This window comes from Roseiflexus sp. RS-1, from assembly GCF_000016665.1.
GTDB lineage: Bacteria > Chloroflexota > Chloroflexia > Chloroflexales > Roseiflexaceae > Roseiflexus.
This window is the reverse complement of the sequence record NC_009523.1, coordinates 2823785-2881455: the sequence shown is the minus strand read 5'-3', so window position 1 is coordinate 2881455 and position 57671 is coordinate 2823785. Positions and strand designations below refer to the sequence as shown.

Below are 57671 nucleotides of genomic sequence, written 5' to 3'. Positions count from 1 at the left end.
ATTGTTCAAGATATCCCATATCTCCAGTGCGCTCCCCCAACCGGCGCGGATTCCGTTCTGGCGCGGGATCGACGCAACGCACACCCGTCGCTTCCAGGCGACCGTTCCATTGCGCCCTCATCGCTGAGTATGCTATGCAGGCGGTGTGTCGGACGCCGTCAGACGCGCGAACACCGTCGCTGGCGTCAGCCGCCGAAGATCGGAGCGATCAAAATCGGCGTCGAAACTGACCAGTTCGCCACTGATCAGACGGGTCGCAACGTATTGATAGGCATCGTCAAAATCAAGATGGTGGCTGGTCATTGCGTCGACAATGCGGCCAAACGACTCTGGCGGCACAGTCACCAGGTGGACATCGCCGGTGATGAACAGGTCGTCGATGAACTGTATCAGGGCGTCAGGTCGCCGGTACCGACCCAGAATGACGCTGATAGAGTGGAGCGAGAAATGGGATAGCGCCAGATGACGAGACGGCAGCGCAGCGAGCAAACGCTGTACCTCAGCGGATCGATCCTGATCCAGGAGGCGCTCAAGCCAGATGTTCGTATCAATCAGATACATGGTCATTGGCGTGGTGCATAGCGCCTGCGATCATCCACGCCGTTGCCTGGTGTTGCAATTCCAGCGCCGTCGTCTGGTCGCGCAGATCACGCAAAGCGCCAGCCCAGTCCTGCCGCAGAGGTTGGCTGGAAGGGAGGGCATACTCGCGCAGCAGGGCGGCGATATAGAGACGCACCCGCTGTTGCAGCTCAGGCGGAAGCGTCTGCACCAGATCCGTCAGGGGTGGTTCCGTCAGCGCCACTATCGACCTCCTTTGTCCGGGTCTTCTATCTATCCTGAAAGCGCCGGATTGGCATGCCGTGGTGAGCGGAGGCAAGATTTGGAGCGACATCGCTGATCGCATCTGACCGTCCAACCCGCCGCCTCGTTGCCGTATCGCGCTGCACGCTTTCCCGCCGTCGTCCCCGCGCTCGCGCCGGGGATCAGCGCGCCGCGTTGTGCGGCGCAGCGGTCGGCGCCATGCGCCAGGAACGATGCTCTCGGGTGCGCTGAACCGTCCAGGCGCCGGATCATCGTACCGGGCATGATACTCCAATAATCCCGTCGCATCAAGTCGCTGCCCGGTGAAACCCGAGAACCAAGAACTGAGAACCGAGAACTGAGAACCGAGAACTGAGATACTGAGTACCGGGAACTGCGCTCACACTCCCCAGGTGGTCGCTGAAGAGATGCCGCGTTCCCCGGTCGCTGCGCCGACCGGCGCGCGGCGGCTGCGCGCTGCTCCGACCCGTCCGCCGCCACCAGCGCCTGCGGACGCGGCGGTCTCCGGTCCGCCCCGCCTCGGGCCGCGCCCACCGGTTTGGAATGGCGGTCCCGTCCGCTCACGGCTCCTCCCCCATCGCCACTTCCGCCCACGCGACGTCCGGGTTGTCTCGCCCCGCCAGGTCCGCCAGCATCAGATCCAGCTCATCGGGAATGGCGTTGAACTCGAAGCGGATGCGTTGCCGCCCCGGTCGCTTGAGCTCAGCGATGGCCGCTGGCAGGATGACTGCCCCCACATCCATCGTCAACGTTGCCCAGTACGCCGAAGGTGTGGGAGTTCGTTGATCGAGCACGCAAGAGAGAGGCTACCCTTCAGCGAGACGTTTGGTCAAAACAATCTCCACCGCTTCATAGCCATAATCTCCGTCATCAGGTATGTCCAATAGTTCCATTGCATTGCAATAGCGCTCTCGCACCGGGATTGGCACGCCATCAGTGTCTTGACTATATTCTACCAGCCATCCCTTTTCGGGCTTGAGCGCATCTAGCCGCTTGAATGTGGGTATCGGCCACTCCTCTCGCCGGAACGGACACGTGCTGGGAATCAGCGGCCATTTCCCCCGTGTAATGCCCAGGTCGCTAAACCAGGCGATCAACACGGCATCCGAAGGCTGCTTGGTCCACGTCTCTTGCTCATCCGGAACGCTTTCATACCGGGGTCCAAAGAAATAGCCCAAGCCTCCTTTCGTTTTGTAACTTCCCCGCACGATGACTCCCAGGGCATATCCTCCATCCTTCAAAGGGACAGCAAACCATTGCCCTTCAGAATACTTGATGCGCTTCTTGCGCGGTTTCCTGTCCATCTGCCTCTCCTACTGGATCATTTCTTCAAAGCGCCGGGCTGCATCCAGATATTCCTGACGATTGAGTACTTAATCCGGTATGCGCCTCCTGCCGTCGGGCTATGTGAGAACTGCTATAAATCCAGTATTCGCCCTTGCCGTGGGGCTCATGGAGATTGAGAAATAAATCCGGTATGCACCTCTTGCCGTCGGGCTCAAGCCCTCGGCTATGGAATGCGAAGCCCGCCTGTGCGGGCTATACCGGATTATTTATTCAAAGACCATTATTTCGGTTATCGCGTGGGGCGCGCCATTCCCAGGAGTGTTCAACCTTGCCTGTGGCAGGTTGCGCATCGCTGATCCCTTCTTGGCGGTTGGGTTCCAGTCAAGTATGCCCTGCCTTCCGTTTTTCGTCTACTGAATGGATAAGGTCGAACTTAGTAGTGCAAAGAACGGCGGGTAGGTCTTCGACCCTGCATGCCCTGTGACTACGCTTCAATCAAATTTCTTTCTTCTTAGCAGGCTTAGTCCTGCAATCCTCGTAGTTAATATCTGCTCAAGCTCTTCCGATCGCTCAGTCCCTTCCACGTAAAGTAGGATACCTGTCTCAGGAAATTCTCGTTCCGCTGGCTCGTTGTCAAGGAGATCAATGTTCCGCCGCAGTATAAAGTGCTCTTCACACATGCTTCCCAAGCGATAGTAATCTCCACCGAGATATAAGCTCTCGTGTGCGACCAGTCTGATACCAAGTGCTCGCTCAACTGCTACCCGCGCCGCCTCCAGATTATCATGCTTAAATCCGTAGAGGTCGTCAGTCCTCATACTTCCCTCCTGAACTCATCGAGGCTATAATTGCATGGTAGTTACGGTACAAAAATGCTTGGGCTTCGTCTCACCGCATCTTCAACGGACTTGTAGATCATGAAGTTAACATCTCTCCCAACAAGTTGACTAAGTTCCTCTCTGAGATCGAGGAGTCCCAAAGCTTCAAGATCTCCTCTCCCAAGCGGACCTGTCCGTGTGCCGCCGCCCCGAAGCTCGATGCCAAGTTCCTTAGCGCGCTGCAAGAGAGTGGGACTCGCCAGAGCGATATCAAAGTCGCTCACACGACCAACGTCGAAAGGTGCACCTGTTGTATATTTCACACCGGTGACGGAACTACCTTGGAAGATGGCCTGAACACCCTCATACCCGGCGTTCTCCAAACCACCCTTCAAGCGAGCGCCAAACTGGGCGAACTCATTAGCATTCTTGAATCCAAGTGGAATTCTTCGTAGTGTATCGCCAGCATTCTCCACCGCCCGCAGCGCATCGGCGGCCTCATCGCCGTGGCTGGCCATATCGTCCACTAACCCCGCCAGTTTCCCCAGGTGGCGCAGCTTGGCCAGCTTGCCGCCAAAGCCAGCTGTAAGGAGGTTGGTAGCTCCGTTCACCGTGAGCGATTCGACCAGGTCGAACTCGGTGCCAGTAGCCTTGGCGATGAAAAAGTCGGTCGCCACATCGATGACCGTGCCCACAGCGACGCTGATGCAGATGGGGCAATGCCCGCTGGGATCGGTGTACTTCAGCGGATTATTGTAAACGTACGCAAAACGGTTGAGGCTCTGCGGGTTGCCTGGCTCAGGAACGATGCTATCCGGCGAGATGAACCGTCCGAGCGCGGGATCATAGTAGCGGGCATGATAATACAACAATCCGGTTGCATCAAGCCGCTGCCCGGTGAAGGTACGCGCCGTCAGTCCGATGCCGCCGGTGCGCACCCGCCCCCACGGGTCGTAGTGCTGCATTCCTACGAGCGCGCCGCTCGCGGTCGTCGCTGCGCTCACGCTTCCCAGGTGGTCGCTGAAGAGATACTGCGTTCCCTGGTCGCTGCGCCGCACGCCGATGACGTCGGCGCCGAAGCGGTAGAAGTGCGTCGTTGCGCCGCCGACGGTGCGCTCCCAGAGGTCGACGACGGTGACGATGGTCGCGCCGAGTTCAGGATTACCTTCCCAAGTCCAGCCGATCCAGTCCGCCTGGATGCGCAGCGCGGCATCGCTCGTCGGGCGCCAGACCCGGTGGGCGGGGTTGTTCGGGTCGGGGTTGCTAACGCCAGCGCGCGCCTCCTGGCGCATCAGGTCGTAGGCGCGCCCGTTGAGGGTCAACGCATAGTAATCCACCCAGCTGGCAGTGTCGAGATTGATGACAACGCGGTTGAGCGCGATGGCGCCGCCGGGGTCGAGGGTCCATCCTTTGCCGACCCAGCCGGCCTGCTGTTTTTCGCGCATACCGCTGGCGCCGTCGGTGGCGGCGCTGTCGTAGTGCAGCGCCAGCGGCGGGCGCAAACCGCCCGCGCCTGCGGGAACCTCGAGCGGATACGCATAGGTCGCCGAACCGATGAAGGGGCTGACCTGCCACCCCTGGAGCGAGGGCAGGCAGGCTTTGGAGGGCGAACTGCGGAGAGCGATGTCCTGCCGAACAGTCTCCCCTTCCAGCAGATTGATCGGTATCACACCCTGGGGCGGATGGGCCACGCTCCGGCGAAACACGCTCCTGCGATCACGAACGTGCTGGCAGTGAGTTTCCAGGAGTTCATGCAGTGCCGCCTGCGCAGGTCAGGGGGTACAGCGACGTGCAAAACAGTTGACCGCCGGGATTGCGCGCCTCATACGGTCATGCGGGCGGGACGCCCGCGCACCCGGCACGCACATGGCTCAATCATGCGTGTTGCATTTCGCTAGAGTGAGGAGGCCCCTCGCGCCTCGCTCGCCTCTTGCCTCATCCCCTCGCCACTGTCCCCGCTGCCGGTACGGGCGCAGCGCCGCTGCGCCCCTCCACGTTGTCGTCCCACGTGCAACGTGCAACGTGCAACCTTCAACCCCTCGCGCCTCGCGCCCCTCGCCACTGTCCCCGCTGCCGGTACGGGCGCAACGCCGCTGCGCCCCTCCACGTTGTCGTCCCACGTGCAACGTGCAACGTGCAACCTTCAACCCCTCGCGCCTCGCGCCCCTCGCCACTGCCCCCGCTGCCGGTACGGGCGCAGCGCCGCTGCGCCCCTCCACGTTGTCGTCCCACGTGCAACGTGCAACGTGCAACCTTCAACCCCTCGCGCCTCGCGCCTCGCGCCACTGTCCCCGCTGCCGGTACGGGCGCAGCGCCGCTGCGCCCCTCCACGTTGTCGTCCCACGTGCAACGTGCAACGTGCAACCTTCAACCCCTCGCGCCTCGCGCCCCTCGCCACTGCCCCCGCTGCCGGTACGGGCGCAGCGCCGCTGCGCCCCTCCACGTTGTCGTCCCACGTGCAACGTGCAACGTGCAACCTTCAACCCCTCGCGCCTCGCGCCTCGCGCCACTGTCCCCGCTGCCGGTACGGGCGCAGCGCCGCTGCGCCCCTCCACGTTGTCGTCCCACGTGCAACGTGCAACGTGCAACCTTCAACCCCTCGCGCCTCGCGCCTCTCCCCTCTCGCCTCGCGCGTGATTGTGCTACGAAGCCTTCAACGGATCGGAAACCGGTATCCCCCAGGAGCGCAGTTCAGCGACCACCGATGTGACCAGCGCATCCAGGTTCATCGCTACCGGTTCCGAGAGGTCCAACCCTGGTTCCAGGATCAGCGGTTCCATTCCCCACAACACGCAGCGCGGCGGCGTCTGCCCGCGTAACGCCATAACCGCCAGAAGTTCCTGCAAGCCTACCTGATGCATCGACATCTTGAGCGCCAGCGCCTGCGGAATCTGTTCATTCTCCAGTCGAACGAGTGAACCGGGTGGCGCGCCAGCGCTCACTGCATCGATAATCAGGAGATCATTGACTCCTTCCAGGTATGGGAGCAGATCCAATCCCAGCGTTCCGCCGTCGAGCACCGTGACGTCGTCTGGCAGGCGGTAGCACTGTGTCAGGCGCTCGCATGCGCGCACTCCTAATCCTTCGTCGCGCATGATGATGTTGCCCAGCCCCAGAACCAGCGTCTTGCCGTTCGACCTCATCCCTCGCCGCCTTTCGCCCCAATGCTCCGCGCCTGGGTCCCTGGATTTGCAACCTTCAGTGCGTGATTGTTGCGCTTCCCGTTCCGCGCAACAACCTGCTCGATCCAGTCCGGCTGCTGATTCCTGGGCAGGAACTTATAGCCGCTGAAAATGCTCGACATCAAGCCATTTCCCTCTTCCATGTCGATCAGCCAGGCTGCATACACATGGTGCACCACGAACGCCAGAATGAGGTACATAATGATATGATGAGCGAGGCGCAGGGTCTGGAGTGACACCAGTGATGTCACCCAATCGGTGAGCGTGTACCAGATGCTCGCGGGATGCAACTGGCCATAGATGGTAAAGCCGGTGAACACGCTCAAGCCGTACAGCAGAACGATAATCATGTACGACGTGCCTGCCAGCGCATTGTGTCCGGCAACCTCCGGCGGATTGCGACGCAGGAAAAAGTAGTATTGCACGGCATGCCACATATTTCTGCGCCCTTCCGCCGTGAGAAACGGGAACAACCCACGCCAGCTTGCCCACTGATTGCCGACAAATGCCCAGTAGGTGCGCAGGATCAGGCTCGCCACGAAGATGTAAGCGAACGCAAAATGGATGAACCGCATCGTTCCCATGAAGTAGACGCCCCACGGTTCGCGCGTGCTCACGAAGATGTACGGATTGGCAATGTAATAGCCGCTGAAGCAGAGCATGACGATGCTCACCACATTCACCCAGTGCGTCAGGCGAACCGGGACCTCCCAGACATACACACGTCGTCGCATCGCACACCTCACTGCACCTTGACGCGGGTAATCTCAACGCCGCGGGCATCCACAAGATGAACCGCGCATGCCATGCAAGGGTCGAATGAATGGATGGTGCGCAAAATTTCGATCGGTTGCTCCGGATCGGCGATCGGCGTGTCGATCAGCGCAGCCTCATACGGTCCACGCACATCACGCGCATCACGCGGCGATCCGTTCCAGGTCGTTGGTACCACTGCCTGATAGTTGACGATCTTGCCATCCCTGATCCGCACCCAGTGACCGAGCGATCCGCGCGGCGCCTCCATCGACCCCCAACCAACCGCCTCCTGGGGCCAGTTCGCCGGACTCCACTTCGTGCTGTTGTGAATCGCCAGATTGCCAGACGCTATGTTTGCCGCCAGTTCATCGATCCACTGCGGCAACAGTTCGGCGATCAGCGCCGTTTCAATCGCCCGCGCCGCCGTGCGTCCCAGCGTTGAGAAGAGCGCCGCCGGACCAACCCCCAACTGTTTGAGCACGGCGTTGACCAGTTCCTGAATACGCTGCTGACCGGCGGCATACCCGATGAGCATACGGGCAAGCGGTCCGACCTCCATTGGTTGATCGTCGTAGCGCGGCGTCTTAAGCCAGGAATACTTGCTGTCAGTGTTGAGCCATTCATACGGCGGTTGAGGACCGGTGTAGTTGGGGATTGTCTCGCCTCTCCACGGGTGCAGCGCCTGTTGATCGCCTTCACTGTAGCGGAACCAGGAATGGGCGACATACTCGGTCACCTTCTCGTGACTCATCGGCAGCGGTTTCTCGTCGATATTCTTGTTGAGAATGACGCCGCGCGGCAGCCAGTAACTGGCGACATTGCTGTCTTTCGCTGCCGGGAAATCGCCGTAGGAGAGATAATTGCCCACACCTGCGCCAAGCCCGGCCCAGTCTTTGTAGAATGAAGCAATGGCGAGGATGTCAGGGATGTAGACTTTATTCACAAACGTGCGCGCCTGCTCTGCCAGCGTCTTCAACTGCGCAATGCGAATGGTATTGATCGCCTGCTGCGCGTTCGGATCAAGCGGCGTCGCCATCCCGCCGACGAGATACGTCTGCGGGTGGGGATTCTTGCCGCCCAGGATCGCGTGAATCCTGATGATGTCCTTTTGCCACTCCAGCGCCTCCAGGTAGTGCGCTACCGCCATCAGATTGGCTTCGGGCGGCAGTGCATACGCCGGGTGTCCCCAGTACGCATTGCCGAATATGCCCAGTTGCCCGCTGTCCACAAACTTCTGCACGCGGCTCTGGACGCCTTTGAAGTAGGCAGGCGATGACTTGGGCCAGTCGGAAATGCTCTGCGCCAGTTCCGATGTCTGAACCGGGTCGGCTTTGAGCGCGCTGACGATATCGACCCAGTCCAGCGCGTGCAGGTGGTAAAAATGGATGACGTGATCCTGCACATACTGCGCGCCGGCAATGATGTTGCGAACAAGCCGGGCATTGTCGGGAATCTGAATATCCAGCGCATTCTCGACGGCGCGCACCGACGCAAGCGCATGAACGGTGGTGCAGACGCCGCAGATGCGCTGGGTGAACACCCACGCATCGCGCGGATCGCGCCCCCTCAGGATGATCTCCACACCGCGAAACATCGTTGAACTGCTCCAGGCGTCAACCACGCGTCCCCGCTCGATCTGCGCTTCGATACGCAGATGCCCTTCGATACGGGTGATTGGATCGATGGCGATCTTTGGCATGGCGCTTCCTCCGCTCCTCTGTTCGACTTATCACGATGTGGAAGGTCGGTCTTTGTCAACGTCTCCGCTCTTCTCCGGTGCAACGGCGTTCTCCGTCTCACTGAACGGCGCCTCCGCCGTCCTGACAGGTCCGGCAATCTGCTCGACCACCTGAGTGACGCGCTCTGCCGCTTCCACCAGCACCTCATCGCCATCATGCGCTGCAATCGGATGGCGACGCGCTCGAATCGCGCTTGCGACTCCATGAATCGCACCGGCTGCGGCCACTGCGCCAACTGCGATTGCACCCAGCGTGTCGGCAGTCACCTCGACGCCGAATCCCTCAACATTTGGCAGACGCTCGTAGAATGGCGACATGGTGTCCCAGAAGCGCGGCGACATGCATCCAACGCATCCGTGCCCTGCACCGATGGGCCAGTAGGAAGTTCCGTTCCATCCAACCGCCGGACAGTTCGAGTAGGTTTGTGGTCCTTTGCACCCCATCTTGTACAGGCACCAGCCCAAACGGTGCCCTTCATCGCCCCAGCGCTCGACGAAGCGACCAGAGTCGAAGTGCCCGCGACGCTCGCAATTGTTGTGGATGAGTTGTCCGTAGGCAAAGAAGGGAAGCCCCTGTTCGTTGGTTGCCGGCAGTTGCTTGAAGGTCAGATAGTGGACGATGATTGCCGTCAGATTGATCACATTCATCGGGCAACCAGGCAGGTTGATCAGGTTCTTGAGACCGGGAACCGCCTGACGCACGCCAACCGCACCGGTCGGATTGGGGCTTGCGGCGGGCAGACCGCCATCCCAGGCGCACGCACCGACGGCAATCGTCGCCAGCGCATTTGAGCAAACACGCTGCGCAATACTCAGTGCCGTCCTCCCGCCGATGGTGCAGTACACCCCGCCATTGGCGGTCGGTATCGAGCCTTCGACGATTGCAATATACTGACCAGGGTAGTGTTCGACCACCGCATCGAGCGAATGCTCGGCGCGATGACCGGCTGGCGCCATAATCGTCTCGTGGTACTCCAGGCTGATCTGCTCCAGGACGATGTCGGCCACGCCAGGCGACTCGGTGCGCAAAAAGGATTCGGTATTGCCGGCGCAGTCCTGAAACTCCAACCAGACAACCGGTAAACGTTCCGCCGTGTTCAGCGCCTTCGCGATACGGGGGGTAAAGGTAGCGGGTAGCGCGAGCGTTGCGCTCATAGCAGCGCAAAACTTGAGAAATTGACGACGTGAAACGCCGCGTGCCGCCAGACGTTCTTCCAACGACAATGGTCGAGCAGGCATACGAGGACCTCCCCGGCTTGGAGAACTGACTGCGCTACGATAGAGATAAAGAAGATGGATCGCGGATCGGAATAGTACGGAGAGAAGTGCGTTGTGGCTATGAGTATAGCGGTGATGTGGACATTTTGTGTGGCGGTTCGGCTACAAAAGGTTAACGGGGAGTAACCGGCTCTGACAAAACCGGGCAACTACGCTGTTGCCGCACTTCTTGTTTCACATCCGATGACGAGACCATCGCGCAAATGATAGATGATTGTGGCAAACTCGGTCACTGCCGGATCGTGAGTTGCCATGATCAGTGTCACCCCTTCCTGATCGCAGAGGGTGCGGAGCATTGTCAGCACCCGTCGCCCGGTGCGACTGTCGAGATCGCCAGTTGGTTCGTCTGCCAGGATGATCTGCGGATAGGTGACCAGCGCTCGCGCCAGGGCGACGCGCTGCTGCTGACCGCCGCTCAACTCGTAGGGGCGATGATCCGCCCAATCGGTCAGACCGACGGCTGCCAGCACGCGACGCACGCGCGCATTCCATTTCTGCCGTGGTGTTTGTCCTGTCAGGCGCAACGCCATCTCGACGTTCTCAAAGGCGGAAGCGGTTGGCAACAGCGCGAAACTCTGAAACACGAAGCCGATCTGTCGCCGCAGGCTGGCAAGTTCGTCGGCGCGCATCTGATCAACGCGCCGCCCTGCGACGATCACGCTCCCGCTCGTCGGTCGATCCAGACCGCCAATAATGTTCAGCAGCGTTGTCTTACCACTGCCGCTCGGACCCATGAGCGCAACAAATGCGCCCCGTTCAACGGCAAGATCGACGCCGCGCAGGGCATGGACGGCACGTGCGCCTGTGCCGAATATGCGCGTAACCCCTGCGACGGTAATGAGTGGTTCGGGTGTCGCAGGTGCGGCCACATCAACGGAACCCTGATCCTCGTACAGGTAGTGGTGATGATCACCCGATGGTTCCTCGGTTGGAATGGCGATCCGGTCGTCCTCTACCGGACGAATGAGCACTCCGCCGTCCACCAGTTCGACGCGCGCGCGCCGCCCGATCCCGGCAAGTGCACGCTGATCGCCGGGGATTTGCAGACGACCGGCGCGATCAACGACGACGAGTTCTTCGGCGGCGCGCGCGCGCGCAGTACGACCGGATATTGCCGCTGTGTCACTACCCGGCGTGCTTCCGTTATCGCGGCGCGTCTCGGTGCTGGTGCGCCCGTCGCGGATGGCGATGACCCGATCCGCCTGCTCCGCTACCCGCGGATCATGCGTGACCAGCACGATCGTCAGCCCATAGCGTGTGCGCAGATCGCGGAGCAGCGCCAGCACGCGCTGCGCCGTTTCCCAGTCTACTTCGCCGGTTGGTTCATCGCCGAGCAGGATACGTGGTCGGTTCGCCAGGGCGCAGGCGATGGCGACGCGCTGTTGCTGACCGCCCGACAGTTGCGTGACCGGAGTCGAAGCCTTGTCCGCGATTCCAACTGCTTCCAGCAACTCATCCGTCCACGCGCGCCGCTCACGTCCGCCACGGCCTGCGAAAGTCATCAAGAGTTCGATATTCTCGCGCGCACTGAGATATGGCAGCAGGTTGCGCGTCGTCTGCTGCCAGATGAACCCGACCCGATCACGGCGGTAGGCGCTCAACCCGGTTGGCGTCAGTGTGGTCAGGTCGAGTCCATCGACCACCAGTTGTCCGGCGGATGGGCGATCAAGCCCGCCGATGAGACTGAGCAGCGTGGATTTCCCTGAGCCGGAAGGACCAACCAACGCCAGAAACTCGCCCCGCGCCACTTCCAGGTCCAACCCCTGGAGCGCCACCACCTCGAGTTCGGCGACTTTGTAAATCTTGACCAGACCACTGGCGTGGATGATGTGATCGACTTTGTTCATGAGAACTGAGAACCAAGAACTGAGAACCAAGAACTAAGAACCAGGAACCGAGAACTAAGAACCAAGAACTAAGAACCAGGAACCAGGAACCGAGAACCGAGAACCGTTCAACCCCCAACCTTCAACCCTCAACCTTCAACCTTCAACCCCCAACCTTCAACCCTCAACCTTCAACCTTCAACCCCCAACCTTCAACCCTCAACCTTCAACCTTCAACCCCCAACCTTCAACCTTCAACCCCCAACCTTCAACCTTCAACCTCAATTCACGTCCCCCAGTTTCACTGCCTGGAACAACCGGATACGCGCCAGGGCAACGCCAAGCGCCAGCAGTGCGAATGCCAGCGTCACTCCAAAAGCGGCGTAGATGCCGGTCATGCTTTCCCACGCCAGTCGCGGCGGATACGCCGGTACGCCAGGATACGGTCCCACACCAACCTGCATCGAGGGCACGATCAGCAGCGCCGCCACTGCGCCAATTCCGCTTCCGGTCGCCAGACCGGCGCCGATCAGCAGCAGTTGTTCCAGCGTAAGCGCCACTGCAACGCCGAAGCCGCTCAGACCAAGCGCCCGCAGCATGCCCAACTCGATTGCCCGTCGTCGCGCCGTAATGAATCCGGCGACCAGAAATCCGAGCAGGGTGAGCGTGCCAGCCGTCAGAAAGCCGATGGTCAGCACGCCAAACAACCCCTGCCGCTGTGGACGCGCCTGCTCGCGGGCGATGAGCATCGCTGCATCGAGCGTGTCGATCACCGGGATGCCCAGTCTGCGCACACCAGCAACCACCTCGTCAATCGGAAGCAGCGGATCACGGGTGATCCAGACATCGTATGGATACTGCCCGCCCATTTCGTCGAAGATGTAGTTCAGGTTGACGACAACGATTGGACCGTCCTGCGGGTAGAAGCCGGGCCAGAGATCGATAGCGGCGACAATGCGGAAACGCACCTCACGCTGGTCGCCGTAGATGCGCAGCGTGGCGGGGAGCGCATCCCCGACCTGCAACCCGTTGCCCAACAGTTCGCGGCTGACCAGCGCGCCATTCGGATGACGCGCCAGCAGGTTCATCAACCCGCCGAGTGACTCGCCGCCGCCCCAGGCGCGATCAAACCGTGTGATCACGTTAGGAAAATCGCTGCGGTCGATCCCGACCAGTTGCACCTGGCGGCTGCCGGCGCCGATGTTCACGGCGGCATCGTAGCGACCAACACGCGCTGCCGCGCGCACGCCCGGCGCCTGGAGATGCTCACTCACTGGCACGAAGAGAAAGCGCGCTTCCTCACGAATATCGCGCGGCGGCTGCGGTTGTCTGCCTGGTTGACCGGGTTGGACACGCTCGGTGCTTTCACCGGTCTCGAAGAGTTGCGTCATCGCACCGACCTGGTAGGTCAGTTCGGTGCGCATCGCGCCATCGAACGCATCAGCCATGGTCGAACTGTACATCGCCAGGCTAAGCGTCAGAATGAGGAGCAGCAACGCGCCCCGGTAATTGTCGGTCTGTCGCGCCAGTGCGCGCAGGGTCACCAGCGGCGCCACCCACGCGGGAATGGCTGCCAGTCGCGCCAGCGCCTCAAGCACAAGTGGAATGAGACGAAGCGCCAGCAATCCGAGCGCAAAACAGATCAGGGCAGGCGTCAGCACCAGCAGCGGGTTACCGAACGGATCGGCGCCTCTCTGAAACAACCCGCCGCCCGTTTGCAACTGATAGACGCCGTATACCGCAGGAACGAGCAGGAGAAGATCGAGGTAGGCGCGTTGCCAGAAGGGAGGGCGTGCAGCGCGCGCCGCCTGTTGCTGTTCGTCCACCAGGGTGCGACGCGTTGCCGCCAGCGCCGGAATCAGCGCCGCCACAACGGTTATCGCCAGAACAGCCAGGGCGAACGTCAGACTCTGCGCTCCAGGCGCCAGTGGCACGCTGGCGCCTGAGAAATCCACATCGAGAAACGAGCGCACCCGGCTCATCACGGCGGCAAACACCAATCCCAATGGCAATCCGGCTGTCAGCGCCGCCACACCGATGATGAACCATTCGACCAGATACATCCCCAGGATCTGGACGCTCCTGACGCCCCGCGACTTGAGCAGGGCGATTTCACTGGACTGTCGTCGCACGATCAAGGCGGCGATCAATGCCGCAAAGTAGAGGGTGAGCGCCAGAATCGGCGTACTGAACACGAACAGTTGCGTCGTCAGCGTGGATACACGCGACTGATACCGCTGCAACACCTCTGCCGGTCCCTGCTCAAGACGTGATCCGGGGAGAACACCGGCAACACGGGCGCGAACCGTTTCAATCCGGCTCAACAGGGGGGTCGCCTGCGCTCCTGTTATCCCTTCGCTGCCCAACCGCACAAACCAGAGCGCCTGATCGACGTCGTTGCGCAGCGCTTCGGCAACAGGACCGGTGAAACTCTCTTCTGCCATAAGGATGACATCGCTGAGCGTTTGGGGCGGGAAGAACCACGCCGGATCATTCTGATTGATCGGTTCCCAGATCGCAGCCACCCGCGCCTGCAACGTCGCCGGGCGCGCTCCGCCTGCAACGATCGTCAGTGCATCGCCAACATTCAACCCGACTTCATCGGCGAATGCGCGCGAGATCATGACGTCCAGCGCCGTAGCGTTCCCCGCCGGTTGCGGCATCCGCCCATCGACGATGCGGAACCGATCATCAAGACCGCTGATAAAACCGAGCGGCGCGTTCTTGAGGAAGACGGTTTCGCCTCCAGAAGCAAGAAACAGACGTAGCGGCGCGGTGCGGGCATGGCGCGCAAAACTGTCGATCGGCAGATCGAGACCTGGTATCCCCTCACGGCGCAAATAGTCGTCGGCTGGCGCGACCCGTTCCCATTCCAGCGGCGTGTTCCACGCGCCAACATAGCGGAACAGGAGCGCAAACGGCGACCGCCCCGCACGTTCCTCCTGCTGCCGGATTTCATCCCGCAACAGGCGCAGATTGGCGGCTTCGGCATATGCCGGAATGGCGGACGCCAGCGCGACAGCAGTGACGGCTGCCAGCCATGCGCACAACGTCAGTGCGAGATTGGCGCGCAGACGCTTAAGCGCAGCAGTGAGCACAGAGAAAGTTGCCAGTATCAGGCGCATACCTATGATCCGACCACGATATCGCCTTCGCTCAGTCCTTCGAGGATTTCGACGCGCTCTTCGGTTTCGATGCCGACCCGCACGGTGACACGGCGTTCACGCTCCCCTTCACGCACGATGACGAAACGACGACCCTCAAACGAGCGAATGGCTTCCGGCGGCAACCAGAGCGCATTTTCCTTCCGCTCCAGCACAATACTGACTCGCGCAACCGTCACGCCAGCCTCGAACTGCTGACCACGCGCATCCACAACCTGAAAGCGCGTGGTCGCATCACGATCCTGCACTGCGCCGCTCCCACCGGAGCCATAGGGCGCCGGCATACGGCGAATGATGCCGGGGATCGCCAGATCGGGGCGCGAGAGGAGGCGAATCTCAACACTTTGCCCTTCCGACAACAGGCGCATCTGTTGCGCGCTGAGAGTCGCCGCAAACTCCAGGTTCGACGGATCGGCAATTTCGATAACCGGCTCAAACGCGGTGACACTTACACCCGGCTCGATAGCGACTGCCAGAACCGTGCCGTCCTGTGGCGCAATCACCCGCCCGTCATCGACGCGGCGGCGCGCCTTTTCCAGCGCGCGCTCAGCATTCTCCACTGCGCGGATGGCGCTGTTGAGCGTTTCGCTCCGGGCTTCTTCAAGCGCAATCTGTGCCTGCTCAAGCGCGCGTTGTGCGTCTTCGATCACTTTGTTCCGCCCTTGCAGCAGCGTATCGACTGCGCGCTGCGCTTCCTCGACTTTCTTCTCCGCCTCACGCACCCGAACCACCTCGTCATCGAACGCACGATCACGGGCACGCTGCGCCTGCTCCAGGTTACGCTCAGCGTCGCGCAAAGCGCGCTCCGCCTGCGTCAACTTATCGCGGTACTCTTCCTTTTGCTTCTCGGTCAGGCGATTGGGAACCAGCACACCCGCTTCATTCTTGATGAACGGGTTGTCGGGATCGGTGCCATAGCGCTGCACCCAGTCCCAGTTCCAGTATGCGACACTGTACGCTTTCTGTGTGTCCGACAGCGCTTCGGCGCTGTCACGCAGCGCTTCCTCAGCCGACGTTTTCGCCCACGATGCGTCGTCGCGCGCGTTGCGCAGATCGCGTTGCGCGGCTTCCAGTCGATCCTGCAACTCCTTGAAGAGGTCGGCTTCGCCGCCTGGCAGCAACCGCTCCAGGTCACGCCGCGCACGCTCGACGCCGAGTTCGCGTTCTTTGATTCGCTTCTCCTTCGCCAGGCGTGCGCTCTCCAGGTCACGCCGCGCCTGCGTCAGATCGTCCTCGGCGCGCCGGAGTTCATCGAGGGCTTCCTCCTGTTGCAACTCCGCCAGCACATCTCCCGCTTTCACCACGTCGCCGCGACTGACGGATACAATGTTCACACGACCATCGCGGCGAAACGCCAGACGCACCATATCAACCGGCGTGGCGCGCGCCGTAACCGTAAAGACGCGCTCAATCACACCGCGCCGGACGGTATACGTCGGTCGTTCGAGCGCCGGATCGGGCGGTAATGGGGTTGGAGTCGGCGGCTCCTGCGCCGCCTGAGTTGCGCTGCACGCCGTGAGCAGCACTGCCAGGATCAGTCCGATCCAGGGTATTATTCTTCGCATCTTAATCTTCTATTATGGCGCATGCCCGGCCGGTCGGATGGGCATCTCTTCTTCCTCGACATTGTACCCATTGTAGTCGGGGTCGACCTGTTTCGCACATTGCGCTGCTTTGGCGCCGTCACGGTTCATACATTCGGCGAATGCCGTGGCGAGCCGCTGTGCAGTAGCGAGTTCCTGTTCGAGATTCGCCCCCTTCTCCAGCGTGTTGCTCAGCGCCTGGAAGAGCCAGTACGGGTCGGAATTGAGACTGTAGATCGCATTCGCGCTACTCGTGACCGTCGTGCGCACCGGTACGGCCATCGCTGCGCGGAACGCCTCGAACATTGCTGCGCGCTCCGGCGGAACCTGTTTCAGGAACGCCTCCGACTGCGCAATCGAACGGCGCGCAGGCATGTCACCGTACATCACCGTCACATCCCCGGAGAGGAACTTGATCCACTCCCAGCACGCCTGCGCCTGTTGCGTTTTTGCCGAGATGAACAGACCGCGCGCAAACACCTCGCTGGGTGGCAATCCTGCGTTGCCCACCGGCAATGGCGCAATCCGGATGTCACGTTCGACCGGACTCAACGGCGCAGCCGTTGGCGCCGGTCCTCCTTCAACCGGTATGAGGACGGCGTTCTCGAATGTCTCGCCATACCCTAGCCACATCCCAACCCGCCCCGATTGCAGCAATTCAAAGGAGCGCGTTTCAAAGCCGCCGGGATCATCGCGCCGGTAGGAAAACTTGAACGGCGGCGTCACCTTGTGGACGGCGCTCAGGTCGAGGTACCAGCGAATGGCGGCGACCGTCCGCGGGTCGGTGTAGTTGGGGCGCAGGTCTTTCCCCTCGCCGACTGTCAGGCTCGCGCCGAACTGACTGACGAAGAAGAGCAGATCGGCCTGCGGTCCGCCCAGGGGAATGTAGCCCCACTGCCGCTGCTCGCCATCGCCTTTCGTCAACGCCTGCGCCGCCGCCAGAAAATCGTCCGGCGTCCAGTCGGCGCGCGGCGGTTGCAGCCCGGCGGCTTCGAACGCGGCGTGGTTGTACGAGAGCACGCGCATGCTGATCGCGTGGGGCAGTCCGTACAGGCGTCCCTCGTTGCTGTAGTAGGCCAGCGATGCCGGCAGGAAATCATCGCGCGGAAAGGCAGGGTCGGCGTCAATCAGCGGGCGCAGGTCGAGCAGCGCCGGGTAATCGCCGCTCTGAAGCGGTCCGTTCCATGTGAAGCAGTCGCTGGTCTGCGCCAGCGTCGCGGCGCTCGCCTGCGGCGTGTCCGGCGTCCACTCGAACGGTTGCAACTGTACAAAGATATCGGGGCGCTGTTCGCGAAAGGCGCGCGCAACCCGACGGATCTCAGCCGGATTGTAGCCGTACAGAATGAAGGTGATGGTTGTTGCGCCGACCGGCGCTTCCTGCGGCTCCGGCGTCGCCACCACCACCGGGTTGAGGTTGGGCTTGGGCGTCGGCGTGAGTTCCTGTCGGGCGATGGATTCCTGCATCTGACGCTGCGCTTCCGCCAGCGCCTCACGTACATTCGCCTTCGGGTCGCTGAGCGCGGTCTGCATCGCCTGGCTCAACGCGCTCATAACGGCGAAACCTGACGGCGACTCCGGAGTCGGCTTGCTGTTCGCCAGCGTCCAGCGGTACGCCTCGGCGGTCTGCGGGTCGAGATTGCGCCAGAAATCGATCTGCTGCGCTACCGACTGCCGCGCCGGGATACGACTGATTGCGTCATATTCTTCCGGGCGCCAGGTCGGCTGGCGCGAGAGCCATTCGATCCAGCGCCAGGCGGCTTCCGGGTGGGCCGTGCCGCCGCTGATGATAAACCCTTCGCTGTACGTAAAGAACGGCATCAGTTCCGACGCCGGGAACGGGACGCGCCCCACCGGGAAATCCGGCGTCCATCGCGTGCCGTCATCGTTGCTGATATAGGTCATATCGCTCCAGATCGCCACGCGCCCTTCACGCACCAACTGCGCGGGGTCGTTGGCGGGACCGCTGCGACTGTATGGTTCGACCAGGACGCCGCGGCGATACAGATCGCGCAGGCGTTCAATGACGGCGACATACTCCGGCGCCGTCAGATCGGTTTCCATCGGCGATGCGTTCAGCACATCGACGCCCTGCGCGCTGAGCAACTCCAAAAGCGGCACCACGCCGCTGCTCGGCTCCATAAAGCCGTAGGTTAGAGTGGTTGCACCGCTGTGCTCGGTCAGGCGCTCGGCGGTCGCCAGCGCCTCTTCCCACGTCCATCCGGGGCGCGGCTCGGGCAGATTGGCGTTCTGGAACAGGGCGCGGTTGTAGACCATCAGCGGCGCCGAATGGTAGCGCGGCAGCGCCCAGATGCCGCCCTTTGCAGAATAGTGCTCAATGGTTCCGGGAAAGAAATCGTCGCGCTGAAAGGTCGCGTCGGCGTCCATCAGCGGCTTCAGGTCGAAGAGCAAAGGTGTGCCGAATGCCTCCTGGTTCACCGCAAATGAAGGAGCGGTATCGGCAGCCGATACAATCCGGCGCAACTGATCGAGCGGACTGTAAGGTGCGTCATTGCCGGGATTGAACATCATGATATCGTCAAGCGATACGAGCACCACGTTGATGTCGGGATGTTCGGACATAAACCGCTCCGCCAGCGGTTGATAGATGCTGCGCTCGTATTCCCATACCGCAAATGAGATCGTGACCGGCTGGTTCTGACCGGTTGACGGCGTTCCGCCTGGAGACGCCGGTGTCGCAACGCCCGATGGCTGCGGCATGCCGCACGATGCCAGCAGCACTGCCGCAAGAACCAGGAGCCATATACGTCGCATATTTGTGCCTTTCACGTGTCGAATATCACGCTGCCGGGTGGAATGAGAGCGAGCGATGGAGTTGCATTCCGTTGCTGAAGCCCCGGAGCAGGAATGTGTGTGACAATGACTTCGGATGCTGCTTGAGATAGCGTCGGCGTCCTTGCATGGCGTTTTGTGATATATAGTATAGCCTTCGCCATGTCAACCTGCAATGACATGTGGCTGAGATGCTCGCAACCTGAAAGAAGCCAGATGTCATCCGCCTGGCGGTGCAAGAAGACGTGTGCCCGACTCAAAACGCTCCGGCGCTCTGAAAGACGAAACGACAGGAACCATCCTCTCTTCCGGCGACGAGCGTCAATCGCTCGATCCTGGCATGAGACGAATCACTGCGCGCAAAAGTTCCATCGCTCGCTGTGACGAAACCTTCCTGACCGGCGTCAGTTCGGGCGGCAGGAATGCTTTGCGGAACCTGTTCCAGGTCAGCGCCGGGACTCGCTATCGCTTCCTCCTGTTGCACATCCGCCAGCGCGTCTCTCGCTCTCACCACCGGCGTGGCGTGCGCTGTCGTCGTGAAAACGCACTCAATCACGCCGTGTCGGACGGTATACGTCGGTCGTTCAAGCGCCGGGTCGGGCGGCAATGGGGTTGGGGTCGGCGGCGCAGGCGCCGCCTGAGCGGGAATATGGAGATTGAGCATTTATAGCAGTTCTCACAGAGGTTGAACCTATCGGGCAAGGTTGAATGCTCCTGAGAACAGCGCGCCCCGTGCGATGACCGAAATGAATGTCGGTCTACGACAGAAGCAATCCGCCATCATCCGTCGTCGGGCGTGATGTGGGCTAATGGAGATTGAGAAATAAATCCGGTATACCGCGCTAGCCGTGGGGCTGAAGCCCTCGGCTATGCAAGGCGAAGCCCGCCTGCGCGGGCTCTACCAGAATAATTATTCAAAGACCATAAGCCCTTCCTGAGCGCGTGGAAGCCCCTGCGGGGCTGGCGCGTCCAATCACCCTTCTTTATGCCGAGGGATCGCCAGGTTGATCCAGCCTGCAGGGCTTGTCCGACCTCAGATAGGGCTTCAGCCCGCCTGAGGCGAAGATGGAACGTTCCAGAAATCCGGTCAAGGGTTCAACGTATCTGAGAACTGCTATAATCCGCTCTACCGCACAAGCCGTCGGGCTAATGAAGATTGAGAAATAAATCCGCTATCCCGCGCTAGCCGTGGGGCTGAATCCCTCGGCTATGGAATGCAAAGCCCGCCTGCGCGGGCTCTACCGGATTATTTCCTCAAAGACCATAAGCCCTCGGCCAGGCGAGGCGAAGCCCGCCTGCGCGGGCCAGAGCGGACTATTTCTTCAAAGACCATCAGCCCTCGGCTATCCAGGACGAAGCCCGCCTTCGCGGGCTATGGCAGATATTTATTCAAAGACCATATTCCAACATCCAGGCAAAGAACAGCGACCTGCTACGACGTATGCCCGGCTTACAGGGATAGGTTTTGCGGAAGGCGCCTGCATTCCTTCTCTCGTTTTGGGCTTCAGGACGCCCCAAACTCCCCCTTCTCTCCTCGTGGGGGAAGGGGGTTGGGGGAAGAGGGGCAAAAGTGCACGGGAATACAGAAAACTGCTTATCTCTCCCAAGAACTCCACCCTCAAGAGGCATGCCCGGTCGGTCAGATGGGCATCTCTCCCTACTCGACATTGTACCCCTTGTAATTGGGGTCGACCTCTCTCGCACATTGCGCCGCCTTTGCGCCGTCACGGTTCATACATTCGGCGAATGCCGTGGCGAGCCGCTGCGCAGTAGCGAGTTCCTGTTCGAGATTCGCCCCCTTCTCCAGCGTGTTGCTCAGCGCCTGGAAGAGCCAGTACGAGTCGTGAGAGAGACTGTAGATCGCATTCGCGCTGCTCGCGACCGTCGTGCGCACCGGCACAGCCAGCGCTGCGTCGAACGCATCGAGCATTCCTGCGCGCCCCAGCGGAAACTGTTTCAGGAACGCCTCCGACTGCGCAATCGAACGGCGGGCAGGCATATTGCCGATCAACATCGTATACCCGTACATCATTGTCGCATCCCCGGAGAGGAACTTGATCCACTCCCAGCACGCCTGCGCCTGTTGTGTGTTCGCCGAGATGAACAGACCGAGCGCAAACACCTCGTCGGGGGGCAATCCCGCCTTGCCCACCGGCAACGGCGCAATCCGGATGTCACTGTCCGGCGGTATCTCGCCGCCACGCCCCAGCCACATCCCAACCCGCCCCGACTGAATCAATTCATAGGAACGATCTTTGCCGCCGGGATCATCACGCCGGTAGCGAAACTTGAACGGCGGCGTCACCTTGTGGACGGCGCTCAGGTCGAGGTACCAGCGAATGGCGGCGACCGTTCGCGGGTCGGTGTAGTTGGGGCGCAGGTCTTTCCCGTCGCCGACCGTCAGGCTTGTGCCGAACTGACCGACGAAAAAAAGCAGATCGGCCTGCGGTCCGCCCAGGGGAATGTAGCCCCACTGCCGCTGCTCGCCATCGCCTTTCGTCAACGCCTGCGCCGCCGCCAGAAAATCGTCCGGCGTCCAGTCGGCGCGCGGCGGTTGCAGCCCGGCGGCTTCGAACGCGGCGTAGTTGTACGAGAGCACGCGCATGCCGATTATGTAGGGCAGCCCGTACAGGCGTCCGTCGTTGCTGTAGTACGCCAGCATCGCCGGCGGGAAATCATCGCGCGGGAAGGCGGGGTCGGCGTCGAGCAGCGGGCGCAGGTCGAGCAGCGCCGGGTAATCGCTGGTCTGGAGCGGTCTGCTCCAGGAGAAGCAATCGCTGGTCTGCGCCAGCGTCGCGGCGCTCACCTGCGGCGTGTCCGGGGTCCACTCGAACGGTTGCACCTGCACGAAGATGTCGGGGCGCTGTTCGCGAAAGGCGCGCGCAATCTGACGGAACGCAGACGAATCGTAGCCGTACATACTGAAGGTGATGGTTGTTGCGCCGACCGGCGCTTCCTGTGGCTTCGGCGTCGCCACCACCACCGGGTTGAGGTTGGGCTTGGGCGTCGGCGTGAGTTCCTGTCGGGCGATGGATTCCTGCATCTGACGCTGCGCTTCCGCCAGCGCCTGACGTACATTCGCCTTCGGGTCGCTGAGCGCGGTCTGCATCGCCTCGATCAACGCGCCTATAACGTTGGCCCTGAACAGCGCCTCCGGCACCGGCTTGCTGTTCGCCAGCGTCCAGCGGTACGCCTCGGCAGTCTGCGGGTCGAGATTGCGCCAGAAGTCGGTCTGCTGCGCCAACGATTGCCGCGCCGGAATAAGACCGATGATCGCTTCATATTCCGGGTGCCAGGTCGGCTGGCGCGACAGCCACCCGATCCAGCGCCAGGCGGCTTCCGGGTGGGCCGTGCCGCCGCTGATGATGAACGTGTCGCCAGAGCCGATAAAGGGCAGACTCAGTTCCGACGCCGGGAACGGGACGCGCCCCACCGGAAAGTCCGGCGTCCATCGCGTGCTGTCGTCGTTGCTGATGTAGGGCATATCGCTCCAGATCGCCACGCGCCCTTCACGCACCAACTGCGCGGGGTCGTTGGCGGGACCGCTGCGTGGGTATGGTTCGACCAGGACGCCGCGGCGGTACAGATCGCGCAGGCGTTCAAGGACGGCGACATACTCCGGCGCGGTCAGATCGGTTTCCATTGGCGCTGCGTTCAGCACATCGACGCCCTGTGCGCTGAGCAATCCCAGTAGCGGCAATATACCCCTGCTCGGCTCCACCAGGCCGTAGGTCAGATTGGTGGAGCCGCTGCGCCCGGTCAGTCGCTCGGCGGCTGCCAGCACCTCTTCCCACGTCCATCCGGGGCGCGGCTCCGGGAGATTGGCGTTCTGGAACAGGGTGCGGTTGTAGACCATTAGCGACACCCACTGGAGGCGCGGCAGCGCCCAGATGCCGCCCTTCGCGGCATAGCGCTCGATGGTTCCGGGAAAGAAATCGTCGCGCTGAAAGGTCGCATCAGCGTCCATCAGCGGCTTCAGGTCGAGGAGCAAAGGCGTGCCGAATGCATCTGGAGTTACCGCAAATTCTTCGGTATCGTAACTAAAAGGGACAAGGGCAGTATCGGCAGCCGACACAACCTGGCGCAACTGGTCGAGCGAACTGGCAGGTTCGTTTATTGTGATATCGTCAAGCGATACGAGCACCACGTTGATGTCAGGATGTTCGGACATAAACCGCTCTGCCAGCGGTTGATAGACGCTGCGTTCATACTCCCATACCGCAAATGAGATCGTGACCTTCTCGTTCTGACCGGCTGACGGCGTTCCGCGCGGCGACGCCGGTGTCGCCACGCCCGATGGCTGCGGCGCGCCGCATGATGCCAGCAGCACTGCCGCAAGAACCAGGAACCATATACGTTGCATATTGGTGCCTTTCACGTGTTGGATACCACTTCACCGGGTGGAATGAGTGTGAGCGATAGAGTTGCATTCCCTTCCTGAAGCCCCAAAGCGAGAAGGTGTACGACAGTGACGCCGACGCCGCTTGCGACGGCATTCGTGATATATAGTATCGCCTTCTGTGTCAATCCGCAATGACAAAACACCTCGTTTGCCTCGTGCGCGACTCGCCTCTATAATCTGTACGACACCCTGTAACAGGAAAGGGATGGCTCCGTGACCGAACAGTATCCTGCACGTCCCTATCTCCGTGCGCCTTCTCTTGATCCCACGGGAAATCGTGTCGCATTTGTGTACGCTGGCGATATCTGGCTTGTGGCTGCCGATGGAGGTCGCGCCGAGCGATTGACTGCCCATCCTGCCGGTCATATGCTCCCGCGCTGGTCGCCCGATGGCGCGGCAATCGCCTGCACCTCGACGCGAACCGGTCAGGGGGATGTGTATGTCGTGCCGCTCGACGGCGGTGAGGTGCGTCGGGTGACGTATCACGACACGCAGAGCGCCGTTGAGTGCTGGTCGCCCGATGGCAACGCCATCTATTTCACCTCGCAACGCGAGCGCCAGGGAACAGCGATCTATCGGGTTGCCATTTCGGGCGACACACCGATCCGCTGGATCGCGCAACCGTATGAGCGCCTCGGCACCGTGTCCGTTTCGCCGTGCGGTCGCTGGATAGCGTTCAGCCTGCTGCGCGATCCGTGGTGGCGACGCGGACCAAACCCCTATGGCGGTGCAGAACTCTGGCTGGCATCGAACGCGCCGGACGCCGACGATTTTCAGAGATTGAGCGATGCACCCGGATTGAATTACTGTCCGATGTGGACGCCTGATAGTGGGTTGATCTACTTCGTTTCTGATCGCGATGGGTGTGAGAATCTGTGGGTTGTCCCGCGTGATGGGGGTGTCGCCGAACGTGTGACCTCGTTTACGGACGGTCGTTTGCTCTGGCCCTCGATCAGCGCTGATGGCAAAAAGATTGCGTTTGAGCGCGATTTTGGCATCTGGATCTTCGATCTTACCTCCGGCGATATGGCGCCGATCCCGATTACTGTGCGGCAGGATGCGAAATTGACGCCGGTGCGGGTACAGACATATACGCGCGATGTGCAGGAACTGGCGCTCTCACCCGATGGCAAGAAAATTGCGTTCATCGTGCGCGGCAAGATTTTTGCCGATTTCGCCGACAAAGAGAATGAGCGTGATCCACGCCAGGGACTGGCGTACCGCGTCTCTCAGACGGCGTTCCGCGATAGTGATGTTTCCTGGTCGCCCGATAGCCGCAGCCTGGTGTATGTCTCTGACCGTCATGGCGACGAGGAGGTGTACCGCTACGACTTTCCCGGTCGTAGTGAAACACGCCTGACGTACGGACCAAAGCGCAAGAGCGCGCCCTGCTTCTCGCCGGATGGGCGCTGGATCGCCTATGCCAGCGGAGATGACGAGATTCGATTGATCGATGTTGTCAGTGGCGCCGACCGCGGGTTCATCCGGGCGCACTTTGTGTTCGGCGCGTCGTTCTCGTGGTCGCCCGATAGTCGATGGCTGGCATTCTGTGCCCAGGACGAGCGCTTTTTCAGCAATCTCTATGTACAGCGCATCGATGAGGAACAGCCGCACCAGATTTCGTTCCTCAGCAACATTCAGGCAGCAGGGCCGCTCTGGTCGCCGGATGGTCGCTTTATTGTCTTCACGACCGGACAGTACCGTGCCGAGTCGCAGATTGCGCGCGTTGATCTGCAACCACAACCGCCCATCTTTCGCGAGGCTGAATTCGAGCGGTTGTTCGAGTCCGCTCAGAGCAGCACGCGCAAGAGCGAAAGTGCGTCGCGTCATGTTGCGCATGTTCCCGACCATAAACGCCATACCGATGCGGATCGCGAACCACTGCCGGTTCTTCCCATCGTTGAACCCGATGGGCCACCCGAAGATGGAACAGTGCACGAGAGGGAAGGTTCAAAATCGGTCAAAGCCTCCCAGACAGTCAAAGAGATCAGGATCATCCTGAGCGGCATCGAACGTCGGTTACGCCTGTTGACACCACCGCAAATGGATGCAACTGCACTGTGCATCAGCCCGGATGGGCGCGATCTGATCTGTAGCGCAACGGTTGCCGGGCGACAGAATCTCTGGACCTTGCCGCTTGACGAAGCGCGCGCCGATCAGGGTCCACGGCAACTGACCAACACGTCCGGGCTGAAATCGCATGCCTGGTTCGCTCCCGATGGCAAGAGCATCTGCTTCCTCGACGGCGGAACCATCGCGGTGCGAAAATTCCCGAAAGGAGAGCAGACGACCCTCTCGATCACAGCGGAAGTGGTGATCGATTTTGCACAGGAAAAACGCCAGATTTTCGAGGAGTGCTGGCGCCTGTTGCGCGACTATTTCTACGATGAACATTTCCGTGGCGTCGATTGGCATGCAATTCACGATCAGTACGCGCCGCTGATCCTGGGGGCGCAAACCACTGCTGAACTGTATCTCCTTATCAATTTGATGATTGGTGAACTGCGTTCCTCGCACGCTGGCGTGGTGGGGAGCGGCGCCAGCGGACAGGATGGCTACCTTGGCATCACGCTCGATCCGGTTGAATATCTGCGGAGCGGACGCCTGCGCATTGCCAGGGTCATCCCGGATAGCCCGGCAGCAGCAGCGCCCAATGGAGCACTTCAACCCGGCGACGTCATCCTGGCGGTCAATGGTGTTGCGCTGACGGGCGATACATCGCTCGATGCGCTGCTCCAACGAACTGCAGGTCGGCGCGTCGTCCTGCGCGTCGTCGATCCGTCGGGATCGCAGCGTGATGTCGAGGTGCGTCCGGTTTCAGCGGATCAGTACGACTGGCTCTGCTACCGGGCGTGGGTGTTCGATAATGAACAGATCGTTCACCGGGCAAGTGATGGACGTCTGGGGTATGTGCACATTCGCAAGATGAATTACGACGCGTACCAGCAGTTTCTCGCCGATCTCGATGTTGAAGCGCACCACAAGGAAGGAGTCGTCATCGATGTGCGCTTCAACTCAGGCGGTCACACGGCGACGTTTATTCTCGATGTGCTGATGCGTCGCAGTTTGCTGATGAGCACATTCCGCAATCGCTCCACTGCCGACTCGTCGCACATTTTCGGTAATCGCGTGCTGAACAAGCCCACCGTCCTGGTAACGAATGAACTGTCAAGTTCAAACACCGAAACCTTCAGTGAGTCGTATCGCCGCCAGGGGCTGGGAAAGGTTGTCGGACGTCCGACGGCTGGCGCGGTGATCGGCACATTCACGCGGCGACTTATTGATGGGTCGTCGATCAAACTGCCGCAACTCCGGGTCACGACCCCGGAAGGCGAAGACCTGGAAGGTCATGGACGACCGGTCGATGTTGATGTACCGCTGCGTCTTGGGGAATGGCGCTATGGACGTGATGTGCAACTTGAAGCGGCGGTGCGCGTTCTGCTGGACGACCTCGATAGATAATATTATGTCACGTAAAATCCGGTGTGAACATTGTCATCTGTGCCAGGATGGCGCAATCTGTCAGACGCGCAAGGAGCACACTGATGAGCATGATCGCCGAACCTTTTGGCGTCGTTGATGGTCGGACGGTCGAACGTTTCACGCTGCGCGGCGCGCAGGGCATCGAAGCGCAGATTATCACCTACGGCGGCACGCTGGTGTCGCTGCGCGCACCGGATCGGCACGGGCGCTCTGGCGATGTTGTCCTCGGTTTCGATACCCTGCCCCCGTATCTGCATAATCCGGCATACATCGGCAGCATTGTCGGGCGTTTTGCCAACCGGATCGCCAATGGAATCTTCACACTCGATGGAACCACGTACCACCTGGCGCGCAACCACGGCGCACATCATCTTCATGGCGGCGCGGTCGGCTTCGATCAGGTAATCTGGAAGGCGCGTCCTCTTGCCGATGGCGACGAACCGGCGCTGGAACTGATGTATGTCAGTCGTGACGGTGAAGAAGGATATCCGGGGAACCTGACAGTTGTCGTCACCTATGCATTGACAGGTGATAGTGCGTTACGCATCGATTACTGTGCGACAACCGATCGTGCAACGATTGTCAACCTGACGAACCATGCATACTTCAATCTGACGGGTGCGGGTGATATTCTCCATCACGAGTTGCAACTGTTTGCCAGTTTCTTCCTTCCGGTCAACGCGACGCTCATTCCAACTGGCGAAATCCGCGCTGTGCACGGTACTGTCATGGACTTCACCACGCCGATGGCAATCGGCGCCCGCCTTGATACCGACGACGAACAGATCCGCAATGGGCTTGGAGGGTATGATCACACCTGGGTGGTCGATGGAGTCGCTGGCGAACTACGCCCTGCAGCGCGTCTGGTCGATCCGGTCAGCGGTCGCGTGCTTGATGTCCTGACCACGCAACCCGGCATCCATCTGTACACCGGCAACTCGCTCGATGGAACCATGACCGGACGCAACGGGCATGTATTCACGAAGTACGCCGCGCTCTGCCTGGAAACCCAGCATTTTCCCGATTCGCCGAATCATCCGCATTTTCCATCGACCGTCCTGCGACCGGGCGATGTCTACCGCCATACGACGGTCTTCCGCCTGGCGACGCTGGACGGAGCAGATCGTTGAGGTGTGACGCAATGGTGGTTTTCTGACATATCTGTCAGTCATGGAAGGTAAAACTGTGGTACTATAAGAGCGTACCGATATGCGATAGTATTGGTCGCGCTGCGAGCAACGCCCCGTTCCGGCGATGTGGCGCTATTTCCGGGAGCGCTTCTGCAACCGACCAGAAAGTAACGGCCATGGATGAACTCACTCCCGATGAGCAGGAAATCCTCGACGGACTCTTCGTGAAATCGCAGTTGCCCGGCTATGACCCGATGCTCGACACGACGGAAGAAGAACGGCGTATCGCAGCAAAATACATCGTTATCTGTCTGCAACAACTCGCTGCTCTGGGGATCCGTTCGCAGATCGTGATCGCTGGCGATACTGATTAACGGATGATCAACTTTCTCCACCGTCTCCTCAATCGCGCGCTGACGTCTCAACCTGCCGCTCCTCACCCTCTTTCTTCGACGCGCGCATCAGCATCACCAGTCGAGCCGGTCGCCCCGCGCGTCCTCATGATCGTTCACAATCCCCCGGTTCCGTCCGAAGGCAGGCGCCGCCTGACCGAGATCTTCGGGTGGAACGACCCAGAGCGTCTGGCGCGGCAGTATATCGCCGACCTGGAACAGGCGAGCGGCGGGTATGTGCGGTATCGGATCGTCGAGCGTATCGATGCCGACTGGTTTCCGCCCAAGATCGACGGCTTTCGCTACACTGGCGAAAGTTATGTCGCTGCATGGCGGTCGCGCCGGATGCATGAACCTGACCGGATCGACTATGTGGCGCAGGTTAAGGCATTCGATCTGATCGGGCGCTATGAACGCGGCGAGTTCGATGAGGTATGGTTCTTCTCCTTCCCGTATGCTGGCGACTACGAATCGACCATGGTCGGGCGCAATGCGTTCTGGTGCAATTCGCCGCCGGTGCCGGAAACCGGGCATTGTTCCGGCAGGTTTGTGATCATGGCGTTCAACTATGAGCGCGACGTCGATTGTATGCTGGAGAACTTCGGGCATCGGGTCGAATCGATTATGAGCCGCGTTTTTGCGTCGCATCCGCTGGAACAGAACCTGTGGGCGCTGTTTACGCGCTACGATAAGACCCATCCCGGTCAGGCGCATTGCGGGAATGTGCATTTCGCGCCCAACTCCGAACGTGACTACGATTGGGGCAATCCGCGACCGGTCATCAGTTACTGCGACGACTGGATGACCTTTCCTGAATTGCCGGGTCGCGCGCGATGGGTCGATTGCCGCGAATGGGGCGGCGGCGATATGCGCCTGCATCATCTGTGGTGGCTCAGTCATCTGCCGCGTGTCAGTGGAGAGACGTTTGGGGTCAGCAACAACTGGTGGTCGTATGTAATCGATCCGAATCTGGTATCATAACGTAGTGCTGAGAAGATAGTTTCGTTTTTGAAGTTCTCTGTGCTCTCGGCGTTGTGTCGGCGCTTTTTGGCAGTGAAGTCAAAAGCCATAAAACTGTTTTGCTGTTTGGATATGATGATACTGAGATAGGGTGAATCATCGAACAAGGAGAAAGATATGGGTTGGTCGTTTCGAATTGCGCAGGTTGCTGGCATCGATATTAAGATACATTTGACCTTCTTTTTGATCGTCATCCTCGGCGCGATTGCTGGCGGTGTGTCGTATGGCGCGGTTGGGGCGGCGTTTGGGGCGCTGTTGATCCTGTTGCTCTTCCTCTGCGTGACGCTGCACGAACTGGGGCACGGTATCGCTGCGCGCGCATTTGGTATTCCGGTGCGTGAAATCATTCTGCTGCCGCTCGGCGGTCTGGCGTTGCTGGGGCGCAATCCGTCGAAGGCCTGGCATGAACTCGTCATCGCCGCAGCCGGTCCGCTGGTGAATGTCATCATCGCCGCCGTACTGCTGCTGGTGACCGGGACAGCGCTGGCGTTCGGCATTTTTGACATCGATACGCTGGAAATCGGGCGCGGTGCGTTTCCGGCGCCATCGATCCAGGGATTGACATTCTGGTTGCTGCAAGCCAATGTGATGCTGGTGCTTTTTAATCTGATCCCTGCCTTCCCGCTCGATGGCGGTCGCATTCTGCGCGCTGTGCTGGCGATGATCATCGGCTTCCGTCGCGCCACGCGGATTGCGACGTTCCTCGGTCAGAGCATTGCCATTGTGCTCGGTATTCTGGGCATCATCAGCGGCAATTTTCTGCTTGCGCTTGTCGCGGTATTCATCTTTCTCGGCGCTGGTCAGGAGAATGCTGAAGGACAGGCGCGCACCATGCTCGACACGATGCGCGTCGGCGATGCATACAACCGTCACGCCCTTACGCTCGAAATCGGCGACCGGGTGAGCAAAGTGGTCGATTACATTCTGACCAGCTATCAGCCTGATTTTGCGGTGATGCAGGGAAGCCGACTGGTCGGCATCGTAACTCGCGACGATGTACTGCGGGCGCTGGCAAGCGACACGCGCGACCTGTACGTCACCGGCATCATGCAACGCGACTTTGTGCGTGTGCCTGCGAGCGCGACCCTCGATGAGGTGCGTCAGGTGATGAGCGCAGGGGGAACACGCGTCGTTGCCGTGTATGAGGGTGAGATCTATCTGGGGTTGGTCAGCATCGAGGACATCTCCGAAGCTTATGCAGTGCTGTCATTCCTGGAACGTCAGCAGGAAGCGCGTCGTGCGCAAATGGCGCGGGATGTCAGCGGCGGCGGGTAGCAGTTGCACGTTTACCGCCGACCGCGCCGCCGCTGCACAACTTCCAGCGCTGTTTGCAGGTTGCTGCAGGTTGTCAACTGACCCAGTTTGATCCCCAACTGCACAATGGTCTGCGCAACCTCCGGCGACATGCCCGCCAGGGTCACGTGTGCACCGAGCAGGCTGGCGGCCTGCGCGGTCTGCACCAGGTGGTTGGCGACACTCGTATCAACCACTGCGATGCCGGTAATGTCGATGATGACATCATCGGCGCGCTGATCGCCGATGGCTTCGAGAATAGTCTGGGTCATCTGCGCCGCGCGCGTACTGTCGATAGCGCCGATCAACGGCACGATGAGGGTACGCGCGTCGATTGGGATGATCGGCGTTGACAACTCCTGAATAGTCGAGCGCTGCGCAGCGATGATCTCCTCCTGCAATCGCTGCCGTTCGGCATTGCTCTCGATGAGATCGCGCATGATGCCGGGCAGCAGATCGAGCGCACGAAGCGCTGATTCGGTCACCGTATCGCGGGTGATCAATTCGCCGGGTGTCAGGATCTGTCGTTCAACCGGCTCGCTGCGCAGCGCCTGAAGTGCAGTGTCAACCGCCTGCTGCCCGATACACAGCGGATCCTGGTTGACGGTTGCCAGCATGGCGCCGCTATTGATTGCCCGAAGCGCCTCTGGTAATCCGTCAAATCCGACAACCGCAATGCTGCCCGTGAGGTTGAGCGCTTCGACGGCATCAACGACGCCGAGCGCCATCGGATCGTTGGCGGCAAAGATGGCATCGATCGGTTGCCCTGTTCGCAGCCACTCCTCCGCCAGACGCCTGCCACTGTCGCGCGTCCAATCGCCGGTGGACTGCGCCACAATCTGCACACCGGGCCATTGCCGCAGCACCTCTGCCATGATCTCAGCGCGACGATTACGGGGACCAGCGATCAGGGCGATGCGCATGCGATCACCCAGATGCGCCACGAGCAACTCGGCAACCCGCATCAGACCCTGACGTTCGTTGGAGCGGACGGTTGCGCTGACATATCCTTCAAGAATACCGCCATCGACCTCGATCACCGGCACACGCGCCAGGCGCGCCAGTTCGAGATGCTGGGCAAATGCGCGTGTTTCGTGCGCCGGTCCCAGGATCAGCGCATGCACCCGACGCCGCAGCAGATCTGCGACCATCTCAACCTGCGCCTCGACGGCGCCAGCCGCCTGGTCAATGACGGCAATCCCGTGGTCTGCCGCCCGCGACCGTATTCCATGGCGCAGAATAGACCAGAAGGTAAATCGCGGATCGTTCAGGACACATCCAAGAGTGATAGTCGATCTGGTTCCAGATGTCACGATGGGGTCTCCTGCAAGATGCAAACGACAGGCGAGACGGTGAACAGGAGAGAACCGGCAGCACACTCAGATCAGGGGGGCGTCGAGAGCAGCAGCGCCGATGCCCAACCTTCTGTTCCAGAGGGCACACCATCACCCGCACGGTCGGTCGCGGGTTGATCGACACGGATCCGAAACCACGTTTGTCCATCAACAACCCGTCGCTCCAGAAACGTAATTTTGTCACCTGGATAGATCAGACCGACGACCGTTTCAGGCGCCACGCGAGGTTCACGACGCAGGTTGCCGCCCCGAACGACTTCACCGCTCCCGATTCCTGCTTCAAGCGTAGCGCCTGGAGCGACTGCCGCCTGCGCCGTCGCCGTGCGTAACGCAATCCGTGTTGCCGTTCCCTGAGCTTCGACCGTTTGTGTCGCAGCGGCAATACTGGTTCGCTGCGGAACAACCGTTTCGACAAATGCAGTTGCTGTCGCCGCGAGGCGTTCTGCCTGCTGCTGCCGCTCATTAACGAGCCAGGCGCCGCCGATGATCAATGCCCCAAGAATGAACGCAGATACCACCAGGTTCACCAGTGCGCGTAGCGGACCGCCACGCTTTGGCGCATTCGGAGCAAAGAGACGATCCCAATCATCAGGACGAATGACACGCGGCACACGCACCTCTGAATCATTGCGCGTCGGAAACCCGGTTCGAACGCGCCGGACGATGATCGCTGGCGACCGATCTCGCTACCATATCGGCGGGTGACGCCATATTTGACAAGTATATCACGACCTGCACACGACGATGAACGGGCAGCATCCTCATATCCTCTTCGTACCACGCACCGATGCGAACGATTACAAACCGCTGCGAAAAAAGCGTGGATCGATCAATCGATAGCCAACCCCGCGCACATTCACAATATATGCCGGATCGATCTTATGGCGTAGATTGTGGATGTGGGTTTTGAGCAATTGATGGGCATCTTCATCGGTCGCAACGTGCGCATGGATGTAGGCGCGTTGCACAATCTCGCGGAACGACAGCGTTCGACCACGCGCTTCCGCCAGGCAGTGCAACAGCTCATATTCGGTCGGGGTCACCTGAATGACCCGGTTGCGAAATATCACCCGCCGGTTGAAGCGATCAATCAGCAGATCGCCAACCCGCAGATAGCGCACCTGCTCAACAATGCTCTGTTCATCCAGATCGTGGACGGCGTGGCGCGCCTGCTCACGCAGTGTAGCGAGTTGCAGCGCATGATCGTACCGACGGTGCAATGCGCCCCCGATAGCATTGAGCAGGTCTTCCGGTTTGCACGGCTTGAGCAGATAATCATAGACCCCGGCGCGGAACGCTTCTATTGCTGTTCCCAGCGTACCGTAGCCGGTCAACACCACCACTTCGGGCGGATTGGAGAGGCGCCGCGCCGTGCGAAGCACGGCGAGACCGTCAACTTCCGCCATGCGCAGATCGGTGAGAACGACATCATACCCGCCGTGATCCTCCATCTCGAGATGCCGACAGGCGGTTTCGCCGTCGGTCACAGCGGTGACATGATAGCCGGCGCCTTCCAGAATGCGCCGCAGTGACGTCAGTGCAGCGGGATCATCTTCAACCAGGAGAACCCGACCCTGCCAGCGAGCCATGATGCTATCCCTTGAGAACTTCTTTTTCGTTCCGGCATCTTGAAGCGCGCGGACGCACCCCTGGAGGCGGAGCGTCCGCCGATTCACGCATCCTCTGCAACCGGCAGCGAGACAATAAATGTGGCGCCATTGCCAGGAGTGCTCTGTACACGCAACGATCCACCGTGCTGTTCAACGAGTTGACGACTGACTGCCAGCCCAAGACCCGACCCGTGTGGCTTTGTCGTAAAGAACGGATCAAAAATTCGTTCCTGCAGATCGAATGCGATTCCAGGACCGTTATCTGCGACGATAATCTGCACGCACCAGCGTGCAGATTGATCGATGGTTTCAAGCGCCCGACGTGTTGTAATGCGCAGGGCGCCACCGCACGGCATCGCGTCGATCGCATTCAGCAGCAGGTTGAGCAACACCTGCATCAGCGCATCGCGCTGCCCTAAAAACCGCGGCAGATCCGGCGCCAGTTCCTGTTCGACGCGAATGCTGCACCCACGCAGGGCGCTTCCCAACAACAAGACGACCCGTTCAATGATCGCATTGCTATCGATCAGCTCGATCGAACGATCACCGGGACGATGGAGATCGAGCAGGCGATGCAACAACGTTGAGACACGCGTTATCTCGCTGCTCGCCAGATCGAGAAACGCTGTCGATTGCTCGATGGACGATGAACGCAGCAGGTACAGATAATTCTGGATGGACTGCAACGGCGTGTTGATCTCATGCGCGACTGCCGCCGCAAGGCGACCGCTCGCCGCCAGGCGTTCGTTCTGCCGCATGATCGCTTCGAGTTGCAGCCGCTCAGTCACATCAACCAGGCGCAGCACCACGCGCTGCGCGCCGCTCGCGTCGCGCAATGGAATACCGTAGACATCCAGGGTTATCACCTCACCCGATGGATGGGCATGAGAGACGCGCTCGAACGACTTCACGCCTCCACTCAGGGTGCGAGCGACGATCGGCGCAACCACCGGGCAAACATCATCGCACGATGCGCCAGGAAGATGTTCCGGCGGCATCTCGAGCAGGCGTGCAAACTGACGATTGACCACCTGAATAACGCGCTGACTATCGATCAATGCCAGCCCATCGTCCAGATTGTCAACAATCGTGTGTAACAGGTCATGACTCAACTGCAGGTCGGCGTTGGCTGCCTGAAGACGGACATTGGCGTCCGCCAGCGCCTGCTGATCACGTTTTCGCTCAGTTATGTCGCTGACGACGCCAACTGCGCCGATACGCCGATTCTGCTCATCGAAGATCGGAGAAATCGCGGCATATGCAGGGAAAACAGTACCATCACGGCGTCTCAGCATAAATTCGCCTTCCCACGGTTTGCCAGCGCCAATCGCCGCGCGCATTGCGCCAATAAGTTCAAGATCCGGCAGACCAGCCACCAGATAAAACCCGATTGCACCGATCATCTCGGCAGCGCTCCAACCGAACATGCGCTCAGCGGATGGACTCCAGTAGGTAATCACCCCCGACGTGTCGGTCGCAAGCACCGCCTGGCTGACAGTCGCCAGCAGTTTTGCCTGAAAACGAAGTTCTTGCTCATTGCGCCTGTATTCAGCAATCTCGCGCCGCAACCAACGGTTCGCGCGACGTACCCCGCTCAGGCGACGTTTGAAGCGGCGCGGAAGATCAGCGTTCCGACGTCGCCTGCGTATCACTCGTCGACCCGTATACGACTCAGATCGTTTTTGCCGGTTGATACCGGTCACAAGAATGACGATCGCGTCCTGATCCCGCTCGTGATGCCAGAGACGCGCATTGACAACCGCTGACGCCTGTACGCCATCACTCCGCTGCACCATCAATTCGCCATTCCACTGACCTCGCTGCCCAACCTCTTCCAATACATGCGTAATTTTCAAGCGCCATTCGTCACCATCCGCTACCGCCATCACCGACCGACCGACCATCTCGTCCCGACGTTTGCCAAAGACCGTTGCTGCACTCCCATTCCAGTACACGATGGAACCGGTCAGATCGGTCACGATCAGCGGTTGACCAATCGCCTCGAAAACATGTGCATAAACGCGCATGCGCTCATCAACCGGAAAGGTATGGGCATGAACAGTATCTGTGGAGGCGGAGACTTTTTGGACCTGTGACGGCATAGCGTCTCCATGATACTACAAAATAATTCGCCTTGCCGCCGCTCAACGCGACGACAGGGCGATCAGGGACAGCACAGGATCAACAATGCGTCGGGTTGCTCCATCGACCGGCGTCTCTGCGGTGCGTTTTTGCGGGGAAGTCAAATATTCCTCACCGCGGACCCATGCGCAATGCCCCATCCAGGCGGATCGTCGTGCCATTCAGCATCGGATTCTCGACGATGTGTTGCACCAGCGCGGCAAACTCGGCAGGTCTGCCCAAACGCGAAGGGAAAGGAACCTGTTGCGCCAGCGCCGTAATCGCCGCCTCCGGCAACCCTGCCAGCATCGGGGTGTCGAAGGTTCCGGGAGCGATGCTGACCACACGGATGCCGTACCGCGCCAGTTCACGCGCCAGCGGCAGCGTCATGCCAGCGACGCCCGCCTTCGAAGCGCTGTATGCCGCCTGCCCGATCTGTCCCTCGAATGCTGCAATCGATGCAGTGCACACCACAACGCCCCGTTCACCGTCGTCGTTGGGTGTGTTGCTGGCCATCACCGCTGCAGCCAGACGCACCGCGTTGAACGTACCGATCAGATTGACGGCAATGACGCGCGTGAAACGTTCAAGCGGCAGCGGTCCTTCTTTGCCCAGTGTGCGCTCCGCTGTGGCGATCCCGGCGCAGCAGACCAGGATCCGCAGGTCGCCGACCGCCGCCGCCGCTTCGACTGCTGACCGCATCTGTTCAGCATCAGCAACATCGGCGGCAACGAACTGCGCCTGCGCCCCAAGTTCCTCCGCCAGCGCCGCACCCGCTTCGTGGTTCACGTCCACAATCGTTACGCGCGCGCCAAGGGCAACGAGATGACGCGCCACACCTGCGCCCAACCCTGATGCGCCGCCGGTCACCAGCGCACTGCTTCCTGCGATGTGCATAGGACAGTTCCTTTATGTTTCCATACATGCGCAGAATCCCGTATCAGTATACCGCGTCGTCGTAAACGTCCATAAAAGCGTCAAGACAATCGTCCAATCCGCCTCCGCCGATCCTGCTATAATACTCACGTTCCCTATAATACTCATGTTCCCCGTGCGGAAACAAAAGCAGGGAAATCGCGCGAACCTCCAGTGTGCGCAGCGCCTCGTGGCGAAGGGGAAGAAAGCGTCAACCTCTGAGGAACATGGTGCGCAATAGTCAAAACCGCAGCAGGAGGAATTCCTATGACCTATGAGAACATCCTGGTGGCTGTTGAAGGTCCGCTGACGACGATCACGATCAACCGCGAGCGCGTGCGCAACGCGCTCAACCAGGCGACGATCGCCGAGATCGACGCTGCGCTTCGCGCATTTGACGATGATGCATCCCAGCGTGTCGCGATCATCACCGGCGCCGGTGATCGCGCCTTTGCCGCTGGCGCCGATATTACCGAGATCCAGGCCCTCACCGGCGCCGACGCAGCACGACGGTTCAGCGAAGCCGCGCACCACCTCGGTTTGCTTATGCGGCAGATGGGGAAACCGATCATTGCAGCAATCAATGGGTTTGCGCTTGGCGGTGGATTGGAACTCGCTATGAACTGTGACATCCGCATCGCCGCTGATAGCGCGAAATTTGGGCAACCAGAGATCAACCTGGGAATCATTCCTGGATGGGGTGGCACTCAACGCCTGCCGCGCCTGGTTGGAGCGGCAGCCGCGCGCCTGATCTGCATGACCGGCGATATGATCACCGCTGAGGACGCCTTGCGCCTGGGTCTGGTGGAACGGGTCGTGCCAGCGGCGATGTTGATGGAAGAGACACGCGCACTGGCGATGAAGATTGCGTCAAAGGCGCCGCTGGCGATTGCGGCTATCAAGCATGCGATCAATCGTGGTCTGGATATGCCGCTGTCGGAGGGGTGCATGTACGAAGCGGCGCTGTTTGGCGCCATTGCGGTAACTGACGATGCGAAAGAGGGAACGACGGCATTTCTCGAGAAACGCCAGGCGACGTGGCGTGGACGATAACGGGAAACAGTTGAGCAGTGAAGAGAGGAGTGCATGAGCGTCGAGATCGCCCGCAGCGCCGGTGTCGCTGCTATCGATGATCGTCGGGAACAGGTTGGCTGGTATTTCTACGATTGGGCAAACTCCGCCTTTTCGACCACCGTCGTCACCGTTTTCCTTGGTCCGTATTTGACCGCAGTGACGCGCCGCGCCGCCGATGCCGATGGGTTTGTCTACCCGCTGGGCATTCCCATTGCTGCCGGGGCATTCTTCCCCTACATGGTGTCACTCTCGGTCCTGTTGCAGGTGCTCTTTTTGCCGGTGCTTGGCGCAATTGCCGATTACACGCACCTGAAAAAGCATTTGCTGGGGGTGTTCGCCTATGCTGGCGCGATCGCAACGATGCTGCTCTATTTTCTCGATGGCGGGAATTATCTGTTTGGCGGCATCCTGTTCCTGATCGCCAACCTGAGTTTTGGTGCGTCGATTGTGTTTTACAATGCCTTTCTGCCGGAGATCGCCAGCCCCGACCGGCGCGATGCAGTATCGTCCCAGGGATGGGCGCTCGGGTATCTTGGCGGCGGGTTGCTGCTGGTTGCCAATTTGCTGCTGTTCCAGAACGCCGATGCCTTTGGCGTTTCGTCTGAGCACGCAGTGCGTATCAGTATCACGTCTGCTGGCATGTGGTGGGCGATCTTCACTATCATTCCGCTGCTGGCGCTGCGCCGACGCGATCCGATCAAGCGTATTCCGCCGGGCGAGCATTATGTGACCATCGGTTTCAAACAGTTGTGGGAGACGCTCAGAAAGGCGCGCAATTACCCGCAAACGCTGTTGTTTCTTGGCGCGTATCTGCTCTACAACGACGGCATCCAGACGGTCATTGCGCTGGCGTCGCAGTTTGGCGCCGAGGAGTTGAAACTGGAGCAGTCAACGCTCATTTCCGCCATCTTAATGGTGCAGTTTGTCGCTTTCGTTGGCGCTCTCGCGTTTGGGCGCATTGCCGGGTGGCTTGGCGCAACTCGCGCCATCCTGGTCAGCCTGGTGATCTGGACATCGGTCATCATTGCGGCATACGGCTGGGTGCAACCAGGCAATCCAACGCAGTTCTACCTTCTGGCAGCGGCGATAGCGATTGTGATGGGCGGGAGTCAGGCGATCAGTCGCTCGCTCTTCTCGCAGATGATTCCACCAGGTCAGGAATCGGAGTATTTCAGTCTGTATGAAGTCAGCGAACGCGGAACCAGCTGGCTCGGTCCGCTGGTGTTTGGTCTGGCATTGCAGTTTACCGGCAGTTATCGGGTAGCGATCCTGCTGCTGATGGTCTTCTTCATCGCCGGCATCGCGCTGTTGCTGCGGGTCGATGCACGCCGCGCCATTCTGGAAGCGGGGAACGTGCCGCCTGCGAAGGTATGAGGCGGGGTTGGGTTGAAGGTTGAAGGTTGAAGGTTGAAGGTTGAACGGTTCTCAGTTCTCAGTTCTCGGTTCTCAGTTCTCAGTTCTCGGTTCTCGGTTCTCGGTTCTCGGTTCTCGGTTCTCAGTTCTCAGTTCTCAGTTCTCAGTTCTTGGTTCTCAGTTCTTGGTTCTCAGTTCTTGGTTCTTCAGGAGGAAAATCATGGATTTCACAGCAAACTACGATATGTTCCTGACCGAGGAACATCAAATGCTGCGCCGCACGGTGCGCGACTTCGCCGAAAAGGAAGTTGCGCCGCACATCCGCGAGTGGGACCGCAGTGGCGCGGTCATGGACGGACCGGAAACGCGCCCGCATATCCGGCAGGTGCTAAAACGCATGGGTGAGTTGGGACTGCTCGGCATCTGCCTGCCGACACGTCTCGGCGGCGCCGGCATGGACTATCTGGCGCTGGCAGTCGTGTGTGAAGAACTGGAGCGCGTCGATAGTTTCCTGCGCGTGGTGATGAGCGTTCACACCGGACTGAATTCGTTGACCCTGTTTCAGTGGGGAACGGAAGAGCAGCAACAGAAATATCTGATTCCGCAGGCGAAGGGTGAGAAGATCGCCGCTTACTGCCTGACCGAACCTAACAGCGGCACCGATGCCGGCGCAATGCTCGCCACTGCGCGACGCGACGGCGACTATTACATCCTGAACGGCGAAAAAACCTGGATCAGCCTGGCTGACATCGCCGACAACTTTCTGGTCTTTGCCAAAACCGATCCATCGAAAGGAAACCGTGGCATCTCGTGCTTTATTGTCGAGCGCACCATGCCGGGCTTCAGCAGCCATCCGATCCACGGCAAACTTGGCGTGCGCGCTGGCAATACCGGATCCGTCATTCTGGAAGATGTGCGGGTGCCGGTCGCCAATCGGGTCGGCGAAGAGGGTGAGGGGTTCAAGATCGCGATGGCTGCACTCGACAACGGCCGCTACACCGTCGCGGCAGGAGCAACCGGGCTGATCCAGGCGAGTCTGGAAGCCAGCATCCGCTATGCGAAAGAACGGCACACCTTCGGCGTTCCGATTGCCGAACATCAGCTGGTGAAACGCATGATCAGCCATATGGTGCGCAAACTCGATACCAGTCGTCTGCTGGTCTATCGCGCCGGATGGATGAAAAATCAGGGACGCCGCAACACCCGTGAAACGACCCTTGCCAAATGGCACGCCACGGTTAGCAGTTTCGAGGCGGCTGACGATGCCATTCAGATCCATGGCGCCTATGGCTACAGCGACGAATATCCGATCGAACGGTATCTTCGCAATGCGCGCGGCGCCATTATTTACGAAGGCACCCGCGAACTGCAAGAGTTGCTTCAGGCGGATTTTGCGCTTGGCGTGCGCGAGAATCGACCGCTGCGCCGCGAGTTGCCAGCATACGACCCGGATGAATGGGCATGATCAACATCATGTTATAATGCAATGTGTCAGAACGAACGCCAATGAGCGTGTTTTTGAGGAAGCAGCACTGATGGTCAGCCGCTCGAGCGGCTCACAGAGGGAGGCGCTATGCACATCGTTGTCTGTATGAAACAGGTTCCGCGCGACAACTCGGTCAAGATCAACGCCGATCTGACGATCAATGCCGATGGGATCGAGCAGATTATGAATCTCTTCGACGAATACGCCGTCGAAGAGGCGCTGCAATGGAACGAGAAACTGGGCGGCAAAGTCACTGTGCTCTCTATTGGTCCGGAAGACTGGAAGGAACAGATCCGCCGTGCGCTGGCAATGGGCGCAACCGACTCGTTGCTGTTGAGTGACCCGGCATTTACCAGGCTGGACACGTCTGGCGCGGCACGGGTGGCCGCCGCCGCCATCAGGAAACTCGGCGATGTCGATCTCGTGGTGTGTGGGCGCAACTCCACCGATGATGAAACCGGCGCCTTCGCGCCAGCGCTGGCGCGGTTGCTCGGTTGGGCGCAACTGACCTATGTCGGCAAGATTGCAACGCTGGAGAGCGGCAAAATCGTCGCTGAACGCCACCTTGAAGACGTAGTCGAGACAGTCGAGGCCAGCCTTCCGGCAGTTGTGACCGTCGTCAAAGGGATCAACGAGCCACGTTACCCCTCTCTGCTGCGCATTCGCAAGGTCGCCAAAGTCGAGATTCCCACCTGGTCGGCAGCGGATCTCGGTCTCAGCGCCGCCGATCTGACCCCTGCCCTGAACCTGGTGAACCGCGTGCCGCCGCCGCCACGCCCGAAGGGAGAGATGATCGAGGGCGCGAGCGCTGCCGAGAAAGTTGCCAAACTCGTCGATAAGTTGATGGAAGCGCAGGTTATCTGACAGGAGCATGTCTATGGCAAACGAGATCTGGGTCTTCATTGAGCGAAGCGCGCAAGGCGACGTCGCCGGGGTGTCGAAAGAACTGCTCGGCAAGGCGCGCGAACTGGCTGATGCGAATGGCATGAAGGTCGGCGCACTGATCCTGGGCGCGGGCGTTGGCGATATCCCTTCAGTCGCTTTCAGTTATGGCGCCGATACGGCGTATGTGGTCGATGACAGCGCCCTGGCGCAGTATACGACCGATGGGTATGTTGGCGCTGCCGCAGCGCTGGCAAAGAAGTACCAGCCTGCCCTGATCCTCACCGGGGCGAGTTTCCAGATGCGCGATTTTAGCGCCGCGCTGGCAGCGGAACTCGATACCGGCGTCGCCGCCGACTCGACGAACGTCTCGATCGAGAATGGCGTGGTGAGCGCCGTTCGCAGCTCGCACGGCGGCAATGTGATCAATACGCTGACGTTCACCCCCGGCAAGACGGCGGTCGTTTCGGTGCGCAAGCAAAGCTTCCCCGAACCCAAGGCGGATCCGGCGCGTTCCGGCGCCGTGGTGACCGAAGCAATGCCAGCAGTGCCAATGCGGGCGAAGGTTGTCAGTGTTGCACCGAAACAGGGTGCCGTCAATCTCTCGGACGCTGCGATCATTGTGTCAGGCGGGCGTGGTCTGGGATCGCCTGAGAACTACTACAAACTGATACCCCCGCTTGCTGAAGCGGTCGGCGGCGCCTACGGCGCATCACGCGCAGTGGTCGATGCCGGTTGGGTGCCGTATGAGCATCAGGTTGGTCAGACGGGCAAGACGGTCAGCCCGAAACTGTATATGGCGATCGGCATTTCGGGCGCGATCCAGCACCTGGCGGGCATGCGCTCCTCGCGGACGATCGTCGCTATCAACAAGGATCCGGATGCACCGATCTTCCGTGTCGCCACGTATGGGGTCGTCGGCGATGCGAATGAGATCGTGCCGCTGCTGACCGAAGAGATCAAGAAGCGCACCGGGAAGTAAGTAAAAAAGGGTGAGAGCGGCTGAGACCTGAACGCCGCCTCACCCTCAACGTTATCAGGACCTTCACGGTAACACGAGCAGCGTGCCGCCGGGAAGAACTTCCACCTGCAACCTCACCTGTGATTCGCATTTCGCGTCGATATTGAACGCATTTTGATCCGACTCCTGTGCCGCTCGTCGGCTATACTTGATGGCGGGCGGTGTGACGGCATGACAGGCTATGCTATGCCCTCTGTCTGCCATACCAACCTGGCGGCGCCGGGTCACCTGTCCACAGACCATGAACCTGCGGGCAGAAAACGTACACCGTCACCGCGCGTGTCAGCAAAATGTAACGCTGACCGCTGGCGAACACACACGTATAGGAGTACACTCAGATGGAGTCGGTAGTCTGTCCTGTGACGCGCGAAGTCGATGTCTATGTAGCGATGGGGCGGGCGCGTGATATGGCAACCGCCCTGGGATTCGATGACATTGACCGCACACGGATTGAAATTGCCGTTCTGGAACTGACGCGCAACATTTTGACCCATGCGGGCAGTGGAGAACTGGCAATCGAACTGGTCAAAGATGGCGAGCGACGGGGCATCGCCATCGAAGCGCGTGATCAGGGACCCGGTATCGCCGACATCGCACTGGCGTTGCGCGATGGGTACAGCACAGCGCAAACCCTTGGCGCAGGGCTTCCCGGCGTCCAGCGGTTGATGGACGAATTCCATATCGAGTCGACGGTCGGCGTAGGGACGCGCGTGCGCGCGGTGAAGTGGCCCGGCAAGCGCACCAGCGGGCCTGGAAAGGTCCGCCGATGAATATCGCGTGGGGCGCCTGCAATCGCGCCAAGCAGGGGCAGTCGATCTCCGGCGACTCCTGGATGGTGACGCCGCTGAACGGCAACGGCCTGCTGGCAGCAGTGATCGACGGACTGGGTGGCGGCGAGGAAGCCGCCCGTGCTGCGCGCGCAGCAGAGGCGATCTTTCGGGAACGCGCGGAGCGACCGCTCCAGGAACTGATCCGGCTTTCGCACGAGGCGCTGCACACCACCCGTGGAGCAGTCGCCGGACTGCTCCGGCTCGATCCGGTGCACAGCAGCGCCACATATGTAGGTGTCGGTAACATTGGAATCTATGTCTACAGTCGCAAGCCTATCAAACCGATCTCGAAGAATGGCATCCTGGGATACCGGCTGCCGACATTGCTCGAACTGACCTATACATATGATCCCGGAGATCTCTTCGTGCTGTACAGTGACGGGGTATCATCACAATTCACACAAGACCTGCACCTGGATATTCGCCAACCGCCGCAGACACTGGCGGAGCGGATTGTGCAAACCTATGGCAAACAGTCCGATGATGCCACTGTTGTCGTCGTTCAAACCTAGACCTGTGGTTCGATAACGCCATGCAGCATACAACGCCGATCCATCTGACCCACTGGTTGAGCGCCAACCGCACGCACCTCCTGCCGCGCTGGATCGCTGCGGGTGATGATCTCTTCGCACCTGAGCGCACCTTATCGTCAGGAAATGGTGGGAGTGTTCCTGTTCACCCCGATGAGCGCAAGATCGTTCTGACGACGCTGTACGATGGTCTGATTGCCGCCGCAGGCGGTGATGAGAAGCCGCTCGATGAGTGCCTGAGCACGCTACGGGCGCTGCGAAGCAGCATCGGCGAAGACGACCTGCCGCGTCAGATTATGCTCTTCCAGCGGCTGCGCAGCATGGCTCGCCACGACCTGTTTCAGGAGACGATCGAAACAGGCGCATCCCCAACGCGAGAAGAAACCTTCTACCACCTGTTTGATGCGCTCGATGATCTGATTGATCGCGCCATCACCATGCTGGTCGAACGATGGGTCAATGCCGCGCACAAAGTGCTGCACGAGCTGAACGAAACCCGTCTGCTGGTCGAAAGCCTGTACCGCGATGCAGAAGTCACTGACCGCACCACCCTGCAGGTATCACGTCTCAACCAACTGGCGCGTGAACTGTCGTCCACCCTCGATGATCGTGAAGCGCACCTGAAACAGATCTGCATCTCTCTGGCGGAAGTGCTTGCCCCGGTGGTCGTCGATATCTGGTTGCTCAAGCCGGATTCCACCGCTCTTGAACTGGCGTGGCGTCACGGCGCCGAACTGCCGGACACCCGCGACATGCCGCTGGATGCGCAGAACGATCTGGTGGTGCAGACATTCACGCAGGGGGAAACGATCTTCACGACCGACATTCCTGCATCGTTGCAGAGCGACTGGCGAATTGCAAACCTTGCGGTTCTGACTGCGCCGCTTGTAACGCAACGCGGTATTGCGGGCATCATCGTCTGTCAGGGAGACGATCACACGCTTGCAGACCGCTCCCAGCAAGAGTTTGTGCGCTCGGTTGCGAGCCAGGCAGCCATTGCGCTGGAGAATGCACGCCTGTATGCCGAAGTGCGCGCCTTCAATGTAAAGCTGGAAGCGCGCATCAACGAGCGTACCCAGGAACTCCGCACGCTCAACGAAATTGCGCTGGAAGTCAACAGTTCGCTCGACAACGATACCATTATGAACAACTCGCTCACCAGGCTGGCACAATTGATCGGTGTCGAGCACGGGTCGATCATGCTGCTTGATCGCGAGACCGATCAGTTGATCAATTCCGCAGTGCTGGGACGGCACGGTAATGTCGGCAGTGTTCGCTTCCCGCTAGGAAAAGGGATCGTTGGCAAGGTGGCGCAGAATCGCAAACCGTTGAACGTGCCGGATGTGACGACAGACCCGAACTGGGAGCCGCCACCCGAAGATGATGCCTCGGCAAAGCGCAGCGGCTCGATGATTGCTGTGCCACTGATCGCCCATCACGAATTGCTCGGCGTGCTCGTGCTGTCCCATGAGCAAACGGGATACTTCCGTGACGAACATCTGCGCCTGTTGACCGCCGCTGCCAATCAGATTGCGATCGGCATCTACAATGCGCAAATGTATCAACAGGTGGAACAGCAATACTGGCGTCGCTACGAGATGCAGCAATTGCAGGAAAAGGCGGTGAGCCAGAGCACGGCTATTCTGCAAAGCCTCTCAGACGGAGTCATTGTGTGTGATCAGAACGGTGCGGTGATCACGGTCAACCTGGCAGCCGAGAAGATCCTCGACCGACCGATCGATGAACTGGTCACGTGGAACCTTGGCGATCTGCTGCGCCGTCTTCTGGGACGGCGCGTCAGTGAGTTGCCGCTGGAAGATCTGCTGGCGCATCCGTGGGACGAGCGCGCTCGACCGCGCACTCTCTCAACGACGTTCCAGCTCGGACCGCGCACGATCAGCGTGACGCTCGATCCGGTGATTTCGACCAAAGAAGAGTTGCTCGGCGCTGTTGCCGTATTTCGTGATCGCACCCGCGAGGTTGAATCGGACCGTCTCAAGACCGAATTCATCGGCACCGTCTCGCACGAACTGCGCACCCCGATGACCTCGATCAAGGGATTCACCCAACTGCTGGTGATGGGCAATCTTGGACCGGTGAACGAGACCCAAAGAGAGTTTCTGAATATCATCCAGTCGAATGCCGAGCGAATGATTGCCATCATCAACGATCTGCTCGACATCACCAAGATCGAAACCGGCAGCGTCGAACTGGAGATTCGCCCGATTCACGTCGCAGAGACGCTGAGCAAAGTCCTGCTCGATCTTCAGACGAAGGTGCACGAACGACAGCAAACGTTGACCCTGAGCCTCCCCGCCGGGTTGCCGCTGGTGCGCGCCGATGCCCACCGGTTCAATCAGATTCTGTTCAACCTGGTATCGAATGCGGTCAAGTATACGCCGCGCGGCGGCTCGATCACCATCGAAGCGCGCGAAGTCACCGCCGAGGCGGTACCTGAAGACGAGCGTGATGGACTGCGCCCTGGACGCTACATCCAGATCGATGTGCGCGATACTGGCGTCGGTATTGCACCTGACGATGTTCCGCGCATCTGGGAGCGATTCTACCGCACTGAAAACCCGCTCAAAGTGGAAGCCGGCGGCACCGGTCTCGGTCTGTCGCTGGTCAAACCGCTCGTCAGGCTTCTCGGCGGGCGTATCTGGGTCGAAAGCCGGATCAATGTGGGGAGCACGTTCAGTTTCGTGCTGCCTGCTGCCTGATTCCGCATTCCCGTCTGAAGACGCCAGCCTTTAGCGCGTCGCCCCGCAACCGGTACGCATGTGACGGCGCACCCTTTGCTTCGATCTCTGGCAGCGAGCGTCGCTTTTCTTTCCCGGTATTTTCGCTATTCTACCAGATGAAACTTGACAAACTTTCGATGTTAGAGTAATCTAACAACGCGGGTTAACCTTTGCTCAACAACTGCTGGCGCGCCAGGTTTTGCGCTGCAAGCACTCGATAGGGACGCTCTGCAGCGCCATCATTCGTCGAACGTAGTATGGCGCATACTGCTGCCCGGAAAGGAAGATAGCCACATGGATCGTCTACCAGGACCACTGGTCGCACGTCTGATGACGCTGATCATCAGCGTCACACTGATCGCAGCATGCGGCGGGCAACCTGCCGCGACTCCGCCAACCGCCGCACCCGCCGAACCCACGGCTGCACCAACGACCGCACCCACCGAACCCACAGCGGCGCCGACTGCACCAACGGCTGCACCCACCGAACCCGCAGCAATGCCAAAGGGTGAGGTGGTCGTCTATACGACGCGCGCCGAAGCGTTGTTCAAACCGGTCATCGAAGCGTTCAATGCTGCCTACCCTGATATCAAGGTCACCGTTCTGAACGGAAGCAATAGCGAACTGGCTGCGCGTATTCTTGAGGAACGCGCCAATCCGAAAGCGGATGTGCTGATCAACTCGGATATTCTTACGATGGAGAACCTGGCTGCTGAAGGCGTGTTTGCGCCGAATAACTCGCCAGCAGTGATGGCTGTTCCGGCTGATTATCGCGCTGATGATGGCAGCTGGGTCGCGTTGACGCTCCGCGCGCGTGTCATCATGTACAATACAGACCTGGTTTCACCCGAAGAATTGCCGAAAAAGATGGTCGATCTCGCCGATCCGAAATGGAAGGACGTGATCGGCTCAGCCAACAGCACCAACGGCGCAATGATGGCGCAACTGGTCATCATGCGCAATCAACTCGGCGAGCCGGCGACCGAAGCCTTCATTCAGGGGTTGCTTGAGAACAACGCGCAGTTCTTCGGCGGGCATACCGATGTGCGTAAAGCGGTTGGCGCCGGCGAACTGAAACTCGGGCTGGTCAACCATTACTACTACCATCTCTCGAAGGCGGAAGGGGCGCCGGTTGGCGTCATCTACCCTGATCAGGAAGATGGCGGATTGGGATTGATGGTCAATTCGACTAATGCCGGTATCATCAAGGGCGGACCAAACCCGGAAATGGCACGCATCTTCGTCGATTTCATGCTTTCGCCTGCCGGGCAGAAGATCTATGCTGAGCGGAACTATGAGTACCCGATTGTGCCAGGTGTGCCGCTGGCAGAAGGAGTCGCGCCGCTCGATTCGTTCAGGTTGAACCCTTTCCCGCTCAAAACACTGCGGGATGAACTGGAACCAACCAGGGCGCTCGTCCAGAAGGTCGGTATGCCGTAATGACGCCCTGTAACGTGTGATACGCTGTGCGTGGTTTGCTGTGCAGGGATGTGGTCTGCCGCATCCCTGCATTCTGAACAAACGAAGGATCGTCACTGTGAAACCCGCCATTTCGCTGCCCTACAACCGCAGAATGCCGCGAACCGCCTTCCTGCAACGGCATCCATCCGCGCTGCTGAACGGCATGGCGCTGCTGGTCGGCGTGCTGGCGATCATCCCGCTGGTCTATATTCTGCTGCGGGCGCTCGAAGCGGATGCCGCCATCTGGGAACGGCTCTGGTCAAGACAGATTCCGTCGCTCATGATCAACACGCTGGCGCTGACTGCGACGACGGTGCTGCTCAGCGCGCTGTTTGGCATCGGCGCGGCGTGGCTGGTCGAACGCACCGATCTGCCGGGCGCGCGCGTCTGGCGGGTGTTGCTGGCGCTTCCGCTGGCGATCCCGGCGTATGTGGCGGCGATCTGCTGGCTGATCCTGTTCCGTCGCGGCGGCGTGGTCGATCAGGCAGCGATGGAATGGCTAGGGTTCGCGCGTGGAACGTTCCCGTTGCCGCAGATCACCAACCTGTGGGGTGCGACGATTATTATCAGTCTGTGTGTGTTCCCCTATGTGTTTCTGCCGGTCGGCGCCGTATTCCGTTCACTCGACCGATCACTCGAAGAAGCGGCGCGTATGGCGGGGCATTCTGCATGGACGACACTCTGGCGCGTGGTGTTGCCGCTGGCGATGCCGGCTGCGGCGGGCGGGGCGCTCCTTGTGGCGCTGTATGTGCTCTCCGATTTCGGCACGGTGGCAATGCTCCGCTATCGAACCTTTACGCTCGCAATCTTTCAACAGTTTGCCGGTCAGGTTGATCGGTCGGCTGCTGCGATCCTGAGTTTTGTTCTGATCGGTATGGCCGTGCCGATCCTGTACGCTGCGGCATGGATGGCGCGCCGCGAACGCCAGATGACACGCCCGCGCTGGCAGCCGCGCCGCCTGGTGCGCCTGGGGCGCTGGCGACCGCTGGCGCTGCTGGCGATCGGCGCGCTGACCTTTTTCGCGCTTGGGCTGCCGCTGTTGACTCTTGGCGGGCTGACATTGCAGGGATGGCTGTTCCCGACCGAGGTTGACCGCATTTGGTGGGTCAATAATGAGGGGATTCTCCGCTATGGGGTGAACAGCGTCGGGCTTGCAGTTGCAGCAGCCACCGGCGCCACATTCCTGGCGATGTTTCCCGCGCTGGTTGCAGCCCGCCGACCGGGGCGCTGGAGCAGTCTGTTGCTTGCGGCATGCCAGAGTCCATTTGCGCTGCCGGGGATCATCATCGGGTTGAGTTTCGTGCTGCTCTTCAACCGCTGGGCGCCGATGCTGTACGGTACTGTGGCAGTGCTGGTGATCGGCGTTGTGTTCCGGTTGCTGCCACAGGCGGTCACCGCCAATGAGTCGGCGCTGCGCGCGGTTTCGCCTCCGCTCGAACAGGCGGCGCGCACACTGGGCAACAACGGCTTCCGCACCTTCCAGCGCGTGACGCTGCCGGTCGCCGCACCGGGGTTGCTCGCAAGTTGGGTGCTGGCATTCGTTACGGCGATGAAGGAGTTGCCGACGGTTATCCTTCTGCGACCGCCCGGCTTCGACACGCTGCCGGTGCGTATCTGGGTGGCTGCCAGTGAGTCGGTGCATACCCAGGCGGCGCCTGCCGCGTTCGTGCTGATTGCGATCACTATCGTCACCCTGCTGATCATCATGCGTCAGCAGGCGGGGATGGAGCGCGTGCTTGCGCATGGTTGAGGGGGGGTGCCCTCTGCGGACGAGGACTACCTTCCCGACCCCTCTAGATTTCCTGGGAGAGATGAGTGATTCATTCCGGTGTGCTTTTGCCCCTCATACCCCCGCCTCTCAAGTGGAGAGTTTTTGGGAGAGATGAGCGATGTTCTGCATTCCCGTGCGCCGTTGCCCCTCATCCCCCGTTTTGGAATGCGGTATCAGTGGTGTGTCGAATGATGGAAGATCGGGCCAGGATTCGGGCGCCAGGCGATGGGGGGTCGGCAATGGGCGTCCCTGGATCGGTCGCACCAGCAGCCACAGCTACCCCAAACGAAACAACCGGATAGCACGGGGGCGGCGAGCGGAGCGGACGCCCAGGATCGCGCGCAGGTCGGGCGTATCGGCGAGCGGCGCGACCTCCAGATCGCTGCCGATCGTCACCATCCCCAGCGTCGCAACGGCCAACGCCGACTACCGGCGACTGGTCCGCGCCGGATTCGTCATCTGGGTCTGCTGCCACTGCCACCCGCCACGTTTGGCGCCTTTGCCGCGCTGGTCGCACCAACTGCGCAGGGCGTCCCACGGCGCATCGCACCCGTCGGGATCCCGGTCGGTCAGCACCAACCACGGCTCGGCATGCCCATCGCTCCACCACGCCGCCAGCGTGCCGTCCAGTCGGCAGTCGGACGAGGCGAAGGCCGTGCCGCGTCCCCGCCAGCGGCGTCCCGCCGCCCCGACCAGCGTGGACCACCAAACACACCGCGCCTGACCGGCCAGCCGAAATGTGCCGCCCTGATTGATGCGCAAAAAGGGATGCCAGCCCAGACGCGCCATCCGGCGGAACCGCCAGCGGGCGTCCACGCCGCAGTCGGCCAACACCAGGACCGTCCACGAAGCGGGCACGGCCGGGCGCAGGAGCCGCAGCATGCGGAACCACGCGCACCGCCACGCCCGTTTCTGACCAGCCGGCAGGATCGTCCATGCCACCGGGATGGCGCACCCGCGATCCACGACGCAGAGGGCCAACACGACCAGGCGGTCGCCCAGACTGGTCGCATCGCGGGTGAGCGCCAGCAGAAAATCTCACGCTTGCAAGGAGGTCAGGAGACGAGTGTTTCCCAGGTGGACAGCCTATGCATCACTTTCCTGCTTAACAGGAAGCTGCGGAATGATCGGTGCGTGACGTTCAGCGACCCGGCGATGACTCTCTTCGGGTGAATGTCCCTCCAACCGCAGGTAGGCGTATTTGAACAGGTCACGGGTGGTGGCGACCGCCGGTGCAGCCAGCAGAATGCCGAGCAGACCGAACAACGTACCCATCACGATCATGGCAACGGTCAGCACTGCCGGATGGACCCCAACACTTTCACCAATGATACGTGGTACCAGCAAACTGTTTTCCAGTTGTTGCACAGCGATGTACAGAATGAGGACAGCAAAGCCTGCGGTTGGCGAAATGCCAAAACCAAGGATGACTCCTGGAATAGCGCCGATGGTCGGACCGAGCACCGGAATAAATTCGGTGACACCGGCAATCAACGCCAGCACCAGAACATAGTCGCCAAGCGGGAACCCAAGCATCTCCAGCCCCACCAGTCCGATGCCAACTGCCAGTCCCACTGCGACGCAGAGAATGATCTGCCCGCGAATGTAACCGCCCAGCACGTTGTTGATAATTTCCCACACATTCCAGAAATCGGCGCGGGCGCGCGGGTGCACCAGTTGGTTGAAGAAGACCCGACCCTGCTGCTTGTCGTACAACACGTAAAAGAGCCAGATCGGCAGCGAGATGAAACCCAGAATGAACGTTACCGTGTTGAGCAACTGGATCAATTGATTGAGGAGGAACGCCCCTCCTCGCTGCAGATAGGTGTCGATGTTATTCTGCAACGAGCGCAGCAGATTCGCCAGACTATCTTCGATGGGTTGCTGCAGCGACGGGGGTACCTGATCACGGTACTGTTTGACGACCGAGTCCACAAACATTTGCACTTCGCTGAAACTGGGCAACTGGCGAATCAGCCGTGCCACCTGCTCAACCAGCGGCGGGATGATGAGCGCAAACGTTGCTGCGATACCCAGAAAGCCTAGCGCATAGACGGCGAGGATCGCCAGCCAGCGCGGCATCCAGCGATCAAAAAAGTCAACCGCTGGCGCCATCAGATATGCCAGCACCAGACCAATCACAAATGGGATCAATACCGGGCGGGTTGACCACAACATCGAGCCAATGATATACAGCGCCAGCGCCACCAGCGACCAGCGTGCGATCAGTCGCAGGAGCGGATTGATTGCCGTCGTCGTGCGTGCGCTCCGGTCTGTTTCAGTCGTACCGGTCTCACCCGACGTGGTAGACGCTGCTGTCGTCTCTTCCTGGAGTTCTTCCTGTGGTTCGACTGCTCTCATAACATCTCGTTATCCTGTATGACACGCGATCTTCCTATCGGATCACAGCGTATGCCGCCATACGTTACAATGTTGCATGCAACGTGTCAACAGGTCGAGGCGTCATTCTTCGCGCAGAATATACCCGACGCCGCGCACGGTATGGATCAGACGCGGTTCGCCGTGCGCCTCGAGTTTCTGGCGCAGATAGAGGCGTCATTCTTCGCGCAGAATATACCCGACGCCGCGCACGGTATGGATCAGACGCGGTTCGCCGTGCGCCTCGAGTTTCTGGCGCAGATAGCGAACGTACACTTCGATGATGTTGCTCTCACCGCCGAAGTTGTAGCCCCATACGCGGTCGTAGATGACATCGCGAGTGAGGACCTGTTGCGGATGGCGCATGAACAGTTCGAGCAGATCGTACTCTTTGGCGGTGAGATCGACCCGGCGGTCGCCAATGGTAACTTCGTGCGCAGCCAGATCCATCGTCAGTGGACCGTAGCGCAGCACGGTTGCGGCGTCTTCGCGCTGACGGCGACGGAGCTGGACACGAATGCGCGCCAGCAGTTCTTCAAAAGCGAACGGTTTGATCAGGTAGTCATCTGCACCGGCTTCGAGACCGGCAACCCGATCTGGAATGGCGTCACGTGCCGTCAGCATGATGATCGGCACATCCGACGCGGCGCGCAACCGCCGTGCAACTTCCAGCCCATCGATGCCCGGCAGCATCAGATCGAGCACCACCAGATCAGGCGGCTGTTCACGGGCTATGTCGAGCGCCTGGCGTCCATCGCTTGCGATCTCGACCGTGTACCCCTCAAATGTCAGCCCGCGCCGGAGATATCCCGCGATCTCGGCTTCATCTTCGACGATTAAAATAGTGCTCATAGGGCAGTGCAGAGACGATGGCGGCGAACCGCATTGCCGAACAGGTCAGGTTTATTCTGCATTGTACCATAGGCCGGAATGCTGTTGGAATATCGCCCTGGGACGGTAAGTGTTCACATTTCTCCTGGAAGCGAGGGCATCTTGCCTTCGGAGACGTGAAGAGGGCGGGACGCCCGCCCTTCCAGGCGCGTGTGTTACCCCGAGTATGAACAGTTACCCCAGACGGAGGATTGGCGCATGATCGGTGATGAATTGCGGGATCAGGTTGCACTCGTAACCGGTGCATCGCGGGGGATAGGGCGGGCGATTGCGCTGGCGATCGCGGCGCGTGGCGGTCGCGTTCTCGTCAACTATCAGCGCAATGCCGCCGCCGCCGTGGAGGTCGTTGATGAGATTGCAGCAATGGGCAGCGAGGCGCTGGCGTTTGCCGCCGATGTGGCCGACGAGCCGGCCGTTAACGCAATGGTCGCGGCGTGCCTCGACCGCTGGAACCGACTCGATGCGCTGGTCAACAACGCCGGTCTGACCGACGATGCACCGTTTGTGCGCATGCGTTTTGATCAGTGGCGATCGGTCATCGATGCCGATCTGACCGGTGCGTTTTTGTGTAGCCGTGCCGTGCTGGCGCCAATGCGCGCGCGCGGTTACGGGCGTATTGTGATGATCGGGTCGCTGGCAGGTCTGGCAGGGAATGTTGGTCAGGCAAATTATGCTGCTGCCAAGGCCGGGCTGGTTGGTCTCGCACGTTCACTGGCGCGTGAGACGGCGCGCGACGGTATTACGGTCAATGTGGTGGCGCCGGGGTACATCGAGACCGACCTGTTGGCAGCGTTGCCGCAAGCACGGCGACAGTGGGCGCTCGATGCCATTGCAATGGGACGTTTCGGTACGCCGGAAGAGGTTGCGGCAGCTGTTGTTTTTCTGATCTCGCCGGCTGCATCGTACATCACCGGTCAGGTGCTGGCGATCGATGGCGGTTGGGTCATGCCATAGCACGGATCTGTCCGGTATTCGTGATCCATCTGTGGCTTATGGAGATTGAGCCTTGACAGATAGCGGGCAGCCGGTCTACCCTTTGCCAGTGCCTGGGAGCGCAGGCGACCCGCCTGCATGTGGAGACTGCGTGCTGAGCGCGTGGAAGCCCCTGCGGGGCTATAGCGTAGAGCGATGTGCAGCTGTCCTGGGAGCACGGGCGTCCCCGCCCGCCCGCGCTGAAGCATAACCCACGGATGAGCACGGATGGCAGCAACCGGTCTGCCCTTCACCGATAAAATGTACGTATCTCCGCACCTTCGCGCCTCCGCGTGAGCCAGTCCGATACACGCGGAGACACGGAGTAACTGTGTTGCTTGTCAAGGGGCGCTCGTATGCACAGCCGGATCCCAGGGCTTTTGCTGACGCAATATTGCGCCGAGAATAGTCAGCAGCTTGCGCATCGCAGCGACGATGGCGACCTTGCGCGGCTTGCCAGCTTGACACAGGCGCTGATCGAAGGCGCGCCTGACCAGACGGCGCCGCGTGGCCGCCAGGGTCGCCATGTACAACACGCTGCGCACATCCCTCCTGCCGCCGGAGCTATGCCGGGGTTTGTGCTGTGCGCCGCTCTGATTGGCATACGGCGCAACGCCCACAACGGCCGCCGCTTCCGTGCGCTTGATGGTCCCCAGTTCGGGCAGGCGGAGCAGCAGGTTCAGTGCGGTGATCGCGCCGATGCCGGGCACGCTGTCGCGCAGCTCCCGTTTCCGGCGCACCTCGTCGGTGCGCTCCGCCTCGTTGTCGCGTTCCTGCTCAAGCGCACGGATCTCCTGATCCAGCCAATCAATATGCTGCTGGATGCCCGGGCGGAGGTTCGGCGCGGCAGCCGTCAACCGATTGATCTCAGCCGTCCGCATCTGAATCACCTGCTCCCGCCGGACCAGCAGGTCGCGCAAGGATGCGCGCTGCTCGTCCGTCGCTTGGTGGTGCGGCGGGCGCACCCGTTCGGCAAAGCGGGCGAGCAACCGGGCATCCAGGCGGTCGGTCTTCGCCTGGCGTCCTTCCGCGTGCGCCAGGGCGCGCACGCGGCGTGGCTGCACCCGCGCCGTCGGCACGCCAGCCTGGAGCAGTTGGGCGAACACCATGCGCTCCAGCCCGCCGGTCGCCTCCAGCACAATCAGGGTCGGCTGCAGGCGCTGGAGTCGCGTGACCAGGAGCTGGACACCTTCGTCGGTAGACGGTATCGTCTCGCGTGGCGCGTGCGGGTCGGCGCCAAACGCCACATCCAGCGTCTGTTTGGAGACATCAATGCCGATAAAGAGCGACTCACGGGAAGCCATACACAGAACCTCCTGAGGAAAACGGCGCCAGCCTTGCTAGCATATGCGGGTTTGAGGGCCCAGATAACTGTTCGGCTTGGTCGCGTTGAAGGACACGGCTACCCAACACTCCGCGGCGATCTCGTGAACCTGGCGCAGAACGGTATACCGTGTCCCGTTAGATTATACTAGTACGAGGAGAGATGTCGCATGAGGCGTCTGCTTCCGATGGCATGTTCAACGCTGTCCAACCAACCGAATCTTTGTGAGAACCGCCATAATCCGGTATGCGCCTCTTGCCGTCGGGCTAATGGAGATTGAGAAATAAATCCGCTATCCCGCGCTAGCCGTGGGGCTGAAGCCCTCGGCTAGCCAAGGCAAAGCCCGCCTGCGCGGGCTATACCGGATTATTTCTTCAAAGACCATAAGCCCCCGGCTATGCGAGGCGAAGCCCGCCTGCGCGGACTATGGCAGATTATTTCTTCAATGATCATCAGCCGGGTAGCATGGTATGTAAGCATGTTGTCATGCACACCGGCGATGTTCTGATGTATCCTCGGCGCAGGTATTCGCAACCAAGCTGAACACTGTCGCCCTGTATGACTGCTACACTCCGAACCCTCCGACGCAATCGTGGATTGACCCTGACCGATCTGGCACTCCTTACCGGTATTCCGGCGCGCAACCTCGGCGCTATCGAACTTGGCATCCTGAGCCTCGATAGTGTTACCCGCGCACAACTGGCGAACGTCCTCGCGGTGGCGCCTGAAACGTTTCCCAGCGCGCTGCACGTTGCAGCACAACCTCCGCGTTTGTTCGATCTTCAGCGTCTGGCGACGCCGTTTGCCATTATGCTGACGACCACCGCCCTGACCACATCGCTGTTGTCTCACGTCGAGTTTCTGCCCGCCCTGCCCCAATCGATTGAATCGCCGCCTGCTCCGCTTGCTGCGCCTGTTGAACGCCCTTTGGAAACGGCGCCCGTCGGCGGGGCGCTCCCCGTTGCAATGTTTGCTGCGGCGATCCTGGACACTGCCGCCGATCCTCAATCTCGTCACGAGACGCCGCCACCGCTTCCGATCAGATCGTCCGAGCCGGTCATCGAACCGGCGTCGGTGGCGCCTGCCATAACTATCGGCGCGAAACACGGTGATCGTGCTGCACCGCGAGGTTACCCGCTCATTGCACCGGTTGGGCGGATCGTTGTAACGCAGGGGTATGGTGAAGGAACACATGCACCCGCAACGATCTGGGGTGCGCTCGACTTCGCCATCGATAGCGACGGCGACGGATACGCTGAGCCAGGAGCAACGCGCAGCGCACCGGTGATCGCCACCCACGACGGGATTGCACGGGTGTATCCCGGCAGCTGGCCCGGCGGCAACTTCGTCCGGATCGAAAACCGTGAAACGGGATGGGTCACCGCATATGGGCATTTAGATAGCATCATGGTTAGCGAAGGACAGGTCGTGCACCGCGGTGCACAGATCGGCACAGTCGGCAGCACCGGCTATGCGACCGGACCCCATCTTCACTACGAGATCTGGCGGCAGGGGATCAACATCGATCCAACGCCGTTCGTGTTCGGGCAGTAGACAGCGCCCGTATTCTTTTTCGCTGTCAGCGTGTCCTCACATGTGTCGTATAATTCGGGCGAAGGTGATACCCCACAAGGACAGGAGCGCCCGATGACCGTACCGAATCATCAAGGAATCGCCTACACGCTGACGATTCGCTGTCAGATCGAAAATCGTCCCGGTATGCTGGGGACAATCGCCACTGCGATTGGTGAAAATGGCGGGAATATTGGCGCCATCGACATTGTGCGCGTCGACCGCAAGCATATCGTGCGCGACATTACCATTCGCGTGCAGGACGAACTCCATGGCGACCGCATCGTTCGCCGCATCAACGCCATCCCCGGTGTTGTCGTCACCAATGTGAGCGACCGGGTATTTTCGTTGCACCAGGGCGGCAAGATTTCGATTCACAGTCGCACGCCGCTCAAAAGCCGCGATGATCTGTCGCTGAT

44 protein-coding genes and 1 pseudogene (2 of these 45 running past the window's edge) are annotated in these 57671 nt (G+C 60.3%); 18 read left to right on the top strand and 27 right to left on the bottom strand.

The genetic code is table 11. The features are described 5' to 3' along the window. The 17 genes from ROSERS_RS26030 to ROSERS_RS11945 all read right to left on the bottom strand — a co-directional run. Positions 1-2, bottom strand: a 2-nt sliver of a protein-coding gene (locus ROSERS_RS26030; RefSeq protein ID WP_011957054.1) for a hypothetical protein. It extends 472 nt beyond the left edge of the window; a 2-nt sliver of its 474-nt coding sequence is all that appears in the window; its start codon straddles the left edge of the window (only 2 of its three bases are visible, at positions 1-2); its stop codon lies off the left edge, out of view. A gap of 130 nt (positions 3-132) precedes the next feature. Further along, positions 133-567: a type II toxin-antitoxin system VapC family toxin gene (locus ROSERS_RS12020; RefSeq protein WP_011957053.1), complete on the bottom strand. Its 435-nt coding sequence runs from the start codon at positions 565-567 to the stop codon at positions 133-135. After that, complete coding sequence (locus ROSERS_RS12015; RefSeq protein ID WP_041333562.1) at positions 548-802, bottom strand: DUF2281 domain-containing protein; 255 nt, start codon at positions 800-802, stop codon at positions 548-550. Before ROSERS_RS12015 ends, ROSERS_RS12020 begins: the two co-directional genes overlap by 20 nt. A 580-nt stretch (positions 803-1382) precedes the next feature. Next, positions 1383-1616 (bottom strand): hypothetical protein, encoded by a 234-nt coding sequence (locus ROSERS_RS12010; RefSeq protein ID WP_157041061.1) that lies wholly within the window; start codon positions 1614-1616, stop codon positions 1383-1385. A 12-nt stretch (positions 1617-1628) separates the two neighbouring features. Further along, positions 1629-2126, bottom strand: coding sequence for an immunity 26/phosphotriesterase HocA family protein (locus ROSERS_RS12005; RefSeq protein WP_011957050.1), 498 nt, complete (start codon positions 2124-2126; stop codon positions 1629-1631). 474 nt (positions 2127-2600) lie between these two features. Continuing rightward, positions 2601-2927 carry a hypothetical protein gene (locus tag ROSERS_RS12000; RefSeq protein WP_011957049.1) on the bottom strand — a complete coding sequence of 109 codons (327 nt, stop codon included), beginning with the start codon at positions 2925-2927 and terminating at the stop codon, positions 2601-2603. A gap of 41 nt (positions 2928-2968) precedes the next feature. Next, positions 2969-4597, bottom strand: a complete 1629-nt coding sequence (locus ROSERS_RS26830) for an RHS repeat-associated core domain-containing protein (protein ID WP_232282831.1) — start codon at positions 4595-4597, stop codon at positions 2969-2971. 972 nt (positions 4598-5569) lie between these two features. After that, complete coding sequence (locus tag ROSERS_RS11990) at positions 5570-6070, bottom strand: HyaD/HybD family hydrogenase maturation endopeptidase (RefSeq protein WP_011957047.1); 501 nt, start codon at positions 6068-6070, stop codon at positions 5570-5572. Beyond that, positions 6067-6843 (bottom strand): Ni/Fe-hydrogenase, b-type cytochrome subunit, encoded by a 777-nt coding sequence (cybH, locus tag ROSERS_RS11985; RefSeq protein WP_011957046.1) that lies wholly within the window; start codon positions 6841-6843, stop codon positions 6067-6069. Before cybH ends, ROSERS_RS11990 begins: the two co-directional genes overlap by 4 nt. Before the next feature lie 8 nt (positions 6844-6851). Then, positions 6852-8564, bottom strand: a complete 1713-nt coding sequence (locus tag ROSERS_RS11980; RefSeq protein ID WP_011957045.1) for a nickel-dependent hydrogenase large subunit — start codon at positions 8562-8564, stop codon at positions 6852-6854. A 30-nt stretch (positions 8565-8594) separates the two neighbouring features. Beyond that, the gene (locus tag ROSERS_RS11975; protein ID WP_011957044.1) at positions 8595-9842 is read right to left on the bottom strand and encodes a hydrogenase small subunit; all 1248 of its coding nucleotides are present in this window, start codon (positions 9840-9842) and stop codon (positions 8595-8597) included. 188 nt (positions 9843-10030) lie between these two features. Further along, positions 10031-11728, bottom strand: a complete 1698-nt coding sequence (locus ROSERS_RS24175; RefSeq protein WP_011957043.1) for an ABC transporter ATP-binding protein — start codon at positions 11726-11728, stop codon at positions 10031-10033. A gap of 260 nt (positions 11729-11988) precedes the next feature. After that, positions 11989-14832 (bottom strand): ABC transporter permease, encoded by a 2844-nt coding sequence (locus ROSERS_RS11965; RefSeq protein WP_011957042.1) that lies wholly within the window; start codon positions 14830-14832, stop codon positions 11989-11991. A gap of 2 nt (positions 14833-14834) precedes the next feature. Further along, a complete protein-coding gene (locus ROSERS_RS11960) occupies positions 14835-16436 on the bottom strand; it encodes an HlyD family efflux transporter periplasmic adaptor subunit (RefSeq protein WP_011957041.1) in 1602 nt (533 codons plus the stop codon). A gap of 12 nt (positions 16437-16448) precedes the next feature. Beyond that, positions 16449-19226, bottom strand: a complete 2778-nt coding sequence (locus tag ROSERS_RS11955) for an extracellular solute-binding protein (protein WP_011957040.1) — start codon at positions 19224-19226, stop codon at positions 16449-16451. A gap of 274 nt (positions 19227-19500) precedes the next feature. Beyond that, positions 19501-19908, bottom strand: a complete 408-nt coding sequence (locus tag ROSERS_RS11950) for a hypothetical protein (protein WP_011957039.1) — start codon at positions 19906-19908, stop codon at positions 19501-19503. A 993-nt stretch (positions 19909-20901) separates the two neighbouring features. Beyond that, a complete protein-coding gene (locus ROSERS_RS11945) occupies positions 20902-23607 on the bottom strand; it encodes an ABC transporter substrate-binding protein (protein ID WP_011957038.1) in 2706 nt (901 codons plus the stop codon). Between the two features lie 252 nt (positions 23608-23859). On the opposite strand from ROSERS_RS11945, the gene ROSERS_RS11940 reads away from it, so the two are divergent. From ROSERS_RS11940 to ROSERS_RS11920, 5 genes are all read left to right on the top strand, one after another. Further along, a complete protein-coding gene (locus tag ROSERS_RS11940; protein ID WP_011957037.1) occupies positions 23860-27108 on the top strand; it encodes a S41 family peptidase in 3249 nt (1082 codons plus the stop codon). A gap of 83 nt (positions 27109-27191) precedes the next feature. Next, the gene (locus ROSERS_RS11935) at positions 27192-28259 is read left to right on the top strand and encodes an aldose epimerase family protein (RefSeq protein ID WP_011957036.1); all 1068 of its coding nucleotides are present in this window, start codon (positions 27192-27194) and stop codon (positions 28257-28259) included. A 176-nt stretch (positions 28260-28435) separates the two neighbouring features. Further along, positions 28436-28633 carry a hypothetical protein gene (locus ROSERS_RS11930; RefSeq protein WP_011957035.1) on the top strand — a complete coding sequence of 66 codons (198 nt, stop codon included), beginning with the start codon at positions 28436-28438 and terminating at the stop codon, positions 28631-28633. 3 nt (positions 28634-28636) lie between these two features. Then, positions 28637-29632, top strand: coding sequence for a hypothetical protein (locus ROSERS_RS24170; protein WP_011957034.1), 996 nt, complete (start codon positions 28637-28639; stop codon positions 29630-29632). 156 nt (positions 29633-29788) lie between these two features. Further along, a complete protein-coding gene (locus tag ROSERS_RS11920) occupies positions 29789-30946 on the top strand; it encodes a site-2 protease family protein (RefSeq protein WP_011957033.1) in 1158 nt (385 codons plus the stop codon). Between the two features lie 11 nt (positions 30947-30957). Here ROSERS_RS11920 and ROSERS_RS11915 read toward each other — a convergent pair whose 3' ends face one another. The 5 genes from ROSERS_RS11915 to ROSERS_RS11895 all read right to left on the bottom strand — a co-directional run bounded on the left by ROSERS_RS11915 (position 30958) and on the right by ROSERS_RS11895 (position 36947). Further along, positions 30958-32277 (bottom strand): substrate-binding domain-containing protein, encoded by a 1320-nt coding sequence (locus ROSERS_RS11915; protein WP_011957032.1) that lies wholly within the window; start codon positions 32275-32277, stop codon positions 30958-30960. Between the two features lie 71 nt (positions 32278-32348). Then, complete coding sequence (locus tag ROSERS_RS11910; protein WP_011957031.1) at positions 32349-32936, bottom strand: SH3 domain-containing protein; 588 nt, start codon at positions 32934-32936, stop codon at positions 32349-32351. Positions 32937-33116: 180 nt separating this feature from the next. After that, on the bottom strand, positions 33117-33908 hold the full coding sequence (locus ROSERS_RS11905) for a response regulator transcription factor (RefSeq protein WP_011957030.1): 792 nt from the start codon (positions 33906-33908) through the stop codon (positions 33117-33119). An 83-nt stretch (positions 33909-33991) separates the two neighbouring features. Continuing rightward, positions 33992-36031, bottom strand: a complete 2040-nt coding sequence (locus ROSERS_RS11900) for a PAS domain S-box protein (RefSeq protein WP_011957029.1) — start codon at positions 36029-36031, stop codon at positions 33992-33994. Between the two features lie 151 nt (positions 36032-36182). Further along, positions 36183-36947, bottom strand: a complete 765-nt coding sequence (locus tag ROSERS_RS11895; RefSeq protein ID WP_011957028.1) for an SDR family NAD(P)-dependent oxidoreductase — start codon at positions 36945-36947, stop codon at positions 36183-36185. Positions 36948-37232: 285 nt separating this feature from the next. Here ROSERS_RS11895 and ROSERS_RS11890 point away from each other — a divergent pair, with 285 nt between their 5' ends. From ROSERS_RS11890 to ROSERS_RS11845, 10 genes are all read left to right on the top strand, one after another. Then, positions 37233-38018, top strand: a complete 786-nt coding sequence (locus ROSERS_RS11890; protein ID WP_011957027.1) for an enoyl-CoA hydratase/isomerase family protein — start codon at positions 37233-37235, stop codon at positions 38016-38018. A 33-nt stretch (positions 38019-38051) separates the two neighbouring features. Beyond that, positions 38052-39413 carry an MFS transporter gene (locus tag ROSERS_RS11885; protein ID WP_011957026.1) on the top strand — a complete coding sequence of 454 codons (1362 nt, stop codon included), beginning with the start codon at positions 38052-38054 and terminating at the stop codon, positions 39411-39413. Positions 39414-39612: 199 nt separating this feature from the next. Then, complete coding sequence (locus ROSERS_RS11880) at positions 39613-40857, top strand: acyl-CoA dehydrogenase family protein (RefSeq protein ID WP_011957025.1); 1245 nt, start codon at positions 39613-39615, stop codon at positions 40855-40857. Between the two features lie 108 nt (positions 40858-40965). Then, positions 40966-41742, top strand: coding sequence for an electron transfer flavoprotein subunit beta/FixA family protein (locus ROSERS_RS11875; protein ID WP_011957024.1), 777 nt, complete (start codon positions 40966-40968; stop codon positions 41740-41742). 13 nt (positions 41743-41755) lie between these two features. After that, on the top strand, positions 41756-42742 hold the full coding sequence (locus ROSERS_RS11870; protein WP_011957023.1) for an electron transfer flavoprotein subunit alpha/FixB family protein: 987 nt from the start codon (positions 41756-41758) through the stop codon (positions 42740-42742). A gap of 377 nt (positions 42743-43119) precedes the next feature. Continuing rightward, positions 43120-43551, top strand: coding sequence for an anti-sigma regulatory factor (locus ROSERS_RS11865; RefSeq protein ID WP_011957022.1), 432 nt, complete (start codon positions 43120-43122; stop codon positions 43549-43551). Then, entirely contained in the window at positions 43548-44123 is a 576-nt protein-coding gene (locus tag ROSERS_RS11860; protein ID WP_011957021.1) for a SpoIIE family protein phosphatase, read from the top strand. Before ROSERS_RS11865 ends, ROSERS_RS11860 begins: the two co-directional genes overlap by 4 nt. 20 nt (positions 44124-44143) lie before the next feature. Continuing rightward, positions 44144-46861 (top strand): GAF domain-containing protein, encoded by a 2718-nt coding sequence (locus tag ROSERS_RS11855; RefSeq protein ID WP_011957020.1) that lies wholly within the window; start codon positions 44144-44146, stop codon positions 46859-46861. 315 nt (positions 46862-47176) lie between these two features. After that, positions 47177-48322 carry an extracellular solute-binding protein gene (locus ROSERS_RS11850; protein ID WP_011957019.1) on the top strand — a complete coding sequence of 382 codons (1146 nt, stop codon included), beginning with the start codon at positions 47177-47179 and terminating at the stop codon, positions 48320-48322. 97 nt (positions 48323-48419) lie between these two features. Beyond that, positions 48420-50093 carry an ABC transporter permease gene (locus ROSERS_RS11845; RefSeq protein ID WP_011957018.1) on the top strand — a complete coding sequence of 558 codons (1674 nt, stop codon included), beginning with the start codon at positions 48420-48422 and terminating at the stop codon, positions 50091-50093. 297 nt (positions 50094-50390) lie between these two features. On the opposite strand, the gene ROSERS_RS26025 is transcribed toward ROSERS_RS11845, so the two are convergent. From ROSERS_RS26025 to ROSERS_RS11830, 4 genes and pseudogenes are all read right to left on the bottom strand, one after another. Next, complete coding sequence (locus ROSERS_RS26025) at positions 50391-50534, bottom strand: hypothetical protein (protein WP_157041060.1); 144 nt, start codon at positions 50532-50534, stop codon at positions 50391-50393. A gap of 6 nt (positions 50535-50540) precedes the next feature. Continuing rightward, positions 50541-50948 (bottom strand): hypothetical protein, encoded by a 408-nt coding sequence (locus ROSERS_RS11840; protein WP_157041059.1) that lies wholly within the window; start codon positions 50946-50948, stop codon positions 50541-50543. Between the two features lie 252 nt (positions 50949-51200). After that, positions 51201-52475, bottom strand: a complete 1275-nt coding sequence (locus tag ROSERS_RS11835; RefSeq protein WP_011957016.1) for an AI-2E family transporter — start codon at positions 52473-52475, stop codon at positions 51201-51203. A gap of 102 nt (positions 52476-52577) precedes the next feature. Further along, positions 52578-53345, bottom strand: a pseudogene (locus ROSERS_RS11830) (response regulator transcription factor). 237 nt (positions 53346-53582) lie between these two features. Between ROSERS_RS11830 and fabG the strand changes: the two are divergent. Next, on the top strand, positions 53583-54338 hold the full coding sequence (gene fabG / locus ROSERS_RS11825; protein ID WP_011957014.1) for a 3-oxoacyl-ACP reductase FabG: 756 nt from the start codon (positions 53583-53585) through the stop codon (positions 54336-54338). Between the two features lie 359 nt (positions 54339-54697). Here fabG and ROSERS_RS11820 read toward each other — a convergent pair whose 3' ends face one another. Further along, entirely contained in the window at positions 54698-55660 is a 963-nt protein-coding gene (locus ROSERS_RS11820; RefSeq protein ID WP_011957013.1) for an IS110 family transposase, read from the bottom strand. Positions 55661-56238: 578 nt separating this feature from the next. On the opposite strand from ROSERS_RS11820, the gene ROSERS_RS11815 reads away from it, so the two are divergent. Both ROSERS_RS11815 and ROSERS_RS11810 read left to right on the top strand, forming a co-directional pair. Then, positions 56239-57234: a M23 family metallopeptidase gene (locus ROSERS_RS11815; RefSeq protein WP_011957012.1), complete on the top strand. Its 996-nt coding sequence runs from the start codon at positions 56239-56241 to the stop codon at positions 57232-57234. A 93-nt stretch (positions 57235-57327) separates the two neighbouring features. Continuing rightward, positions 57328-57671, top strand: the start of a protein-coding gene (locus tag ROSERS_RS11810; RefSeq protein WP_011957011.1) for a malic enzyme-like NAD(P)-binding protein. 1081 nt of this gene lie beyond the right edge of the window; only the first 344 of its 1425 coding nucleotides appear in the window; it begins with the start codon at positions 57328-57330; its stop codon lies off the right edge, out of view.

Coding starts and splice junctions, on each gene's coding strand:
- ROSERS_RS11930 (WP_011957035.1), top strand. CDS start 28,436: ATGGATGAACTCACTCCCGATGAGCAGGAAATCCTCGACGGACTCTTC.
- ROSERS_RS11880 (WP_011957025.1), top strand. CDS start 39,613: ATGGATTTCACAGCAAACTACGATATGTTCCTGACCGAGGAACATCAA.
- ROSERS_RS11860 (WP_011957021.1), top strand. CDS start 43,548: ATGAATATCGCGTGGGGCGCCTGCAATCGCGCCAAGCAGGGGCAGTCG.
- ROSERS_RS24175 (WP_011957043.1), bottom strand. CDS start 11,728: ATGAACAAAGTCGATCACATCATCCACGCCAGTGGTCTGGTCAAGATT.
- ROSERS_RS12020 (WP_011957053.1), bottom strand. CDS start 567: ATGACCATGTATCTGATTGATACGAACATCTGGCTTGAGCGCCTCCTG.
- ROSERS_RS11870 (WP_011957023.1), top strand. CDS start 41,756: ATGGCAAACGAGATCTGGGTCTTCATTGAGCGAAGCGCGCAAGGCGAC.
- ROSERS_RS11980 (WP_011957045.1), bottom strand. CDS start 8,564: ATGCCAAAGATCGCCATCGATCCAATCACCCGTATCGAAGGGCATCTG.
- ROSERS_RS11820 (WP_011957013.1), bottom strand. CDS start 55,660: ATGGCTTCCCGTGAGTCGCTCTTTATCGGCATTGATGTCTCCAAACAG.
- fabG (WP_011957014.1), top strand. CDS start 53,583: ATGATCGGTGATGAATTGCGGGATCAGGTTGCACTCGTAACCGGTGCA.
- ROSERS_RS11865 (WP_011957022.1), top strand. CDS start 43,120: ATGGAGTCGGTAGTCTGTCCTGTGACGCGCGAAGTCGATGTCTATGTA.
- ROSERS_RS11895 (WP_011957028.1), bottom strand. CDS start 36,947: ATGCACATCGCAGGAAGCAGTGCGCTGGTGACCGGCGGCGCATCAGGG.
- ROSERS_RS11815 (WP_011957012.1), top strand. CDS start 56,239: ATGACTGCTACACTCCGAACCCTCCGACGCAATCGTGGATTGACCCTG.
- ROSERS_RS11990 (WP_011957047.1), bottom strand. CDS start 6,070: ATGAGGTCGAACGGCAAGACGCTGGTTCTGGGGCTGGGCAACATCATC.
- ROSERS_RS11890 (WP_011957027.1), top strand. CDS start 37,233: ATGACCTATGAGAACATCCTGGTGGCTGTTGAAGGTCCGCTGACGACG.
- ROSERS_RS11935 (WP_011957036.1), top strand. CDS start 27,192: ATGAGCATGATCGCCGAACCTTTTGGCGTCGTTGATGGTCGGACGGTC.
- cybH (WP_011957046.1), bottom strand. CDS start 6,843: ATGCGACGACGTGTGTATGTCTGGGAGGTCCCGGTTCGCCTGACGCAC.
- ROSERS_RS11920 (WP_011957033.1), top strand. CDS start 29,789: ATGGGTTGGTCGTTTCGAATTGCGCAGGTTGCTGGCATCGATATTAAG.
- ROSERS_RS11850 (WP_011957019.1), top strand. CDS start 47,177: ATGGATCGTCTACCAGGACCACTGGTCGCACGTCTGATGACGCTGATC.
- ROSERS_RS11875 (WP_011957024.1), top strand. CDS start 40,966: ATGCACATCGTTGTCTGTATGAAACAGGTTCCGCGCGACAACTCGGTC.
- ROSERS_RS11945 (WP_011957038.1), bottom strand. CDS start 23,607: ATGCAACGTATATGGTTCCTGGTTCTTGCGGCAGTGCTGCTGGCATCA.
- ROSERS_RS11855 (WP_011957020.1), top strand. CDS start 44,144: ATGCAGCATACAACGCCGATCCATCTGACCCACTGGTTGAGCGCCAAC.
- ROSERS_RS11950 (WP_011957039.1), bottom strand. CDS start 19,908: ATGCTCAATCTCCATATTCCCGCTCAGGCGGCGCCTGCGCCGCCGACC.
- ROSERS_RS12005 (WP_011957050.1), bottom strand. CDS start 2,126: ATGGACAGGAAACCGCGCAAGAAGCGCATCAAGTATTCTGAAGGGCAA.
- ROSERS_RS12000 (WP_011957049.1), bottom strand. CDS start 2,927: ATGAGGACTGACGACCTCTACGGATTTAAGCATGATAATCTGGAGGCG.
- ROSERS_RS11905 (WP_011957030.1), bottom strand. CDS start 33,908: ATGGCTCGCTGGCAGGGTCGGGTTCTCCTGGTTGAAGATGATCCCGCT.
- ROSERS_RS11955 (WP_011957040.1), bottom strand. CDS start 19,226: ATGCGACGTATATGGCTCCTGGTTCTTGCGGCAGTGCTGCTGGCATCG.
- ROSERS_RS11960 (WP_011957041.1), bottom strand. CDS start 16,436: ATGCGAAGAATAATACCCTGGATCGGACTGATCCTGGCAGTGCTGCTC.
- ROSERS_RS24170 (WP_011957034.1), top strand. CDS start 28,637: ATGATCAACTTTCTCCACCGTCTCCTCAATCGCGCGCTGACGTCTCAA.
- ROSERS_RS11900 (WP_011957029.1), bottom strand. CDS start 36,031: ATGCCGTCACAGGTCCAAAAAGTCTCCGCCTCCACAGATACTGTTCAT.
- ROSERS_RS11885 (WP_011957026.1), top strand. CDS start 38,052: ATGAGCGTCGAGATCGCCCGCAGCGCCGGTGTCGCTGCTATCGATGAT.
- ROSERS_RS11975 (WP_011957044.1), bottom strand. CDS start 9,842: ATGCCTGCTCGACCATTGTCGTTGGAAGAACGTCTGGCGGCACGCGGC.
- ROSERS_RS11965 (WP_011957042.1), bottom strand. CDS start 14,832: ATGCGCCTGATACTGGCAACTTTCTCTGTGCTCACTGCTGCGCTTAAG.
- ROSERS_RS11835 (WP_011957016.1), bottom strand. CDS start 52,475: ATGAGAGCAGTCGAACCACAGGAAGAACTCCAGGAAGAGACGACAGCA.